At 72.5% G+C, this 55,988-nt stretch carries 53 protein-coding genes and 1 riboswitch (2 of these 54 only partly in view); of the genes, 35 read left to right on the top strand and 18 right to left on the bottom strand.

Going from position 1 to position 55,988, the window contains the following annotated elements; genetic code table 11:
- The 5 genes from ACFY15_RS12765 to ACFY15_RS12745 all read right to left on the bottom strand — a co-directional run.
- Window positions 1–1,043: the 5' portion of a sensor histidine kinase gene (locus ACFY15_RS12765; RefSeq protein WP_390685954.1), read on the bottom strand. Its footprint begins 133 nt before the window's first position; 1,043 of the gene's 1,176 nt are visible here — the first part of the coding sequence; it begins with the start codon at window positions 1,041–1,043; its stop codon lies beyond the left edge, outside the window.
- An 85-nt stretch (window positions 1,044–1,128) separates the two neighbouring features.
- The gene (locus ACFY15_RS12760) at window positions 1,129–1,863 is read right to left on the bottom strand and encodes a hypothetical protein (protein ID WP_390685645.1); all 735 of its coding nucleotides are present in this window, start codon (window positions 1,861–1,863) and stop codon (window positions 1,129–1,131) included.
- Complete coding sequence (locus tag ACFY15_RS12755) at window positions 1,860–3,746, bottom strand: phosphatidylglycerol lysyltransferase domain-containing protein (RefSeq protein ID WP_390825458.1); 1,887 nt, start codon at window positions 3,744–3,746, stop codon at window positions 1,860–1,862. Before ACFY15_RS12755 ends, ACFY15_RS12760 begins: the two co-directional genes overlap by 4 nt.
- 81 nt (window positions 3,747–3,827) lie before the next feature.
- A complete protein-coding gene (gene cobT / locus ACFY15_RS12750) occupies window positions 3,828–4,907 on the bottom strand; it encodes a nicotinate-nucleotide--dimethylbenzimidazole phosphoribosyltransferase (RefSeq protein ID WP_390825456.1) in 1,080 nt (359 codons plus the stop codon).
- Between the two features lie 54 nt (window positions 4,908–4,961).
- Window positions 4,962–6,176, bottom strand: a complete 1,215-nt coding sequence (locus ACFY15_RS12745; protein WP_390825455.1) for a bifunctional adenosylcobinamide kinase/adenosylcobinamide-phosphate guanylyltransferase — start codon at window positions 6,174–6,176, stop codon at window positions 4,962–4,964.
- Window positions 6,177–6,269: 93 nt separating this feature from the next.
- Between ACFY15_RS12745 and ACFY15_RS12740 the strand changes: the two genes are divergently transcribed.
- Window positions 6,270–6,479 carry a hypothetical protein gene (locus tag ACFY15_RS12740; protein WP_366452704.1) on the top strand — a complete coding sequence of 70 codons (210 nt, stop codon included), beginning with the start codon at window positions 6,270–6,272 and terminating at the stop codon, window positions 6,477–6,479.
- 45 nt (window positions 6,480–6,524) lie between these two features.
- On the opposite strand, the gene ACFY15_RS12735 is transcribed toward ACFY15_RS12740, so the two are convergent.
- Entirely contained in the window at window positions 6,525–7,283 is a 759-nt protein-coding gene (locus ACFY15_RS12735) for a class I SAM-dependent methyltransferase (RefSeq protein WP_390685649.1), read from the bottom strand.
- A 62-nt stretch (window positions 7,284–7,345) separates the two neighbouring features.
- On the bottom strand, window positions 7,346–7,945 hold the full coding sequence (locus ACFY15_RS12730) for a DUF3043 domain-containing protein (RefSeq protein ID WP_390685650.1): 600 nt from the start codon (window positions 7,943–7,945) through the stop codon (window positions 7,346–7,348).
- A 260-nt stretch (window positions 7,946–8,205) separates the two neighbouring features.
- Between ACFY15_RS12730 and ACFY15_RS12725 the strand changes: the two genes are divergently transcribed.
- Both ACFY15_RS12725 and ACFY15_RS12720 read left to right on the top strand, forming a co-directional pair.
- A complete protein-coding gene (locus tag ACFY15_RS12725; protein ID WP_366452702.1) occupies window positions 8,206–9,000 on the top strand; it encodes a PspA/IM30 family protein in 795 nt (264 codons plus the stop codon).
- 32 nt (window positions 9,001–9,032) lie between these two features.
- The gene (locus tag ACFY15_RS12720; protein ID WP_390685651.1) at window positions 9,033–9,311 is read left to right on the top strand and encodes a hypothetical protein; all 279 of its coding nucleotides are present in this window, start codon (window positions 9,033–9,035) and stop codon (window positions 9,309–9,311) included.
- Between the two features lie 68 nt (window positions 9,312–9,379).
- Here the strand turns inward: ACFY15_RS12720 and ACFY15_RS12715 are convergent, their stop codons facing one another.
- The gene (locus ACFY15_RS12715; RefSeq protein WP_390685652.1) at window positions 9,380–10,198 is read right to left on the bottom strand and encodes a hypothetical protein; all 819 of its coding nucleotides are present in this window, start codon (window positions 10,196–10,198) and stop codon (window positions 9,380–9,382) included.
- Window positions 10,199–10,268: 70 nt separating this feature from the next.
- Here ACFY15_RS12715 and ACFY15_RS12710 point away from each other — a divergent pair, with 70 nt between their 5' ends.
- The 3 genes from ACFY15_RS12710 to ACFY15_RS12700 all read left to right on the top strand — a co-directional run bounded on the left by ACFY15_RS12710 (window position 10,269) and on the right by ACFY15_RS12700 (window position 15,119).
- Window positions 10,269–11,090, top strand: a complete 822-nt coding sequence (locus tag ACFY15_RS12710) for an adenosylcobinamide-GDP ribazoletransferase (RefSeq protein ID WP_390685653.1) — start codon at window positions 10,269–10,271, stop codon at window positions 11,088–11,090.
- A gap of 32 nt (window positions 11,091–11,122) precedes the next feature.
- Window positions 11,123–11,845, top strand: a complete 723-nt coding sequence (locus ACFY15_RS12705) for a response regulator (protein WP_390685654.1) — start codon at window positions 11,123–11,125, stop codon at window positions 11,843–11,845.
- 157 nt (window positions 11,846–12,002) lie between these two features.
- The gene (locus tag ACFY15_RS12700; protein ID WP_390685655.1) at window positions 12,003–15,119 is read left to right on the top strand and encodes an efflux RND transporter permease subunit; all 3,117 of its coding nucleotides are present in this window, start codon (window positions 12,003–12,005) and stop codon (window positions 15,117–15,119) included.
- 61 nt (window positions 15,120–15,180) lie between these two features.
- Here ACFY15_RS12700 and nadA read toward each other — a convergent pair whose 3' ends face one another.
- Window positions 15,181–16,368 carry a quinolinate synthase NadA gene (nadA, locus tag ACFY15_RS12695; protein WP_390685656.1) on the bottom strand — a complete coding sequence of 396 codons (1,188 nt, stop codon included), beginning with the start codon at window positions 16,366–16,368 and terminating at the stop codon, window positions 15,181–15,183.
- Between the two features lie 335 nt (window positions 16,369–16,703).
- Between nadA and ACFY15_RS12690 the strand changes: the two genes are divergently transcribed.
- A complete protein-coding gene (locus ACFY15_RS12690; protein WP_030029080.1) occupies window positions 16,704–17,060 on the top strand; it encodes an iron-sulfur cluster assembly accessory protein in 357 nt (118 codons plus the stop codon).
- Window positions 17,061–17,178: 118 nt separating this feature from the next.
- Here ACFY15_RS12690 and ACFY15_RS12685 read toward each other — a convergent pair whose 3' ends face one another.
- Window positions 17,179–18,639, bottom strand: a complete 1,461-nt coding sequence (locus ACFY15_RS12685; protein ID WP_390685657.1) for a hypothetical protein — start codon at window positions 18,637–18,639, stop codon at window positions 17,179–17,181.
- Window positions 18,640–18,730: 91 nt separating this feature from the next.
- Window positions 18,731–18,946: a hypothetical protein gene (locus tag ACFY15_RS12680; RefSeq protein ID WP_390685658.1), complete on the bottom strand. Its 216-nt coding sequence runs from the start codon at window positions 18,944–18,946 to the stop codon at window positions 18,731–18,733.
- Between the two features lie 131 nt (window positions 18,947–19,077).
- Between ACFY15_RS12680 and ACFY15_RS12675 the strand changes: the two genes are divergently transcribed.
- A complete protein-coding gene (locus ACFY15_RS12675; RefSeq protein ID WP_390685659.1) occupies window positions 19,078–20,055 on the top strand; it encodes a carbohydrate kinase family protein in 978 nt (325 codons plus the stop codon).
- Window positions 20,056–20,122: 67 nt separating this feature from the next.
- Here ACFY15_RS12675 and ACFY15_RS12670 read toward each other — a convergent pair whose 3' ends face one another.
- Window positions 20,123–21,505: a cysteine desulfurase/sulfurtransferase TusA family protein gene (locus ACFY15_RS12670; protein WP_390685660.1), complete on the bottom strand. Its 1,383-nt coding sequence runs from the start codon at window positions 21,503–21,505 to the stop codon at window positions 20,123–20,125.
- 359 nt (window positions 21,506–21,864) lie between these two features.
- Between ACFY15_RS12670 and coxB the strand changes: the two genes are divergently transcribed.
- From coxB to ACFY15_RS12650, 4 genes are all read left to right on the top strand, one after another.
- Window positions 21,865–22,836 carry a cytochrome c oxidase subunit II gene (gene coxB, locus ACFY15_RS12665; RefSeq protein WP_390685661.1) on the top strand — a complete coding sequence of 324 codons (972 nt, stop codon included), beginning with the start codon at window positions 21,865–21,867 and terminating at the stop codon, window positions 22,834–22,836.
- On the top strand, window positions 22,833–24,560 hold the full coding sequence (gene ctaD / locus ACFY15_RS12660; RefSeq protein ID WP_366452690.1) for a cytochrome c oxidase subunit I: 1,728 nt from the start codon (window positions 22,833–22,835) through the stop codon (window positions 24,558–24,560). Before coxB ends, ctaD begins: the two co-directional genes overlap by 4 nt.
- Window positions 24,557–24,955, top strand: coding sequence for a cytochrome c oxidase subunit 4 (locus tag ACFY15_RS12655; protein ID WP_390685662.1), 399 nt, complete (start codon window positions 24,557–24,559; stop codon window positions 24,953–24,955). The genes ctaD and ACFY15_RS12655 overlap by 4 nt, the downstream gene beginning before the upstream one ends.
- Window positions 24,956–25,073: 118 nt before the next feature.
- Window positions 25,074–26,321, top strand: a complete 1,248-nt coding sequence (locus tag ACFY15_RS12650) for an Ig-like domain-containing protein (protein WP_390685663.1) — start codon at window positions 25,074–25,076, stop codon at window positions 26,319–26,321.
- Window positions 26,322–26,412: 91 nt separating this feature from the next.
- Here the strand turns inward: ACFY15_RS12650 and ACFY15_RS12645 are convergent, their stop codons facing one another.
- Complete coding sequence (locus ACFY15_RS12645) at window positions 26,413–26,814, bottom strand: hypothetical protein (RefSeq protein WP_390685664.1); 402 nt, start codon at window positions 26,812–26,814, stop codon at window positions 26,413–26,415.
- A gap of 200 nt (window positions 26,815–27,014) precedes the next feature.
- Between ACFY15_RS12645 and ACFY15_RS12640 the strand changes: the two genes are divergently transcribed.
- From ACFY15_RS12640 to ACFY15_RS12615, 6 genes are all read left to right on the top strand, one after another.
- Window positions 27,015–27,635: a heme-copper oxidase subunit III gene (locus ACFY15_RS12640; RefSeq protein ID WP_390685665.1), complete on the top strand. Its 621-nt coding sequence runs from the start codon at window positions 27,015–27,017 to the stop codon at window positions 27,633–27,635.
- 75 nt (window positions 27,636–27,710) lie between these two features.
- Window positions 27,711–28,520, top strand: a complete 810-nt coding sequence (locus ACFY15_RS12635; protein ID WP_390685666.1) for a c-type cytochrome — start codon at window positions 27,711–27,713, stop codon at window positions 28,518–28,520.
- Window positions 28,517–29,575: a Rieske 2Fe-2S domain-containing protein gene (locus tag ACFY15_RS12630; RefSeq protein WP_390685667.1), complete on the top strand. Its 1,059-nt coding sequence runs from the start codon at window positions 28,517–28,519 to the stop codon at window positions 29,573–29,575. The genes ACFY15_RS12635 and ACFY15_RS12630 overlap by 4 nt, the downstream gene beginning before the upstream one ends.
- On the top strand, window positions 29,572–31,197 hold the full coding sequence (locus ACFY15_RS12625) for a cytochrome bc complex cytochrome b subunit (protein WP_390685668.1): 1,626 nt from the start codon (window positions 29,572–29,574) through the stop codon (window positions 31,195–31,197). The genes ACFY15_RS12630 and ACFY15_RS12625 overlap by 4 nt, the downstream gene beginning before the upstream one ends.
- Window positions 31,198–31,366: 169 nt before the next feature.
- Window positions 31,367–32,431 (top strand): anthranilate phosphoribosyltransferase, encoded by a 1,065-nt coding sequence (trpD, locus tag ACFY15_RS12620; RefSeq protein WP_390685669.1) that lies wholly within the window; start codon window positions 31,367–31,369, stop codon window positions 32,429–32,431.
- 89 nt (window positions 32,432–32,520) lie between these two features.
- Window positions 32,521–32,637, top strand: a riboswitch (SAM riboswitch).
- A gap of 231 nt (window positions 32,638–32,868) precedes the next feature.
- Window positions 32,869–34,281 carry an aminotransferase class V-fold PLP-dependent enzyme gene (locus ACFY15_RS12615; RefSeq protein WP_390685670.1) on the top strand — a complete coding sequence of 471 codons (1,413 nt, stop codon included), beginning with the start codon at window positions 32,869–32,871 and terminating at the stop codon, window positions 34,279–34,281.
- Between the two features lie 44 nt (window positions 34,282–34,325).
- Here ACFY15_RS12615 and ACFY15_RS12610 read toward each other — a convergent pair whose 3' ends face one another.
- The gene (locus ACFY15_RS12610; protein WP_007263678.1) at window positions 34,326–34,607 is read right to left on the bottom strand and encodes an Lrp/AsnC family transcriptional regulator; all 282 of its coding nucleotides are present in this window, start codon (window positions 34,605–34,607) and stop codon (window positions 34,326–34,328) included.
- The gene (locus tag ACFY15_RS12605; RefSeq protein WP_390685671.1) at window positions 34,604–35,338 is read right to left on the bottom strand and encodes a rhomboid family intramembrane serine protease; all 735 of its coding nucleotides are present in this window, start codon (window positions 35,336–35,338) and stop codon (window positions 34,604–34,606) included. The genes ACFY15_RS12610 and ACFY15_RS12605 overlap by 4 nt, the downstream gene beginning before the upstream one ends.
- A gap of 113 nt (window positions 35,339–35,451) precedes the next feature.
- Between ACFY15_RS12605 and ACFY15_RS12600 the strand changes: the two genes are divergently transcribed.
- The 7 genes from ACFY15_RS12600 to ACFY15_RS12570 all read left to right on the top strand — a co-directional run bounded on the left by ACFY15_RS12600 (window position 35,452) and on the right by ACFY15_RS12570 (window position 43,902).
- Window positions 35,452–35,694 carry a hypothetical protein gene (locus tag ACFY15_RS12600; RefSeq protein WP_042813634.1) on the top strand — a complete coding sequence of 81 codons (243 nt, stop codon included), beginning with the start codon at window positions 35,452–35,454 and terminating at the stop codon, window positions 35,692–35,694.
- Between the two features lie 39 nt (window positions 35,695–35,733).
- A complete protein-coding gene (locus ACFY15_RS12595; RefSeq protein ID WP_390685955.1) occupies window positions 35,734–37,098 on the top strand; it encodes an NYN domain-containing protein in 1,365 nt (454 codons plus the stop codon).
- Window positions 37,099–37,384: 286 nt separating this feature from the next.
- Window positions 37,385–38,431 carry an NlpC/P60 family protein gene (locus tag ACFY15_RS12590; RefSeq protein ID WP_390685672.1) on the top strand — a complete coding sequence of 349 codons (1,047 nt, stop codon included), beginning with the start codon at window positions 37,385–37,387 and terminating at the stop codon, window positions 38,429–38,431.
- A gap of 246 nt (window positions 38,432–38,677) precedes the next feature.
- Window positions 38,678–39,736: an NlpC/P60 family protein gene (locus tag ACFY15_RS12585; RefSeq protein WP_390685673.1), complete on the top strand. Its 1,059-nt coding sequence runs from the start codon at window positions 38,678–38,680 to the stop codon at window positions 39,734–39,736.
- A gap of 25 nt (window positions 39,737–39,761) precedes the next feature.
- Window positions 39,762–40,892 carry a hypothetical protein gene (locus tag ACFY15_RS12580; RefSeq protein WP_390685674.1) on the top strand — a complete coding sequence of 377 codons (1,131 nt, stop codon included), beginning with the start codon at window positions 39,762–39,764 and terminating at the stop codon, window positions 40,890–40,892.
- 21 nt (window positions 40,893–40,913) lie between these two features.
- A complete protein-coding gene (locus tag ACFY15_RS12575; protein ID WP_390685675.1) occupies window positions 40,914–42,056 on the top strand; it encodes a glycosyltransferase family 4 protein in 1,143 nt (380 codons plus the stop codon).
- A gap of 229 nt (window positions 42,057–42,285) precedes the next feature.
- Window positions 42,286–43,902, top strand: coding sequence for a GMC oxidoreductase (locus ACFY15_RS12570; protein ID WP_390685676.1), 1,617 nt, complete (start codon window positions 42,286–42,288; stop codon window positions 43,900–43,902).
- Window positions 43,903–43,936: 34 nt separating this feature from the next.
- Here the strand turns inward: ACFY15_RS12570 and ACFY15_RS12565 are convergent, their stop codons facing one another.
- Complete coding sequence (locus tag ACFY15_RS12565; protein ID WP_390685677.1) at window positions 43,937–45,733, bottom strand: AMP-dependent synthetase/ligase; 1,797 nt, start codon at window positions 45,731–45,733, stop codon at window positions 43,937–43,939.
- Window positions 45,734–45,987: 254 nt separating this feature from the next.
- On the opposite strand from ACFY15_RS12565, the gene ACFY15_RS12560 reads away from it, so the two are divergent.
- The 6 genes from ACFY15_RS12560 to ACFY15_RS12535 all read left to right on the top strand — a co-directional run bounded on the left by ACFY15_RS12560 (window position 45,988) and on the right by ACFY15_RS12535 (window position 51,250).
- Window positions 45,988–46,770 carry a metallophosphoesterase gene (locus tag ACFY15_RS12560; RefSeq protein ID WP_390685678.1) on the top strand — a complete coding sequence of 261 codons (783 nt, stop codon included), beginning with the start codon at window positions 45,988–45,990 and terminating at the stop codon, window positions 46,768–46,770.
- Between the two features lie 142 nt (window positions 46,771–46,912).
- Entirely contained in the window at window positions 46,913–47,356 is a 444-nt protein-coding gene (locus tag ACFY15_RS12555; RefSeq protein ID WP_390685679.1) for an SRPBCC family protein, read from the top strand.
- A 323-nt stretch (window positions 47,357–47,679) separates the two neighbouring features.
- Complete coding sequence (locus ACFY15_RS12550) at window positions 47,680–48,843, top strand: ArsA family ATPase (RefSeq protein WP_390825454.1); 1,164 nt, start codon at window positions 47,680–47,682, stop codon at window positions 48,841–48,843.
- A gap of 68 nt (window positions 48,844–48,911) precedes the next feature.
- The gene (locus tag ACFY15_RS12545; protein WP_390685681.1) at window positions 48,912–49,376 is read left to right on the top strand and encodes a DUF5304 family protein; all 465 of its coding nucleotides are present in this window, start codon (window positions 48,912–48,914) and stop codon (window positions 49,374–49,376) included.
- Between the two features lie 62 nt (window positions 49,377–49,438).
- A complete protein-coding gene (locus tag ACFY15_RS12540; protein WP_390685682.1) occupies window positions 49,439–50,380 on the top strand; it encodes an ROK family glucokinase in 942 nt (313 codons plus the stop codon).
- 75 nt (window positions 50,381–50,455) lie between these two features.
- The gene (locus tag ACFY15_RS12535) at window positions 50,456–51,250 is read left to right on the top strand and encodes an endonuclease/exonuclease/phosphatase family protein (protein ID WP_390685683.1); all 795 of its coding nucleotides are present in this window, start codon (window positions 50,456–50,458) and stop codon (window positions 51,248–51,250) included.
- Between the two features lie 184 nt (window positions 51,251–51,434).
- On the opposite strand, the gene ACFY15_RS12530 is transcribed toward ACFY15_RS12535, so the two are convergent.
- A complete protein-coding gene (locus ACFY15_RS12530; RefSeq protein ID WP_390685684.1) occupies window positions 51,435–51,980 on the bottom strand; it encodes a hypothetical protein in 546 nt (181 codons plus the stop codon).
- A complete protein-coding gene (locus ACFY15_RS12525; protein WP_390685685.1) occupies window positions 51,973–52,752 on the bottom strand; it encodes an alpha/beta hydrolase in 780 nt (259 codons plus the stop codon). The genes ACFY15_RS12530 and ACFY15_RS12525 overlap by 8 nt, the downstream gene beginning before the upstream one ends.
- 207 nt (window positions 52,753–52,959) lie before the next feature.
- Here ACFY15_RS12525 and ACFY15_RS12520 point away from each other — a divergent pair, with 207 nt between their 5' ends.
- The 4 genes from ACFY15_RS12520 to ACFY15_RS12505 all read left to right on the top strand — a co-directional run.
- Entirely contained in the window at window positions 52,960–53,676 is a 717-nt protein-coding gene (locus ACFY15_RS12520; protein WP_042813697.1) for a 1-acyl-sn-glycerol-3-phosphate acyltransferase, read from the top strand.
- 45 nt (window positions 53,677–53,721) lie between these two features.
- Complete coding sequence (gene macS, locus ACFY15_RS12515; RefSeq protein ID WP_390685686.1) at window positions 53,722–54,936, top strand: MacS family sensor histidine kinase; 1,215 nt, start codon at window positions 53,722–53,724, stop codon at window positions 54,934–54,936.
- A 44-nt stretch (window positions 54,937–54,980) separates the two neighbouring features.
- Window positions 54,981–55,625 carry a response regulator gene (locus ACFY15_RS12510; RefSeq protein ID WP_390685956.1) on the top strand — a complete coding sequence of 215 codons (645 nt, stop codon included), beginning with the start codon at window positions 54,981–54,983 and terminating at the stop codon, window positions 55,623–55,625.
- Between the two features lie 156 nt (window positions 55,626–55,781).
- Window positions 55,782–55,988: the beginning of a 6-phosphofructokinase gene (locus ACFY15_RS12505; protein ID WP_390685957.1), read on the top strand. Its footprint extends 825 nt past the window's final position; 207 of the gene's 1,032 nt are visible here — the first part of the coding sequence; the start codon lies at window positions 55,782–55,784; its stop codon lies off the right edge, out of view.

The raw sequence follows: 55,988 nt of genomic DNA, 5'->3' as shown, positions 1-55,988 counted from the left end.
GGGGAGGAGTCCGCCGAGTCGCCGCCGTCGTCCAGGACGGTCACCTCCACCGAGGCGCCCACCCGGACCACGCTGACCTGGGCACGGGCCCCCGGGCCCGCGTGTTTGCGGACGTTGGTCAGCGCCTCCTGGACCACCCGGTACGCCGCCAGGTCCACGGCGGCGGGCAGCGGGTCCGTGCCCGTTCCCAGCTGGACGGTGGCCTCCACCGGCAGGCCGGCGTGCCGGAAGGTGTCCAGCAGTTCGTCCAGTACGGCCAGCCCCGGCGCCGGCTCCGTCGGTGCCTCCGGGTCACCGGACTGCCGTAGCAGGCCGACCGTGGCGCGCAGCTCGTTCAGCGCCGAGCGGCTGGCGTCCCGTACGTGGGCCAGGGCCTCCTTGGCCTGGTCGGGCCGCTTGTCCATGACGTGCGCGGCCACGCCGGCCTGCACGTTGACCAGGGCGATGTGGTGGGCCACCACGTCGTGCAGGTCCCGGGCGATGCGCAGCCGCTCCTCGGCGACCCGCCGCCGGGCCTCCTCCTCGCGGGTGCGTTCGGCGCGTTCGGCCCGTTCACGGATGGCGTCGACGAAGGCGCGGCGGCTGCGCACCGCGTCCCCGGCGGCCGCGGCCATCCCGGTCCAGGCGAAGATGCCGATGTTCTCCTGCGCGTACCAGGGCAGGGGCCCGGCCAGCATCGCCACCCCGGTCAGGCCCGCCATCGTCAGCAGGCCGGTGCGCCAGGTGGTGGGCCGGTCGGTGCGGGAGGCCACGGTGTACAGGGCGATCACGGCGCTCATCGCGACGGGTGCCCGCGGTTCGCCGGTGGCCAGTTCCACGAGGGTCAGGGCGCAGGTGACGGCGAGCACGCTGCGCGGGCGGCGGCGCCGGAAGACGAGGGCGGCCGCGCCGAGCACCATCAGCAGCAGGGAGACCGGTTCGGGGGCGCGGGTGCGGAAGGTGGGGCCGAGCGGGCCGTGCGGGTCGACGAAGGAGCCGAGGACCATGGCGACCAATGCCCCGAGCGCCAGCACGGCGTCGGTGGCGAGCGGGTGGGCCCGCATCCACTGCCGCCCGGTGGGGAAGGGTCCGGGTCCGAGGTCTGTGGTCACCCGGCTACGGTACGGGCTCGCGCGCCGCCGGCAGGGCTCAGGCCGGACCGGGGGTGCGGGAGGGGGGAGGGCCGGGCGGCGCGCGGTGGCCCAGCGGGGCGCGGGAGCGCGGCGGCCCCCACTTGGCGCGGGCCACGCACACGGCCATGACGGCGGCGATGGCCGCCAGGTGCTCCTTGCCGGCGAGGTTGTCCTTGACGAGGACCTCACCGATCATCACGAGGATCACGAGGGTGCCGGTGAAGTACGCGCGGTAGCGCCAGCAGACGTAGATGGCCAGGCCCACCACGGCGGCGGAGGGGCCGGTGTCGTTGACGACGCGGTCGGTGACCGGCAGGCCGAAGGGGTGGTGGGGGCCCAGCGAGAGCCCGATGCGGGCGTAGGTGGTGCCGGCGAGGGTGGCGACGTAGCCGATCAGCAGGGTGCGCCACCAGCCGATGCAGATCTCGGCGATCCCGAAGACCAGCAGGATCTGCGCGAGCGCCCCCCACACCGGCAGGTCCAGTGCGGGGACGAAGAGGGAGAGCGGCGTGCGCAGCAGCGCGAGCCACAGGGGGTCGACGGCCTTGACGGACCCGAGGTTCTGGACCGGCTGGAAGCCCCAGGGCGTGTTCTGCACGATCTGGAAGACCGAGGTGAGGCAGACCGCGCCGATGGTCATCGGGGCGGCCCGCCACTTGTCGTGGACGAGCGCGTCCCTGAGGGTCCGGAACAGGGGGCCCCACTCGCGGCGGGCGAACCGCCGCGGTGAGGCCGTCGTCCACGACGTCAACGAATCGTCTCCAGATGTCTGCGGTGCAGCCACTTCGGCAGGCCGGGCGCCTCCAGGAAGCCCTCGGCCCGGCCCGCCGCGATTCCGATGCGCAGCAGGTCGGAACTCTTCTCGAAGAGCATGAACCGCGGCTCCCAGATCGGGCGGTATTTGGCGTTGGCCCGGTAGAGGGACTCGATCTGCCACCAGCGGGAGAAGAAGCTCAGCAGCGAGCGCCACATGCGCAGCACCGGACCCGCGCCGAGCTTGGACCCCCGCTCGAAGACGGAGCGGAACATCGCGAAGTTCAGTGAGACCTGTGTGACGCCGATCTCCTTCGAGCGCTCCAGGAGTTCGATGACCATGAACTCCATCAGGCCGTTCTCGGAGTCCCGGTCACGGCGCATCAGGTCCAGGGACAGGCCCTTGGGTCCCCACGGCACGAAGGACAGCACGGCGCGCAGGTCGCCGTTCCCGTCGGTGCACTCCAGCATCACGCACTGGCCGTCGTCCGGGTCGCCGAGGCGGCCCAGGGCCATGGAGAAGCCGCGTTCGGTCGCGCCGTCGCGCCAGTCGTCGGCGCGCTGGAGCAGGACGGCCATCTCCTCGGCCGGGATGTCCGCGTGGCGGCGGATGCGGACGGTGTAGCCGGCCCGCTTGACGCGGTTGTAGGCCTGCCGGACGGTGCGCATGGCGCGGCCCTCCAGTGTGAACTCGTCGGTCTCGACGATGGCCTCGTCGCCCAGCTCCAGGGCGTCCAGTCCGTGCCGGGCGTAGATCTGTCCGGCCTCCTCGGAGGCGCCCATCACGGCCGGGACCCAGCCGTGCTCGCGGGCCTCGGCCAGCCAGGGCTCGATGGCGCCGGGCCAGGCCTCGGGGTCGCCGATGGGGTCGCCGGAGGCCAGCGAGACACCGCCGACGACGCGGTAGGTGACCGCGGCCTTGCCGGTGGGGGACCAGATGACGGACTTCTCGCGGCGCAGCGCGAAGTAGCCGAGCGAGTCGCGGTCGCCCTGCTTGGCGAGCAGGGCCCGCAGCCGCTCCTCGTCCTCGGGGGTGAGCGGGTCGACGGCGCGGCGCGAGCGGAAGGCGGCGAAGAGCACGGCGAGCAGCAGCAGCATCGACATGACGTTGATGAACACGTCCACCCAGGCGGGGGTGGTGATCGCGTTGTACGCCTTGTCGTCGGGCGCCAGGGTGATCAGCCGCATCACGCCGTACCGCCAGCGGGCCAGGAACGTGGCGTCGGCGCGGTCCGGGTCGGTGTTGGTGGCGCCGACGAGGAGGGCGGCGACCAGCGAGGTGAGGAGCAGGCCGACGGCGGCGACGGCGGTGGCCAGCCTGGGGTTGGAGCGGTCACCCTTGGCGTAGAACTCGTGGCGGCCCACCAGCAGGGCGCCGACGAAGGCCGCGGTCAGGACGAGGGAGACCCAGTTCTGCGCGTGGTCGCGGAACTCGGGGTAGCACAGGCTGAACTCGCCGCCGGCGCACGGGGCGAAGGCGGCGACCGCGAACGCCAGCAGCAGCATGCCGCTGACCACGAGGTTCAGGATCCAGGCGGCCCGCTTGCGCCGGCCCATGGTGACCGCGAGCAGCAGCGAGAACAGGCCGGAGGCGAAGCCGGCCGTCAGCAGGTACGGGGTGTAGAAGTCGGCGGTGTTGTGCCGGCGCAGGTCCTGCCCGAGCGAGAGCCACACCGCACTGAGGAAGTTGACGAAGGTGACGGCCCGGAGGTACCAGACCGCGAAGGCGGCGCTGCGCCGCGAGCGCGGGCTGCCCCTGCGGGTCTCCGGCTTCGCGGCTGCTTCCCCTCCCTGCTCCTTCTTGTTGTTGGAACCCTTGCCGGAAGCCTGATCGAGGCTGTTCCGGTCGGTTTCTACGCTGGACAAGCGGACCTCTCCCATGAAACGCGATGATATGGGCGTCACCGGTCCGCAGGCCGTACGAGCACTGCGGACTGGTCAGGCCCGTGGTGCCCGGTACTTTCAGTCCGTCTTCTGGTCCGTCGGCTTCTCCCCGGCTTCCTTCTCCGGGAGTTCCGCGGCGAGCGCGGCGGCGGCCTGGACCAGGGGGAGCGCCAGCAGGGCCCCGGTTCCCTCTCCCACTGTGACGCCGTGGTCGAGCACGGGGTTGAGTGCCATCCGGTCCAGCGCCTTCGCCTGGCCCGGCTCGCCGCTGCTCTGTCCCGCCAGCCACCAGTCCGGGGCACGGAAGGCGGCCCGCTGGGCCACCAGACCGCAGGCCGCGGAGACGACCCCGTCGAGGATGACCGGGGTGCGGCGCACCGCGCACTGGAGCAGGAAGCCGGTGACGGCGGCGACGTCAGCGCCGCCTACCGCCGCCAGCAGCGCCGTCTGGTCGCCGAGCACCGGGCGGGCGCGGCGCAGAGAGTCGCGGATGGCGGCGCACTTGCGCATCCAGGCCAGGTCGTCGATGGGCAGGCCGCCGCGGCCGGTGACCACGGAGGCGTCGGTGCCGCACAGGGCGGCGACCAGGGTGGCGGCGACGGTGGTGCCGCCCACGCTGAGGTCGCCGAGGACGACCAGGTCGGTCCCGGAGTCGGCTTCCTCGTCGGCGATGCGGATACCGAGCCTCAGTGCGGCCTCGGCCTCCTCGGTGGTGAGGGCGTCCTCGACGTCGATGCGTCCGCTGCCGCGCCGTACGCGGTGGCGGACGACGTCCTCGGGCAGCAGCCCGGGGTCGCAGTCGAGGCCGGCGTCGACGACGCGGATGCCCGCGCCGAAGCGCTCGGCCAGGATCGAGACCGGGCTGGTCCCGTCGAGCACCGCGCGCACCAGTTCGTGGGCGCTGCCCGCGGGCCGGGCGGACACGCCGCCGGCGGCGATGCCGTGGTCGGCGGCGAACAGGACGACCCGCGGCCGCTCGATCGGCCTGACCGGTACCCGGCCCTGTGCGGCGGCCAGCCATTCGGCGAGCTCGTCGAGCCGGCCCAGGGCGCCGGGCGGTACGGCCAGCCGCCCACGACGCTCCTCGGCGTCACGTCGGACGCCCCCGTCGGGGCGTTCGATCAGATCGGAGAAGTCGTCGAGATTCAGCGTGGTCATCTGCCAGAGATTACAGCCGTCCGGACCCTCCTCCGGGGGGCGGCTGCCGATCCGTCACGACGGCTGCTCCCTGAGTACGAGGGCCTGCCCCGCGACGACCAGCAGGACGTGTTCGCACTCGCCCGCCACGGCGTTGTTGAGGCGCCCCAGCTCGTCGCGGAACCGCCGCCCGGACGAGGTCGCCGGGACCACCCCGGAGCCCACCTCGTTGCTCACCAGCACCACGGTGCGGCGGGTCGCGCGGACCGCCGCGACCAGCTCCGCGGTCCGTTCGCGCAGCTGCTTCTGCCCGTCGGCGGCCCAGACGGCGTCGTCCCAGGCGCCGGCCCGGTCCATGGCGTCGGTGAGCCACAGGGCGAGGCAGTCGATCAGCAGGGGCGCCCCGGGGAGCTCCAGCAGCGGCACCAGGTCGCAGGTCTCGGCCGTCCGCCAGCCGGAGGGGCGGCGCTCGCGGTGGAGGCCGACGCGCTGGGCCCAGTCGGCGTCGCCGTCGCGGGTGCCGCCGGTGGCGACGTAGGTCACCTCGGGGAAGGCCTCCAGGCGGCGTTCCGCCTCGACGGACTTGCCGGAGCGGGCCCCGCCCAGCACCAGGGTGCGGCGGGGCACGTCCGGCACCGCGTGGTAGTCGCCGGCCGTCACCGTGGTGCCGTCCGGTACGGCGCGCGCCCCGGCGGCGGCGCAGCGGCGCTCCAGCTCCCGGCCGGGCGGGGTGTCGTGGTCGAGGTGGACGGCGATCACGTCGGTGGCGGGGCCGACGGCGCCGGTCGAGCGCAGCCGGGCCAGGGTCTCCGGCCGGCCGAGGACGTCGGCGAGGACCACGTCGTACGGGTGCCGCGCGGGGATTCCGCCGGTGCCGGCGGGGGCCCCGCCGGGCGGCAGGTACAGCAGCCGGGTGCCGTCGGGGCCGGTGACCTCGTACCCGGTGCCCGGTGCGTCCAGGGCCACGGCCCGCACCCGGTGTCCGCTGATCACCGCGAGCTCGCGCCCGTCCGGGACGCGTACGGCGCTGGGCAGCCCGGGCGGCAGCTCGACGGCCGGCCCGTCGTGCGGGTGGGTCAGCAGCACCTGCCGTACACCGGCCAGCGAGTGCCCGGCGCGGGCCCCGGCGAGCACCGCGCCGGGGGTGAGGTCGAGGAGCAGTGCGCCGTCGACGAGGACGGAGGTCGCGCCGCGCGACCGGGTGCCCACGGAGACGGCGCAGACGGAGCAGGGACAGCCGGGGCGGGGCAGTCCCCCGGGGGTGCCGGTGCCGAGGAGAGTGAGTTCCACACGGAGATCCTCTCGCTTCGACGGTACGGGTGCGCGCCCGGTTACGCTGCGGGCACACTCATGACGAGTGTCGGACGAGCAACGGAGGCGGACATGGCGTGGACGTGGCGGTTCGAGGCGGCCGACGGCAGCGAGACCAGCCCGGCGGTGGAACCGGAGGAGTTCACCACGCAGGGGGACGCGGAGTCCTGGATCGGCGAGGTCTGGAAGGAGCTCCTGGACGGCGGCGCGGAACGGGTGACCCTGTTCGAGGACGCGACCGAGATCTACCGGATGAGCCTCAGCGCGGCCGCGGAGGCCTGAGCGCACGCAACCCCCGGGGTCTGCCCCCGGGGGTCCGCGTTCCTCTCAGCCCCGCACCCCGCACAGGTGCAGCAGCGCCGCCACCGAGCGGTAGGGGTCGGTGCGCCCGGCGCGTTCCTCGGCGGCGAGGAGCCGCTCCAGCTCCTCCTCCGGCGGGAGCTCCGCCGCGGCCTCGGTGCCGTCGGTGAAGACCCGCACCCCGTACCAGGTGTGCAGCGGCGCGCCGATGCCCGACAGGGTGGCCGTCAGGTCGGCGAGCCGGTCGGCCCGCACCTCCAGGCCCAGCCGGTTCGTGTAGTCGACGGTGTCGAAGGCGTCCAGCGCCCCCGACCAGTCCCCGGCCATCCCCGGGCGCAGGGCGAGCGCGTCCCCGTTGCGCACGAGCAGGGACAGCAGTCCGCCCGGTGCGAGCATCCGGGCCAGCCCGGCGAGCATGGCGTCCGGCTCGGAGACGTACATCAGTACGCCGTGGCACAGCACGACGTCGAAGCTGCCCGGCCCGAAGTGCGCGCCCGTCTCCCGGCCGTCGCCCTCGATCAGCTCGACCCGGTCACGGATCCCCGCCGGCTCGGCGGCCAGCGCCGCGTGGGCGACCGCGAGCATGGCGGCGTCCTGTTCCAGCCCGGTGACCATGTGTCCGGCGCGGGCGAGGCGCAGTGCCTGGGTGCCCTGGCCCATGCCGACGTCGAGGACGCGCAGCCGCTGCCCCACCGGGAAGCGGTGCGTGATCTGCTCCTCGACCTGCCGGCCGACGAGCTCCTGGCGGACGGCGTTGCGCAGTCCGCCCAGTCCTTCGAGCCACAAGCGGGCTCCCCCTGCGAAACCCTCCCCCTTCGACGCCCCAGATGATCCGGGCGTCGCTCCGGTCAGGGCCGTTCCCCGCGCTTGACCTGCGGCTTGGGCAGACGCAGGCGGCGCATCTGGAGGGTGCGCATCAGGCCGTAGGCGATGGCGCCGCGGCGGGGCTCGTTCGCGAAGCGCTCGTTGAGCGCCTTGCGCAGCCGGAAGACCAGGCCGATGGAGTCGAGGATGATCAGGACGATCACGCCGAGCCACAGCAGCAGCGCGATGTTCTGGATCGACGGGACCCGGATCATGCTGAGGACCAGGATGATCACGGCCAGCGGCAGGAACAGCTCGGCGACCGAGAAGCGGGAGTCCACGAAGTCGCGCACGAACCGGCGGACGGGGCCCTTGTCCCGGGCGGGCAGGTAGCGCTCGTCGCCGTTGGCCAGCGCCTCGCGCTGCCGGGCCATGTCCTCCCGGCGGCGCTCGCGGGCCCGGCGGGCGTCCTCCTTGCGGTTGCCGGTCGAGGCCACGACGGCCTTGCGCTGCGACTGGGCCACAGCGCGCTTCGGCGTCGGGCGGCCCTTGGGGGCCTGCGGGTCACGGGGCTGCGAGAGGTCGGCGCTCACCTTTTCGGTGGCGGCGGCCTTCTCTTCCTTGGAGGAGCGGCTACCAAACACAGACACAACCCTACGTGGTCGACGGCGGGCGGCCCACCTCGGCGGGGAACGATCCGGCAACGGCGGGCGTCTTCCCGGTACGAGGCTCCCGAGTCCTCGGGGATCACCTACTCCTTGCGCCGGATACGGCGCCGGGGTACTCGTCCTGGAGGAGGAGCGCATCCGTACTCGAACAGTGCGGTAATGGAAGCAGGGCCCGTACTGTGGGTCCTGTCGGTGACCTGGAGCACAGTCCGTCTAGAAGGGGGCGCGCGAAGCCCATGAGCGGTGTCATGAAGCGTATGGGGATGATCTTCCGCGCGAAGGCGAACAAGGCCCTTGACCGGGCCGAGGACCCGCGCGAGACCCTCGACTACTCGTACCAGAAGCAGCTGGAGCTGCTGCAGAAGGTGCGCCGCGGCGTCGCCGACGTGGCGACCTCCCGCAAGCGCCTGGAGTTGCAGCTCAACCAGCTCCAGACCCAGTCCGCGAAGCTGGAGGACCAGGGCCGCAAGGCCCTCGCCCTGGGCCGCGAGGACCTGGCCCGCGAGGCCCTGTCCCGCCGGTCCTCGCTCCAGCAGCAGGTCAGCGACCTGGAGGTGCAGCACCAGACCCTCCAGGGCGAGGAGGAGAAGCTGACGCTGGCCGCCCAGCGCCTCCAGGCCAAGGTGGACGCCTTCCGCACCAAGAAGGAGACCATCAAGGCCACCTACACGGCGGCCCAGGCCCAGACCCGGATCGCGGAGTCCTTCTCCGGCATCTCCGAGGAGATGAGCGACGTCGGCCTGGCCATCCAGCGGGCCGAGGACAAGACCGCCCAGCTCCAGGCCCGTGCCGGCGCGATCGACGAGCTGCTGGCCTCCGGCGCCCTGGACGACCAGAGCGGCCTCGGCTCCAAGGACGACATCCAGGCCGAGCTCGACCGCCTCTCCGGCGGGACGGACGTCGAGCTGGAGCTCCAGCGGATGAAGGCGGAGCTGGCCGGCGGCCCGTCCGCGCAGCAGCAGGCCATCGAAGGCGGCGCCCCGGGCACCGCCCAGCCGCAGCAGACCCAGCACCGGTTCGACAAGCAGTAGGACTTCGCCCACCAGGAGGACAGGGGCCCGTCATGATTGTCCGCATCATGGGGGAGGGCCAGGTGAAGGTGGCCGACAGCCACGTCGCCGGGCTCGACAGGCTGGACGACGAACTCCTCGCGGAGATGGAGTCCGGCGACGAGGCGGGCTTCCGGCGCACGCTGGTCGCCCTGCTCGACGAGGTGCGGCGCCTGGGCACCCCGCTGCCCGACGACGCGCTGGAACCCTCCGAGCTGATCCTGCCGGCCCCGGACGCGACGCTCGCGGAGGTCCGGGAGATGCTCGGCGACGACGGCCTGATCCCGGGCTGAGCGAGCCCGTGCACCGGACACCGGCACCGCGGGGGCCCGCCCCCGCCGCCGGGGGTGGGCCCTTCGCGTCATCCGCAGCCGTGCCCCGGCCCGCCGCCGCTCTTCCCTCCGCCGCTCTTCCCGCGGCCGCGGGGGCGGTCCCGCTCCCGGTCCGGATCGGACAGCCCGCTGATGAAGTTCTCGAACCGGCGGCGCGGCCGGGCCCAGCGCCGGTCGTGGTGGAAGGCCCGCAGCCCCGCCTTGGCGCGGGCGCGCGGCCGGTTCGCGTAGAACCGCTTCGCGTACGGCGACCCCGGCCGCGCCAGCCGGACCGCGCCGATCAGGGCGACGAAGGGGATGACCGTCCCGAAGACCGCCGTACGGGGTTTGCCCTTCCACAGGGCGATCAGCGCCAGGAAGAAGTTGGTGGCGGTGTTCATGACGACGATCCCGCGGCTGTGCCGCTCCTCGGGGGACAGCTCGTTGACCCCGAACGGCAGGAAGCCCCCCAGGACGAGCGCGACCACCGCGGCCGTCAGCACGACGACCTCCACGCTCTTGCGGCCCTGCTCGCTCCAGTAGACGTCGTCGAGGTGGAGGATCAGCGCGAACTCGTCCAGCACCAGCCCCGCGCCCAGCCCGAAGACGACGGCCGACAGGCCCGCGCCGAAACTGTGCCCGCCGCTGCCCACCGCCCCGAACCCGCCGATGATCACCAGGACCACGCCGGGGACCACGTGGTGGACGTGCAGACCGCCCGGGGTGATGTTCTTGAAGGGTCCGCGGCCGGCCCGGATCAGCCGGGTGATCACCCGTGTCACCAGGAACGACAGCACGAACGACAACAGCGCGAGCAGCAGCGGGAGCTTGCCCGGCTCGACGATGCTGCGCTCCCACCAGTGACCCACGACACCCGCTCCCGATTTGACACGTAATGAGCAATTTACCGCTCACCGCAAGCGGGTAGCGTTCGCGCCGATGACAGATTCGACCGATGATCGACCGCCGCTCCCGCCCCCGGAGCGCGCCCCGCTGGCCGACGGAATCCGCTTCGCCTTCGGCACGCTGACCGTCCTGCCCGCGCGCATCACCCGCTGGGACCGGCCCGCCGCCCGCACCGGCATGGCCTGCGCCCCGCTCGCCGGCCTCGCCGTCGGCCTGCTCGCCACCGTACCCGGCATGCTCCTGCTCCTCCTCGGCGGCGGGCCCCTGCTCGCCGCGGCCGTCACCGTCGCCGTCCCGGCGGCCCTGACCCGCGGCCTCCACCTGGACGGTCTGGCCGACACCGCCGACGGGCTCGGCAGCGCCAAGCCCGCCGAGGACGCCCTGCGGATCATGAAGCAGTCCGACATCGGCCCCTTCGGCGTCATCTCCCTGCTGTTCGTCCTCCTGATCCAGGTCGCCGCCCTCTCCGACGCGTACGCCGACGGCTGGGGACGCGGCGCCCTCGCCGCCGTGACCGCCGCCGTCACCGCCCGGCTCGCCATGACCCTGGCCTCCCGCCAGGGCGTCCCCGCCGCCCGCCCCGAGGGGCTCGGCGCCGCGGTCGCCGGCGTGGTCCCGCACCGTGCGGCCACCCAGGTGGCCGGCCTGGTCCTGGCGGCCGCCGCCCTGGCCGCCCTCCCGGCGGGGCCGGCCGCCGCCGCCCGGCACGCGGCGGCCGTCCTCGCCGGGCTGCTCGCCGCCGAACTCCTGCTGCGCCGCTGCGTGCACCGCTTCGACGGGGTCACCGGGGACGTCTTCGGCGCCGTCTGCGAGGTGGCGGCCACGGCCGTCCTCGTCGTCCTCGCCCTCGGCTGATCCCGCGCCCCCCGCCCGCGTACCCTCGGGGCGTGGACGAGAACCGGGCTCAGGAGCGGGGCGGGGCCGCCCCCATCAAGGTGCTGCTCGCCGACGACCAGGCGCTGCTGCGCAGTGCGTTCAAGGTGCTGGTCGACTCCGAGCCCGACATGCGGGTCGTCGGGGAGGCCTCCGACGGGGCCCAGGCCTACGCCCTCGCCCGCGAGGCGCGCGCGGACGTCGTGCTCATGGACATCCGCATGCCCGGCACCGACGGCCTCGCCGCCACCCGCATGATCAGCGAGGACCCCGAGCTCTCCGGGGTCCGGGTCGTCATGCTGACCACCTTCGAGGTCGACGAGTACGTCGTCCAGGCCCTGCGCGCCGGGGCCTCCGGCTTCCTCGGCAAGGGCGCCGAACCCGACGAGCTCCTCAACGCCATCCGCGTCGCGGCGGCCGGCGAGGCGCTGCTCTCCCCGGCCGCCACCAAGGGACTGATCGCCAGCTTCCTCGCCCAGGGCGGCCGCGCCGACGCACCGGCCGCCGGCTCGGCCCACGCCGAACGGCTCGCCGCGCTGACCGGACGCGAGCGCGAGGTCCTCGTCCTGGTGGCCGCGGGCCTCTCCAACGACGGCATCGCCGCCCGCCTGGAGGTCAGCCCGCTGACCGTGAAGACCCACGTCAACCGGGCCATGGCCAAGCTCGGCGCCCGGGACCGGGCCCAACTGGTGGTCGTCGCCTACGAATCGGGCCTGGTCCGCCCGCGCACCGACTGACCCCCGGCGCGGGACGGGGGCCGCGCAGTAGGGCGGAGTACTGCGGGCGCGGTATGCGGCGCATAAGGACGGGACCTGGGGGCGACGCCAGGGCTTCCCGGCGTGGGGGACGCTGGAGGACCCTTCGCGTTCGTCACTGCAGAGAGATCCCACGCCCATGTCCTGGCTGTCCCGTTTCAGCCTGGCCCAGAGAGCCCTGATCGGCCTCGTGTCGATCGTCGCGCTGCTCTTCGGAGCCATGGCCATCCCGCAGCTCAAGCAGCAGCTGCTGCCGTCCATCGAACTGCCGATGGTCTCCGTGCTCGCGCCGTACCAGGGCGCCTCGCCCGACGTGGTCGAGAAGCAGGTCATCGAGCCGATCGAGAACACCCTCAAGGGCGTCGACGGCATCACCGGCATCACCTCCACCGCCAGCGAGGGCAACGCCCTCATCCGCGCCACCTTCGACTACGGCGACAGCGGCACCAAGCAGCTCGTCGCCGACGTCCAGCAGGCCGTCAACCGGGCCCGCGTCCGGCTGCCCGCCGAGGTGGACCCGCAGGTGGTGGCCGGCTCCACCGACGACATCCCGGCCGTCGTCCTCGCCGTCACCTCCGACAAGGACCAGCAGGCCCTCGCCGACCAGCTGGACCGCTCCGTCGTCCCCGTCCTGGAGGACCTCGACGGCGTGGGCCGGGTCAGCGTGGAGGGCGTCCGCGACCTCCAGGTCACCGTCACCCCCGACAACGCGAAGCTCGCCGCCGCCGGCCTCGACGGCGCCGCCCTCGCCGAGGGCCTCAAGGCGGGCGGCGCGGCCGTCCCCGCCGGCTCCTTCGACGAGCAGGGCAAGAGCCGCACCGTCCGCGTCGGCTCCGGCTACACCTCCCTCGCCCAGCTGGAGGACCTCCGGCTGACCGCGGGCCCCGGCAAGCAGGCCGTCCGCCTCGGCGACGTGGCCACCGTCAAGCAGGAGCCGGCCAGGGCCGACTCCATCACCCGCACCGACGGCAAGCCCAGCCTCGCCGTGGTCCTCACGATGGACAAGGACGGCAGCGCCGTCGCCATCTCCGACGCCGTCAAGGACAAGCTCCCCGGGCTGCGCTCCCAGCTCGGCTCCGGCGCCGCGCTGACCGTCGTCAGCGACCAGGGCCCGGCCGTGGCCCGCTCCATCTCCGGCCTCACCACCGAGGGCCTGCTCGGTCTGGTCTTCGCGGTGATCGTGATCCTGGTCTTCCTGGCCTCGATCCGCTCGACGCTGGTCACCGCGGTGTCCATCCCGCTGTCCGTGGTCCTCGCCCTGATCGTGCTGTGGACCCGCGACCTGTCGCTCAACATGCTGACGCTGGGCGCGCTCACCATCGCCATCGGCCGCGTCGTCGACGACTCGATCGTGGTCCTGGAGAACATCAAGCGCCACCTCGGCTACGGCGAGGAGCGCGAGGCCGCGATCACCGCCGCCGTCAAGGAGGTGGCCGGCGCGGTCACCTCGTCCACGCTCACCACCGTCGCCGTCTTCCTGCCGATCGGCCTCGTCGGCGGCATGGTCGGCGAGCTCTTCGGCTCCTTCTCGCTCACCGTCACCGCCGCCCTGCTGGCCTCGCTGCTGGTCTCCCTGACGGTGGTCCCGGTCCTGTCGTACTGGTTCCTGCGCGCCCCCAAGGGGACGTCCGAGGACCCCGGGAAGGCCCGCCGCGAGGCCGAGGAGAAGGAGGCGAGGAGCCGCCTCCAGCGCCTGTACGTCCGGGTCCTGGGCTTCGCCACCCGGCGCCGCCTGACCAGCATCGCGATCGCCGTCGTCGTCCTGGTCGCCACCTTCGGGATGACCCCGCTGCTGAAGACCAACTTCTTCGACCAGGGCGAGCAGGACGTCCTGACGGTCAAGCAGGAGCTGCCCGCCGGCACCTCGCTGGCCGCCTCCGACGAGGCGAGCCGCAAGGTGGAGCAGGCCCTGGCCTCCGTCGAGGGCGTCAAGGACTACCAGGTCACCGTCGGCTCCTCCGGCTTCCTCGCGGCCTTCGGCGGTGGGACCGGTTCCAACCAGGCCTCCTACCAGGTCACCCTGGACGACGCCGGCCACTCCGAGGCCGTCAAGCAGCGCATCCAGGACGCCCTCGGCAAGCTCCAGGGCATCGGCGACACCTCCCTCTCGGCGGGCGGCGGCTTCGGCGGCCAGAACCTGAGCGTGGTCGTCAAGGCCGGCGACGGCGCCGTCCTCGCCAAGGCCGCCGAGCAGGTCCGCGCCGAGGTCGCCACGCTCAAGGACGTCACCGACGTCCAGAGCGACCTCGCCCAGTCCGTTCCCCGGATCTCGGTCACCGCCACGCCGAAGACCGCCGAGGCGGGCCTGAACCAGGCCGCGCTGGGCGCGCTCGTCGCCCAGGCCGTCCGAGGCAACCCCGTGGGCAAGGCCGTCCTGGACAACACCGAGCGGGACGTCGTCATCCGCTCCGCCCACCCGGCCACCACCCTCGCCGAGCTCCAGGCCCTGCCCGTCGGCCCCGCGAAGCTGGGCGACATCGCCGAGGTCAAGGAGGTCCCCGGCCCGGTCGCGATGACCCGGATCGACGGCGCCCGCGCCGCCACCATCACCGCCAAGCCGGTCGGCGACAACACCGGCGCGGTCAGCGCCGAGCTCCAGACCAGGCTCAAGGCCCTGGACCTGCCCGCCGGGGCCACGGCCTCCGTCGGCGGCGTCTCCCAGGACCAGGACGACGCCTTCGGCTCGCTGGGCCTGGCCATGCTCGCGGCCGTCGCGATCGTCTTCATGCTGCTCGTCGCGACGTTCCGCTCGCTGGTCCAGCCGCTGATCCTGCTGGTCTCGATCCCCTTCGCGGCCACCGGTGCGCTGGGCCTGCTCATCGCCACCGGCACGCCGATGGGGGTTCCGGCGATGATCGGCATGCTGATGCTCATCGGCATCGTGGTCACCAACGCCATCGTCCTGATCGACCTCGTCAACCAGTACCGGGCCCAGGGCCTCGGCGTGGTCGAGGCGGTCGTCGAGGGCGGCCGCCGCCGGCTGCGTCCGATCCTGATGACGGCCCTGGCGACGATCTTCGCGCTGCTCCCGATGGCGCTGGGCGTCACGGGCGAGGGCGGGTTCATCTCGCAGCCGCTCGCGGTGGTCGTGATCGGCGGCCTGATCAGCTCGACCCTGTTGACGCTGCTGCTGGTGCCGACCCTCTACACGGCGATCGAGCTGCGCAAGGAGCGCCGCCGTGCGCGCCGCGCCGCCGGGCGCGGGGCGGAGCCGGCCGTGGTTGCGTCCCCGGAGGAGGACCGGGTGGCGGTCTGATCCCGTGAACGCCGAAGGGGCGCCCCCGGCCGGGGGCGCCCCTTCGGCGTGTCCGTGCCGCCTACGGGAGGGCGAGCATGCGCTCCAGCGCGAGCTTGGCGAAGCTCTCGGTCTCCTGGTCGACCTGGATCCGGTTGACGAGGTTGCCCTCGGCCAGGGACTCCAGGGTCCACACCAGGTGGGGGAGGTCGATGCGGTTCATCGTCGAGCAGAAGCAGACCGTCTTGTCGAGGAAGACGACTTCCTTGTCCTCGGCGGCGAAACGGTTCGCCAGCCGCTTCACGAGGTTCAGCTCGGTGCCGATGGCCCACTTGGAGCCGGCCGGGGCCGCCTCCAGCGTCTTGATGATGTACTCCGTCGAGCCGACGTAGTCGGCGGCCGCGACGACCTCGTGCTTGCACTCGGGGTGCACCAGCACGTTGACGCCCGGGATCCGCTCGCGCACGTCCCTGACCGAGTCCAGGCTGAACCGGCCGTGGACCGAGCAGTGGCCGCGCCACAGGATCATCTTCGCGCCGCGCAGCTCCTCGGCGGTGAGCCCGCCGTTGGGCTTGTGCGGGTTGTAGAGCACGCAGTCGTCCAGGGACATGCCCATGTCGCGGACGGCGGTGTTGCGGCCCAGGTGCTGGTCGGGGAGGAAGAGCACCTTCTCGCCCTGCTCGAAGGCCCACTCCAGGGCCTTCTTCGCGTTGGACGAAGTACAGATCGTGCCGCCGTGCTTGCCGGTGAAGGCCTTGATGTCGGCGGAGGAGTTCATGTACGAGACGGGCACGGTGCTGCCGGCGATCCCGGCCTCGGTGAGCACGTCCCAGCACTCGGCGACCTGCTCGGCGGTGGCCATGTCGGCCATCGAGCAGCCGGCCGCGAGGTCGGGCAGGACGACCTTCTGGGCGTCGGAGGTCAGGATGTCCGCGGACTCGGCCATGAAGTGGACGCCGCAGAAGACGATGTACTCGGCCTCCGGCTTGGCCGCCGCGTCGCGGGCCAGCTTGAAGGAGTCGCCGGTGACGTCGGCGAACTCGATGACCTCGTCACGCTGGTAGTGGTGCCCGAGGATGAAGACCTTGTCCCCGAGCTTCTCCTTGGCCGCGCGGGCACGGGCCACCAGGTCCGGGTCCGAGGGCGAGGGCAGGTCGCCGGGGCACTCCACGCCGCGCTCGCTCTTGGGGTCGGACTCGCGGCCGAGCAGCAGCAGGGCGAGGGGCGTCGGCTGGACGTCCAAGGGCTGGGCGGTGGTCACGACACGCACCCTTTCTGTTCTGCGACTAGGTGCCTTCCGAAGAGGGCTTCCGAAGGCGTCACTTCGACTTCTCGTCTATATGACGCTATCTATCATAACCGCTTCACGTCACTTTGACGATGGCGATAATGTCGATGTGACGCATTCGCCCGCTCCGGAGCGGCGCGCTCCAGCAGCCCTCCGCAAGGGGTCCACCGCTCCCCACGGGTGTGCGAGCATGAATAACTGAAACAAGGCGCCGGACCCGGAATGAAACCGCGGTCCCGCTGGTTGCCACCGACGGCAAGAGTCCGACGTTTCCCCAGCCACCGGCGGGGAGCCGCCCACTTCGGGAGTGAATGCAGATGTCCGTACAGGACGACAAGACCACTGTGAGCGACGGCATCCTCCTGTCCGACGCCGCCGCCGAGAAGGTCCGCACCCTGCTCGAGCAGGAAGGCCGCGATGACCTGGCGCTGCGCGTCGCCGTCCAGCCCGGCGGCTGCTCCGGCCTGCGCTACCAGCTCTTCTTCGACGAGCGCTCCCTCGACGGCGACGTCGTCAAGGACTTCGACGGCGTCAAGGTCGTCACCGACCGCATGAGCGCCCCCTACCTGGGCGGCGCCTCCATCGACTTCGTCGACACCATCGAGAAGCAGGGCTTCACGATCGACAACCCGAACGCCACCGGCTCCTGCGCCTGCGGCGACTCCTTCAGCTGAGCCCGGCTGAACGCGCACGACGAGGGCCCGGGCGCCGGTCGAATCCGACCGGCGCCCGGGCCCTCGCCCGTGTGTCCTGCGTCTCCCGCCCGGCTCCCGGCCGGGCTCCCGCCGGAGCCTACTGGCGGGGGAGGGGCTTGCCCGTCGTCGCGTCGACCACCTTGCGGTCGCCCAGCGGCTGCTGGAGCGGCGCCGTGACGGACATCTCCTTCGCGATCATGATGCAGGCCTGGCCGGGCTTGTTCGGGGTGTCCGTGATCTTCACCAGCACCGCGCCGGCCTCCTCCCGAGCCTCCAGCGCGTAGGTGCTGCACACCCCGCCCCAGAAGTTCACGGTCAGCGTCCGGTCGGCCTGCGCGTACGAGAACCCGGGTACGGTCCGGCCCTGCGGGGGCACGGGGGCCGTCGTGGCGCCCTCGTCCCTGGCCGCGGACTGGACCACCGTGCGGCCCGGCTTCCCCTCCGTACCCGCCACCTCGAACAGCCAGGCCGGCACGAGACCCCGCCCGCCTTCGACCGTCCCCGCGACCAGCCCCAGCACGGCCCCCTTCACGCTCTCCGTCCGCGGCGGCTTGACCGGGCGCGGCTCCGGGTTGCACGGCAGGGTGTCCGTGGCCCCCGTCGCGGTGTCCGGGGTCAGCGGCACCGAGGTCGCGCAGCCGCTCGGGCCCGGGCCGCTGCCGCCGCCCCGGCCCGCCGCGTTGAGGCGGTCCAGTGCCTCCGCGGCCCCGATCACCGGCTGATCGCCCGCGCGGACCGGGGCCTTCAGCTCGCCGCTGCCCGCCACCACCTGGCCGTCCGCCCCGACGGTGATCCGGCTGGACCAGCCCTGCGTGGGCAGGCCGCCCACCACCGGGTCGGCCACCACCACCCGCACCGAGCCCGTCGCCAGGCGGGCGTCCACCTTCGCGTCCCCCTGCCCGGCGCTCGCGAGCACCGGGGCCGCGGCGGCCTTCGCGGCCTCCTCGGAGACCGGCTTCCCGGTGCCGGAGCCCTGCGGCGCGGCAGGCTTCGCCACGCCCGAGCCCTCCTGGGGGAGCGTGGCCGGCCCGCAGGTGTCCTTGCCGCGCACGCAGTCGTCACCCGTGCCACCCGCCTGGAAGCGGGAGAAGCTCCAGGTGCCGGGGGCCTTGCGGGTGACGGTCAGCCGGGGCCCCGAGCCGTCGGCGGACTCGCCGGCCAGCCACTGCTCGCCGCTGAGCCGGGGCGCGCCGGAGATCCCGAGGGCCTGCGCGAGCCGGGCCACCTCCTCCGAGCCGACCTCGCCCGAGGCGGTGAAGGAGGGCGCGGAGGCCGGGGCCTGGGGGAGCGGGCCGTCCGCCCGGTAGGTCACCCCGCCGCCGTTCGGATCCGGCTCGCCGGGGGCGATGCCGGGCCCGGGGGGCGTCGGGGAGGTGCGCGGGGCGACGGCCGCCGTCTCACCCGTACGGCCGCCGCCGCCCGAGGCGTCGCCGTACGCCGTCGACGCCCAGTAGGCCGTACCGCCGCCGGCCAGCAGGACGGCGGCCGCGACGGAGCCGATGGCCCAGGCCGGCCGCCGTCGTGTGGCGCGTGATGTGTCGGGTTCTTCGCTGGTCACCGCTTGCTCCTTCGCGTGTCCCGCCGTATGTGATGCGGGTGTGACGCGCGGACCGCGCAACCGGTTCCCCCGTCCTGCGGGTTCCCTTCCCCTACTCCCCGTACTCCGCCGTGGCGGCGATCAGCCGGGCCGAGGCCGGCGGGACACTGACCCCGTGGATCTGGGAGGGAGCCACCCGCGCGGGCCGGGGCTCGGGCGGAACCGCCCAGTGCGGGGCCATCCGGGCGCAGTCACCCAGCATCCGCGCGAAGCCGGGGCGTCCCCCGGCGGTGTACTCGGGACAACCGAAACCATCGGTAGAGGTCATGGAGGCACGGTAGGCACGCCGCATCGGGCGAAGGAAGTCCTACTACGGGGTAGTTTCAGCCGTTCGGCCAAGCGCCGGGGACCGGGTAGCTTTGAATGTCACCCGCCGTCATCCGCAGGAGCATCCACGCCGTGCGCATCGCAGTCACCGGCTCCATCGCCACCGACCACCTCATGACCTTCCCGGGCCGCTTCGCCGACCAGTTCGTCGCCGACCAGCTCCACACGGTCTCCCTCTCCTTCCTCGTCGACAACCTCGACGTGCGGCGGGGCGGCGTCGGCCCGAACATCTGCTTCGGCATGGGTCAGCTCGGCACCCGCCCGATCCTCGTCGGCGCGGCCGGCTCGGACTTCGACGAGTACCGCGCCTGGCTGGACCGGCACGGGGTGGACACGGCCTCCGTGCGGATCTCCGAGGTGCTGCACACCGCCCGCTTCGTCTGCACCACCGACGCCGACCACAACCAGATCGGCTCCTTCTACACCGGTGCGATGAGCGAGGCCCGCCAGATCGAGCTGAAGGCCGTCGCAGACCGGGTGGGCGGCCTGGACCTGGTCCTCATCGGCGCCGACGACCCCGAGGCGATGCTCCGCCACACCGAGGAGTGCCGTACGCGCGCGATCCCCTTCGCCGCGGACTTCTCGCAGCAGATCGCCCGGATGGACGGCGAGAACATCCGCACCCTGATGGACGGCGCGACGTACCTCTTCTCGAACGAGTACGAGAAGGGCCTCATCGAGACGAAGTCCGGCTGGACGGACGAGGAGATCCTCGCCAAGGTCGGCACCCGGGTCACCACCCTGGGCGCGCGGGGCGTGCGGATCGAGCGGGCCGGCGAGGAGCCGATCCTGGTCGGCTGCCCCGAGGAGACGGCGAAGGTCGACCCCACCGGTGTCGGCGACGCGTTCCGGGCCGGGTTCCTGACGGGTCTCGGCTGGGGCGTCGGCCTGGAGCGGGCCGCGCAGCTGGGCTGCATGCTGGCCACCCTCGTGATCGAGACCCTGGGCACCCAGGAGTACACGCTGGCCCGCGCCCACTTCATGGAGCGCTTCACCAAGGCGTACGGCGAGACGGCCGCCGCCGAGGTCCGCGCCCACCTGGAGGCGTAACCGCGTACGGGCGCCGCGCGCCCGTCGCACCACGAGGCCGGCGGGGCCGCGCACAGCCCCGCCGGCGTCACGCCGACCGGCGGACCCGGTAGGCCGCGGCGGCGCCGTGCGGGGTCTCGCCCAGGTAGGCGTGGCCCCGCATCGCGCACCACGCGGGGATGTCCAGCCGGGCCACCTCGTCGTCCGACAGGACCGTCACCGTCCCGCCGACCGGCACCGTGCCGATCGCCCGGGCCAGCTCGATCACCGGCTGTGGACAGCGCAGCCCCAGGGCGTCGACCTCCACCGACTCCGCCACCGGGGCGGCGGACGGGGCCGGCTCCGCCACGCCCAGCTTCTCCCGCACCCCCGCCACCGCCCGGGGGAGCACCTCCAGGAAGCCGTTCACCTCCTCCGCCGTCGTGCCACGCGGCAGAGACACCCGTACGTTCCCCTCCGACAGCACCCCCATCGCCCGCAGCACGTGACTGGGGGTCAGCGTGGAGCTGGTGCAGGAGGAGCCGGAGGAGACCGACCAGCCCGCGCGGTCGAGCTCGTGCAGCAGGGTCTCGCCGTCGACGTACAGGCAGGAGAACGTGACCAGGTGCGGCAGGCGCCGGTCCGCGTGGCCGACCACCTCCACGTCCGGCACCAGCCGGGCCACCCGCCGCCGGATCCGGTCCACCAGCACCCGCAGCCGCGCCGCCTCCGCGTCCGCCTCGGCCCGTACGGCCCGCAGGGAGGCCGCCGCCGCCACGACGGCCGGAAGGTTCGTGAAGCCGGGGGAGCGGCCCGACTCCCTTTCGTCCGCCGGGCCTTGGGGGGCGAAGCGGACCCCCTTGCGGACGGCCAGCAGGCCGACCCCGGGCGGGCCGCCCCACTTGTGGGCGCTGGCGGCCAGCACCGACCAGGCGCCCTCCACCGGCCCCCAGCCCAGCGACTGCGCCGCGTCGACCAGCAGCGGCACCCCCGCCGCCGCGCAGACCTCCGCCACCTCGGCCACCGGCTGGACCGTGCCCACCTCGTGGTTGGCCGACTGGAGGCAGGCCAGAGCGGTGGTGGAGGTCAGGCCGGACGCGTACCCGGCCGGGGCCACCGCGCCGAGCCGGTCCACCGGAACCTCGGTCACCGTCCCCCCGGCCGCCGCGTGCGCCTCGGCGGCATGCAGCACGGAGCTGTGCTCGACGGCCGACACGACCAGATGGCCGCCCACCCGCCGGCGCCCCGCCAGCGCCCCCGCGACGCCCGCGTGAACCGCGTGCGTCCCCGAAGGAGTGAACACGAGCTCGTCGGCGCGACAACCCACCGCCTCGGCCGCGGCCTCTCGCGCGGCGTCCAGCAGCAGTCGGGCCCGCCGCCCCTCCCGGTAGAGGCGGGCCGGATCCGCCCAGCCCTCGTCCAGTGCGGCCTGCAGCGCCTGCCGGGCCACGGGGTGCAGCGGGGCGGCGGACGCGGTGTCGAAGTACGGCATCCGGCCACCGTAAGGCAGGGGCCGAGGGGGCCGGGCCGTGGCGGGGGCGGACGGCGGGCCGGGCGGCCGGCCCGGAGCCGGGACGTGTGCAACGCGGCAGGTCGCGCCGGGTTCAGGGGGCGTCAGATGCCGTGCGGAGCCCGCCGTTCAGGGCCGAACGGCCTGTCCCCCGTACGGCGGATCCATCCCTTCGGGGGCAGTAGCGGCGCGTTGGGCACCCTCCCCGCGCGGCCTCAAATAGCGTCCAGTAGGGTTTGGTCCGCATAAACATCCAAACCCCTGCCTGCGTCAGGGCCGGCGACCGACCCGAACACGGCCGCGGCCGGCCGCGCGGGCCGAGACTCTCGGGAAGGCGCTACGTGAGTCCCTACGGCTCCGACCGCTCGCCGCGGCGCCCGATGCGGCGGAAGCTGCTGCAGGCGCTGACTGCGGGCGTGGTCCTGGCGACCGCCACTGGTTGCTCGTACAACTGGCAAGACTTCCCCCGCCTCGGAATGCCCTATCCGGTCACGGAGGAGGCGCCTCGCATCCTGTCCCTGTGGCAGGGGTCGTGGGCAGCCGCTCTGGTCACGGGCATCCTGGTGTGGGGCCTGATCCTGTGGAGCATCATCTTCCACCGGCGCAGCCGGACGAAGATCGAGGTCCCCGCGCAGACCCGGTACAACATGCCCATCGAGGCCCTGTACACCGTGGTCCCGCTCATCATCGTCTCGGTGCTGTTCTACTTCACCGCACGTGATGAGTCGAAGCTGCTCACCCTCTCCAAGCCGGCGCACACGATCAACGTGATCGGCTTCCAGTGGAGCTGGGGCTTCAACTACGTCGAGAACGTCGACGGCGACGCCGCGACCCCGAAGGCGGGTGTGGTTCCGAAGGAGCTCGCCTCCCTCCCGGACCGCTTCACCAAGGACTTCCCCGCGGGCGCCGAGGGCGTCTACGAGAAGGGCGTCCCCGGCGACCGGAACGCGGACACGAACAACCCGGGGCCGACCCTCTACCTGCCCAAGGGCGAGAAGGTCCGCTTCATCCTGTCGTCGAACGACGTCATCCACTCCTTCTGGGTGGTGCCCTTCCTGTTCAAGCAGGACGTCATCCCCGGTCACACCAATGTCTTCGAGGTCACCCCGAACCAGGAAGGCACCTTCATGGGCAAGTGTGCCGAGCTCTGCGGTGTCGACCACTCCCGCATGCTGTTCAACGTGAAGGTCGTCTCCCCGGCGGAGTACAAGGCGCACCTGAAGCAGCTCGCGGAGAAGGGGCAGACCGGCTTCCTGCCGGCCGGCATCAAGCAGACTGACCCCGCCCGGAATGCGGAAGTGAACAAACTGTGAGCATCCTCAACGAATCCCAGGGTGCCGCCGCCGACTCGTATGAAAACGAGCTGCCGGTACGGCGCAAGCAGCCGGGCAACGTGGTCGTGAAGTGGCTCACCACCACCGACCACAAGACCATCGGCACGATGTACCTGGTCACGTCGTTCGTGTTCTTCCTGATCGGCGGCATCCTGGCGCTCTTCATGCGCGCCGAGCTGGCCCGGCCGGGTACGCAGATCATGTCGAACGAGCAGTTCAACCAGGCGTTCACCATGCATGGCACGATCATGCTGCTGATGTTCGCGACCCCGCTGTTCGCCGGTTTCGCCAACTGGATCATGCCGCTGCAGATCGGCGCGCCCGACGTGGCGTTCCCGCGGCTGAACATGTTCGCGTACTGGCTGTACCTCTTCGGCTCGACCATCGCGGTCGCCGGCTTCGTCACCCCCTCCGGTGCGGCCGACTTCGGCTGGTTCGCCTACTCCCCGCTGTCCGACGCCGTCCGCTCCCCGGGCATCGGCGCCGACATGTGGATCATGGGTCTGGCCTTCTCCGGCTTCGGTACGATCCTCGGCTCGGTCAACTTCATCACCACGATCATCTGCATGCGGGCCCCGGGCATGACGATGTTCCGCATGCCGATCTTCACCTGGAACGTGCTGCTGACCGGTGTCCTGGTCCTGCTCGCCTTCCCGGTCCTGGCCGCCGCGCTCTTCGCGCTGGAGGCCGACCGCAAGTTCGGTGCACACGTCTTCGACGCGTCCAACGGCGGCGCCTTGCTGTGGCAACACCTCTTCTGGTTCTTCGGGCACCCAGAGGTGTACATCATCGCGCTACCGTTCTTCGGCATCGTCTCCGAGATCATCCCGGTCTTCTCCCGCAAGCCGATGTTCGGCTACATCGGTCTGATCGCCGCGACGATCGCGATCGCCGGCCTCTCGGTGACCGTGTGGGCGCACCACATGTACGTCACCGGCGGTGTGCTGCTGCCGTTCTTCTCCTTCATGACCTTCCTGATCGCGGTCCCGACCGGTGTGAAGTTCTTCAACTGGATCGGCACCATGTGGAAGGGCTCGCTGTCCTTCGAGACCCCGATGCTCTGGACGATCGGCTTCCTGGTCACCTTCACCTTCGGTGGTCTGACCGGCGTCATCCTGGCCTCGCCCCCGATGGACTTCCACGTCTCCGACTCGTACTTCGTCGTCGCGCACTTCCACTACGTCGTCTTCGGCACCGTGGTGTTCGCGATGTTCGCCGGCTTCCACTTCTGGTGGCCGAAGTTCACGGGCAAGATGCTGGACGAGCGTCTGGGCAAGATCACCTTCTGGACGCTGTTCATCGGCTTCCACGGCACCTTCCTGGTGCAGCACTGGCTGGGCGCCGAGGGCATGCCGCGCCGCTACGCGGACTACCTCGCCGCCGACGGCTTCACCACGCTGAACACGATCTCGACGATCAGCTCGTTCGTCCTCGGCCTCTCCTTCCTGCCGTTCATGTACAACGTCTGGAAGACCGCCAAGTACGGCAAGAAGATCGAGGTCGACGACCCGTGGGGCTACGGCCGTTCGCTCGAGTGGGCGACCTCCTGCCCGCCGCCGCGCCACAACTTCCTCACCCTGCCGCGCATCCGCAGTGAATCGCCGGCGTTCGACCTGCACCACCCGGAGATCGCGGCCCTCGACCACCTCGAGGACCACGCCCCGGCGAAGGCCGTCACCGGTGGCAAGGAGGCCGGCAAGTGAAGATCCAGGGCAAGCTGTTCCTCTGGCTCTCCGTCTTCATCCTGATCATGACCGTCGTCTACGGCGTCTGGTCGAAGGAGCCGGTCGGAACCACCGCTCTCGCGCTGGCCTTCGGCCTGAGCGCCATGATCGGCTACTACCTGGCCTTCACGGCCCGGCGCGTGGACGAGATGGCCCAGGACAACCTGGAGGCCGACGTCGCCGACGAGGCGGGCGAGCTGGGGTTCTTCTCCCCGCACAGCTGGCAGCCGCTCTCGCTGGGCATCGGTGGCGCGCTCGCGTTCATGGGTGTCATCTTCGGCTGGTGGCTCATGTACTTCTCGGCCCCGATCATCCTGATCGGCCTGTGGGGCTGGGTGTACGAGTACTACCGCGGTGAGAACCAGAACCAGTAGGCGGTAGCGGTACCGAGCAGGACCTGAGGGGCCCGGACACCTTTTCGGAGGAGTCCGGGCCCCTCGTTTGCAGTCACCCCGCGCGACGTAATAGTCATATGTTCATAGCGTTGAGCGCATGAACCACTCACCGCGTCTTCGGACCGCACTCAGCTGCTCCCTGCTGGTCGCGTCCCTCGGTGCCGGCGCCACCGCATGCGGGGGGTCCGCAGACAACCCGCTGTCAGCCCGCCCGTACGACGCGGGCCGGCAGGTCGCCTTCAACCAGCCGCCCAGCGGCCGCGCCGGCGACCCGGACAAACCCCTCGAGGTCACCGTCAAGGGCACGGAGTCCCGCATCACCGACGTGACCGCCGTGGACACCCACGGGCGCCGCCTGGCGGGCGAGCTCTCCGCCAAGGGGGACCGCTGGCACAGCACCTCCCCCCTGGCCGCCGGCGTCCGCTACACCGTCGCGGTGAGCACGGAGGACCAGCACGGCGCTCCAGGGCTGCGCACGCTGACCTTCGACACCACCCCGGCCAAGAAGGTCCTCAAGGTCGAATTCGGCCCGGACGAGGGCAAATACGGGGTCGGACAGCCCATCACGGCCGAACTCAGCGAACCGGTCAAGGACAAGGCCGCCCGCGCCCTCGTCGAACGGGGCCTGGTCATCGACACCCCGGAACCCGTCGAGGGCGCCTGGCACTGGGTGGACGACAAGAACCTGCACTACCGCCCGAAGGACTACTGGCCCGCGCACTCCTGGGTCTCCGTACGGAGCAACCTGGAGGGCGTCAAGATCGAGGACGACCTCCACGGATCCGCCTCCAAGCCCCTCAAGCTGGAGATCGGCGACCGGGTGGAGGTCACCACCGACGCCGCCGCGCACACCCTCACGTTCGAGCGCAACGGAGAAGTGATCAACACCATTCCGGTGACCACCGGGAAGCCGGGCTTCTCCACCCGCAACGGGGTCAAGGTGGTGCTGGGCAAGCAGTACTTCGTCCAGATGCGCGGGGACACCGTCGGCATCGGCGGCAGCGAGTACTACAACCTGCCCGTCTACTACGCCACCCGCGTCACCTGGAGCGGCGAGTACGTCCACGCCGCGCCCTGGTCGGTCGGCTCCCAGGGCTACGAGAACGTCAGCCACGGCTGCACCGGCATGAGCACGGGCAACGCCGCCTGGTTCTACGAGAACATCACCGAGGGCGACATCGTCCGGGTGATCAACAGCATCGGCGACGACATGGAGCCCTTCGGCAACGGCTACGGCGACTGGAACCTGGACTGGAAGGAGTGGCGCGAGGGCAGCTACCTCCTCAAGGGCACCCAGGAGGGCCGCAGCCCCGTGGACCAGGCCCGCCTGCGTCCCGCCGTCTGAGCGGACGCCCCCACGGAGCCCGCGAGGGCCCGCGGACGGCCACGGGGCCGTCCGCGGGCCCTCGTCGTGCCCTCCGGGCCCCGCGGGCCCCTCAGGCGTCCAGGGAGAGCCGGGAGCGCAGCAGCCCCGCCAGGGCCTCGGGGAACTCCACCGGGTCCACCGGGAGGGTGACAGCCGCGTCGGCCCGGCTCCAGGTCGCCAGCCAGGCGTCCTGGGGGCGCCCCATCAGGAGCAGCACCGGGGGGCACCGGAAGATCTCGTCCTTGATCTGCCGGCACACGCCCATGCCCCCGGCCGGCACCGCCTCGCCGTCCAGGACACAGGCGTCGATGCCTCCGGCGTCCAGTTCCTTGAGGACGGCTGGAAGCGTGGCACATTCCAGGAACTCGACCGGCGGCAGGTCGGCGGCCGGCCTGCGCCCGGCCGCCAGCCGCACCTGCTCCCGGGTGCCCGCGTCGTCGCTGTACACCAGAACCCGCGCAGTCGCCCGCATTTCGTTCCTCCACGTGTCCGTGAATCACGCTGATGATGCGCGGGATGCTACTCCGTCCGACCCCGTGTCAACATCGGTTCCGCCGGGCGGTCGGGAGCGGTCGTGCGGGGGTGATCTGATGGGCCGTTCGGGCCTTGCACACCCCCCTGACACTCCGAACGGCACCCCCCGGGGTGAGGGCGGGATAAGCGACCGACATAATGTCGGTCGTGGCGACAGCAACGACAGTAGATACCGGGCACGCGCACCCGACGGTCAACCGGCCGAACCTCGTCAGCGTCGGAACCATCATCTGGTTGAGTTCCGAGCTGATGTTCTTCGCGGCCCTCTTCGCGATGTACTTCACCCTGCGATCCGTGATGGGCGCCGAGTACTGGGCAGAACAGGCCGAGGCCTTGAATCTGCCCTTCTCGGCGACGAACACCACGATCCTGGTGCTCTCCTCGCTCACCTGCCAGCTCGGCGTGTTCGCCGCCGAGCGCGGTGACGTGAAGAAGCTCCGGACGTGGTTCATCATCACGTTCGTCATGGGTGCGATCTTCATTGGCGGCCAGGTGTTCGAGTACACCGAGCTGGTCAAGCACGAAGGCCTGAGCCTCTCGTCCAACCCGTACGGCACGGTGTTCTACCTGACCACCGGCTTCCACGGTCTGCACGTGACGGGCGGACTCATCGCCTTCCTGCTGGTCCTCGGCCGGACGTACGCGGCCAAGAGGTTCACCCACGAACAGGCCACGTCGGCCATCGTCGTGTCCTACTACTGGCACTTCGTCGATGTCGTCTGGATCGGCCTCTTCGCCACGATCTACCTGATCAAGTAGCGAAACGTCGCCGGGTCCGGCCCGGCACACCGTCCAGAAACACCGACGCAGAAGATCCTGACACCGGGGTAATCCGTGAAAAAGCTCTCCGCACGACGACGCCATCCGCTGGCGGCGGTCGTCGTTCTACTCTTCGCGCTGGCGGTCACGGGGGGGCTGTACGCCGCCTTCGCGCCCGCTGGCAAGGCGCAGGCCGATGAAACCGCCCAGTCCCTCGCCATCGAGGAGGGCAAGAAGCTCTACGCCGTGGGATGCGCAAGCTGCCACGGAACCGGCGGTCAGGGTTCCTCTGACGGCCCCAGCCTGGTCGGCGTCGGCTCCGCGGCCGTCGACTTCCAGGTGAGCACGGGCCGCATGCCCGCCCAGCAGCCCGGCGCCCAGGTGCCGAAGAAGCGGAACATCTACACCCAGGCCCAGATCGACCAGCTGGCGGCGTACGTAGCCTCCCTCGGCGCCGGCCCCATCACGCCGGCCGAGAAGCAGTACGACCCGGCCGGTGCCGACGTCGCGGCCGGCGGCGAGCTGTTCCGCAACAACTGCGCGCAGTGCCACAACTTCACCGGTGAGGGCGGCGCGCTGACGAACGGCAAGTACGCCCCGAACCTCGAGGGCGTGGAGCCGAAGCACATCTACGAGGCCATGCTCACCGGCCCGCAGAACATGCCCTCCTTCCCCGACAGCACGATGCCGGAGAAGCAGAAGAAGGACATCATCGCGTACCTCCAGAACGTGAACGGCGAGAAGTCGGTCAGCCCTGGCGGCCTGAAGCTCGGCGGCCTCGGCCCCGTCTCCGAGGGTCTGTTCGGCTGGATCTTCGGTCTGGGTGCGCTGATCGCTGTCGCCGTCTGGGTCGCGGCCCACACCGCTAAGGCCAAGAAGTCATGAGTAGCCAAGACATTCCCGAAGAAAAGCACCTGCCCACCGAGCAGGGCGACGCGCACCACGGTGCCGTAGCGGTCGCGGACGACCCGTTCGCCGACCCCGGCCTCCCGGTCCACAAGCCCCGCATCCAGGACATCGACGAGCGGGCCGCCAGGCGGTCCGAGCGCACGGTCGCGATGCTGTTCACGCTGTCGATGCTGGCCACCATCGGCTTCATCGCCTCGTACGTGTCCATCCCGGTCGACAAGATCGTCTACATCTTCCCCGTCGGGAAGGTGAGCGGGCTGAACTTCGCGCTGGGCCTGACCCTGGGCACGGCCCTGTTCTGCATCGGCGCGGGCGCGGTCCACTGGGCCCGCACCCTGATGTCCGACGTCGAGGTCGCCGACGACCGCCACGAGATCGCGGCGTCGGCCGAGGTCAAGGCGAAGGTCATGCAGGACTTCGCCGACGGTGCGAACGAGTCCGGCATCGCCCGCCGTCCGCTGATCCGCAACACCATGCTCGGCGCGCTGGCCCTGGTGCCGCTCTCCGGCGTGATGCTGCTGCGCGACCTGGGCCCGCTGCCCGAGAAGAAGCTGCGCAAGACCGTCTGGGCCAAGGGCAAGCTGATCATCAACCAGAACACCATGGAGCCGCTGCGCCCCGAGGACGTCCTGGTCGGCTCCCTCACCTTCGCCATGCCCGAGGGCCTGGAGGAGGAGCAGCACGACTTCCAGGTCCAGATCGCCAAGGCCGCCCTGATGCTCGTCCGGATCAAGCCGGAGGACATCAAGGACAAGCAGGAGCTGGAGTGGTCCCACGAGGGCATCGTGGCCTACTCGAAGATCTGCACCCACGTCGGCTGCCCGATCAGCCTGTACGAGCAGCAGACGCACCACGTGCTCTGCCCGTGCCACCAGTCCACCTTCGACCTCTCCGACGGCGCCCGTGTCATCTTCGGTCCGGCCGGTCACGCGCTTCCGCAGCTGCGGATCGGCGTGAATGACGAAGGCTTCCTCGAAGCGCTCGGCGACTTCGAAGAGCCCGTCGGTCCTGCATTCTGGGAGCGCGGATGAGCACTGCCACCACCACCGAGCGCAAAGCGCCGGCCGGCGAGCGCGTAGCCGACTGGGCGGACGGCCGCCTGGGCATCTACAGCCTCGCCAAGGCGAACATGCGCAAGATCTTCCCGGACCACTGGTCCTTCATGCTGGGCGAGATCTGCCTCTACAGCTTCATCATCATCATCCTCACGGGTGTGTACCTGACGCTGTTCTTCCACCCGAGCATGAACGAGGTCGTGTACCACGGCTCGTACGTGCCGATGCAGGGCGTCCAGATGTCCGAGGCCTTCGCCTCGACGCTGGACATCAGCTTCGACGTCCGCGGCGGTCTGCTCATCCGGCAGATCCACCACTGGTCGGCGCTGATCTTCGTCGCCGGCATGGTCGTGCACATGATGCGCGTCTTCTTCACCGGCGCGTTCCGCAAGCCGCGCGAGATCAACTGGATCTTCGGCTTCCTGCTGCTGGTCCTCGGCATGTTCACCGGCTTCACCGGTTACTCCCTGCCGGACGACCTGCTCTCGGGCACCGGTGTCCGCTTCATGGAGGGCGCGATCCTGTCCGTGCCGATCGTCGGCACGTACCTGTCGTTCTTCCTCTTCGGCGGCGAGTTCCCCGGCGGCGACTTCGTCGCGCGGTTCTACTCGATCCACATCCTGCTGCTGCCCGGCATCATGATGGGCCTGCTGGTCGCCCACCTGATCCTGGTCTTCTACCACAAGCACACCCAGTTCGCGGGTCCCGGCAAGACGAACAACAACGTCGTCGGCATGCCGCTGCTGCCGGTCTACATGGCCAAGGCCGGAGGCTTCTTCTTCCTGGTCTTCGGTGTCATCGCGGCCATCGCGGCCCTCGCCTCGATCAACCCGATCTGGGCGCTCGGCCCGTACCGCCCGGACCACGTGTCCACCGGTGCGCAGCCCGACTGGTACATGGGTATGCCGGAAGGCCTGATCCGTGCCATGCCCGGCTGGGAGATCAACCTGTGGGGCCACACGCTCGTCCTGGGCGTGTTCATCCCGCTGCTGCTCTTCCCGCTGGTCCTCGGCGCGATCGCCGTCTGGCCGTTCATCGAGTCCTGGGTCACCGGCGACAAGCGCGAGCACCACATCCTGGACCGCCCGCGCAACGTCCCGACCCGTACGGCCTTCGGTGTCGCCTGGATCGCGGAGTACATCGTGCTCCTCATCGGCGGCGGCAACGACATGTTCGCCCAGTACTTCCACCTGTCGATCAACTCGATCACCTGGTTCGTCCGGATCGGCTTCTTCGTCGTCCCGGTCCTGGCCTTCATCGCCACCAAGCGGATCTGCCTCGGCCTCCAGCGCCGGGACCACGACAAGGTGCTGCACGGTCGCGAGACCGGCATCATCAAGCGCCTGCCGCACGGTGAGTTCATCGAGGTCCACGAGCCGCTCTCGCAGGGCAAGCTGCACACGCTCACCTCGCACGAGCAGTACAAGCCGATCGAGCTCGGCCCGACGGTCGACGAGAACGGTGTCGAGCGCAAGGTGACGCGCGCCGAGAAGCTGCGTGCGAAGCTCAGCAAGGGCCTCTACGCGGAGGGCAACCAGATCTCGAAGCCCACCGTCGAGGAGTACAAGGAGATCCAGTCCGGCCACGGCCACCACTGATCTCCGGCAAGACCGCTTGAGGGACCGGCCCCCGGGCCGATCCTGGTGTCGCCACGGCAGGAGCCCCCGTCCAGTGTCTGGACGGGGGCTCTTTGCCGTCTCCGGGGCTGGATAGGCTGGGAACCTTCCCATTCGACGTGCGATCACCGACGAGCAGCAGGAGCTGACCATGAACGTTGCGACCCCGGCAGGCGGCGACAGCGTGGCGGCCCGCAGCTGGCCGGGCATCCTGGAGACGCTGCTCTGCGGCCGCGACCTCGCCACCGACGACACCGCCTGGGCGATGGAGCGGATCATGCGCGGCGAGGCCACCGACGCGCAGATCGCGGGCTTCGCGGTGGCCCTGCGGGCCAAGGGCGAGACCGTGCAGGAGTACACGGGGCTGGTCCGCACGATGTACGCCCACGCCAACCTGATCGAGGTGCCCGGACGGACCGTCGACATCGTCGGCACCGGCGGCGACGGCGCCAAGACCGTCAACATCTCGACCATGTCCGCCATCGTGGCGGCCGGCGCGGGCGCGAAGGTCGTCAAGCACGGCAACCGGGCCGCTTCCTCCGCCAGTGGCTCCTCCGACGTCCTGGAGAAGCTCGGCGTCAACCTGCGCCTGACCCCGGAGCGGGTGGCACAGGTCGCCGAGGAGGCCGGCATCACCTTCTGCTCCGCGGTGGTCTTCCACCCCGCCCTGCGGTATGCGGCCTCGGCACGACGGGACCTCGGGGTGCGCACGGCGTTCAACGGCCTCGGCCCGCTCACCAACCCCGCCCGGGTCACGGCGCAGGCCGTGGGCGTCGCCGACCCCCGGCTGGCCCCGATCATGGCGGGTGTGCTCGCCGAGCGGAACACCTCGGCCCTCGTCTTCCGCGGCGACGACGGCCTGGACGAGCTGACCACCACCGGGACCTCCCGGGTGTGGTGGGTCCGCGAGGGCCGGATCACCGAGCACTCCTTCGACCCGCGCGACGTGGGCATCGCGACCATCGACATCTCGGCCCTGCGCGGCGGCGACCCGTCGTACAACGCCGACGTGGCCCGCCGCCTGCTGGCGGGGGAGACCGGCCCGGTGCGCGACGCCGTCCTGCTGAACTCGGCGTCCGCCCTGGTGGCCGTGGACCCGGGGACGGGCTCGCTGGAGGAGCAGCTGTCGGCGGGCATCGCCCGTGCGGCCGAATCCATCGACTCGGGCGCCGCCCGGGCCGCCCTGGAGCGGTGGGTGGCGGCCAGCAACGCCTGACCCGGCCCGGTGCCTGCGGCCACGACCCCGGTCCACATCGTGGACCGGGGTCCTGTGTCCGGGGGACCCTGTGGCAGGATGCTGCCCAAGGTCACGAGTGACAGCGTCAAGGCCCCGGCTCGCTGTCCGGCAACCCTCCTTCCGTGGCGGGGTGCCCCGGGTGATGACCAGGTCGTAGGCAGCGAGGTCTACGGCAAGCGCGGATCCCTCGACACCAGGGGTCCTGGTCTCTCGAGGAGCGTTTTCCGTGAGCAAGCGAATGCGATAGGGCGACTCCGCCCCTTCTTCATCCCTCGGACCAGGGTCCCTTCCGCGTACCCCCGACCGGTTCGAGGTCCTTCCCGTACCCCCTACGGCCGCTGCCGCCACCGCGCGCCGCCGTACCCGCGTACGGGCACACCGAAGCCATTCAGCCCTGCCTGCCGGGAGATACCGCCATGTCCGCGTACCCGAACACCGCCACCGCCCCCGCTCCCGCCGCCGAGAGCCCTGCCCGTGCCGAGCCGCTGCCCGTGCTCGGCCGGGACGTCACCGTCCCGCTCGTCACCGGCGGCGAGGTCACCTACGCGGCCCTGGACTACGCGGCCAGCGCCCCCGCGCTCCAGCGGGTCTGGGACGACGTCGCCGCGTACGCCCCCTACTACGGCAGCGTCCACCGCGGCGCGGGCTACCTCTCGCAGCTCTCCACCGATCTCTTCGAGCAGAGCCGGGCCACCGTCGCCGCGTTCCTCGACTGCCGCCCCGCCGACCAGGTGGTCTTCACCCGGTCCACCACCGACTCCCTGAACCTGCTGGCCGCCGCGCTCCCCGCCGACTGTCAGGTCTTCGTCTTCGAGACCGAGCACCACGCCTCGCTGCTTCCCTGGCGCGACGCGCAGGTCACCTGCCTCGACGCCCCGCGCACCCCCGGCGAGGCCGTCGCCGCCCTGGAGCGGGCGCTCGCCGACCGCGAGCCCTACGGCCCGGCGCTGGTCTGCGTGACCGGGGCGTCCAACGTCACCGGCGAGCTGTGGCCGGTCCGGGAGCTCGCCGCCGCCGCCCACGCCCACGGCGCGCGGATCGTGCTGGACGCCGCCCAGCTGGCGCCCCACCACCCCGTCTCGGTGCGGGAGCTGGACGTGGACTGGGTCGCCTTCTCCGGGCACAAGCTGTACGCGCCCTTCGGCGCGGGCGTGCTCGCCGGCCGCGCGGACTGGCTGCGGGAGGCCGAGCCGTACCTGGCCGGGGGCGGCGCCTCGCGTACGGTGGCCCGCCGCGAGGACGGCGGCGTCGACGTCGAGTGGCACACCACCGCCGCCCGGCACGAGGCCGGATCCCCGAACGTGATCGGCGTCTACTCCATCGCCTCCGCCTGCCGCGCGCTGGAGGAGGCCGGCTTCGAGGACCTCGTCGCCCGCGAGCGGCACCTCGTCGCGAAGGTCCGCGAGGGGCTGGCCGAGGTCCCGGCGGTGCGGGTGCTGTCCCTGTTCGGGGACGACGCCCCGCGCGTCGGCGTCATCTCGTTCGTGGTCGACGGCTGGAACAGCTCGCACTTCGCGGCGGCGCTGTCCGCGGAGTACGGGATCGGGGTCCGGGACGGGCTGTTCTGCGCCCACCCGCTGGTGCGGACGCTGCTGGGCGGCGAGCCGCAGGAGCCGGGCGAGTGCGGGGCGCCGGGGGAGCGGAGCGAGGTGGGGGTCCCCGCGGCCGGAGGCCGGGGGAGGTCGCTGAACGCGATCCGGGTCAGCTTCGGGGCGGGCACCCCGGACGAGCACGTGGAGCGGTTCGTCCGCGCGGTGAAGGAGCTCGTCGCGGACGGCGCGAAGTGGCGGTACCGCACCGCGGACGGCCGCTGCGTCCCGGCGGTGTAGCGGGGCGCCGGCCGCCGGCGGGGCTGACACCAGCCCCGCCGGTGCTACGCGTCCAGGCCGATGGCGAAGGCGGCTTCCAGGTCGTGCTGGGAGTAGGTGCGGAACGCGACGTGGGTGTCGGTGGCCTCGACGCCGGGGATCTTGGAGATCCGGCCGGGGATGATGTCCGCCAGGTTCTCGTGGCGGGCCACGCGGACCAGCGCGATCAGGTCGTACGTACCGGTGACGGAGTAGACCTCGCTGACGCTGTCCAGCTGGGCGATGGACTCGGCGATCTCGGGGATCCGGTCCACGCTGGTCTTGATGAGCACGATCGCGGTGATCACGGTTGGCTGTCTCCCTCGCCGGCAGTCACTGGTCGCCTCACTCTAGTCGTACGGCGATATCGCGCCCACGCGTAGCAGAACCCCACGGAGAAGCCCACCACGTGGGCGAGGTAGGCCACCCCCGGCCCGCTCCCCGCCCGGTGCGCGGCCAGCCACTGGAGTCCGAACCAGAACATCAGCACGATCCACGCCGGGAACCGCAGCGGCAGGAACAGCAGGAACGGGAACAGGCTCGTCACCCGGGCCCGCGGGAACAGGCACAGGAACGCGCCGAGCGCCGCCGAGATCGCACCGGACGCCCCGACCAGGGTCTGGTCCGAGGAGGCGTTGGCCGCCGCGTAGGCCGCCAGGGCCACGTAGCCGGTGCAGAGGTAGAAGACGAGGAACGCCGGCCGGCCCATCCGCTCCTCCGTCATGGCGCCGAAGACGTAGAGGAAGAGCATGTTCCCGAGCAGGTGCAGCCAGCTGCCGTGGACGAAGAGCGCCGTCAGCGGGGTCAGCAGCGGGCGCACCGCCCCCGAGAAGAGTTCGTCCGGGACCACGCCCCAGTGCCGGAAGTAGGCCGTCCCCGTCGCTATCAGCCGGTCACCGGTCCCGAAGGACGGGTTCAGGCCCGAGGCCGGGCTCGTCAGGAACGCCGCGCAGCAGCCGGCGATCAGCGCGTACGTGACCACGGGGCCCCGGGCGGCCTCGCGCACGGCCCGCCACTTTACGATCATGGGAAAGAGCATGACGCAGGTGGACCCCCCTGAGGGTGGTGCCAGGCCGTAGGGTTACGTGCTGCGGTCCTCCGGCCGCCGCGGAAGGCTTTAATTGAACGAGCTACGAAGGAGAGAGCGGCCTGATGACGACGGTTCCCCTGCCGACCGACACCACCCGATGGCGCTGCACCCTGTGCGGCAACCTCACGCGGTTCGATGTCACCCGATCGTCGAAGGTCGTGGAGTACGTCCACCTCGACCTCGCCGGGGAGCCCAAGGTCGAGGAGCGCGAGGTGGTCAGTGAGACCATCGAGTCGGTCCGCTGCCGCTGGTGCAACGCGGTGGACCAGATCGAGCTCGTCGACAGGCCGGGCACCGACTCCTGACGGAGCCGGGCCCGCAGGAGATCACGGTAGGGGTGACGGATTGTGGAGCCAGCAAGCGGCGCCGGGCCGGCCGACGCGGCCCGCGACGCCGCGGAGGTCCTCGACCGCCCACTGCCGGAAGGCGTGCGGCGCCGGGTCGTCTCGCTCGTCTCGGACGCCTTCGGCGGCCTGACGGTCGCCGACCTCCCGGCGCAGCTGCGCCAGTACGCCCGGTTCACCCCGACCCGGCGCGCCAAGTTCGCGGGCAACGCGATGGCCGCCGCCGTGGAGAGCGACGGGGCCTTCCGCAGCCGGGTCGCGGAGAAGGTGCGCGAGGCGCAGCCGGAAATGGCCGGGGCGCTGGAGTCCGGTGCCCCGCCGGCCGCCGCGGACCCGCTGGACGTGGCGGCCGCCGCGTACGTGCTGCGGCCGGCCGGCTGGGTCAAGCTGGTGGCCGCCGCGGGCGAGGAGGCGCAGCGCGCCGACGCCGAGCGGGCCGATGACGAGAACCGGCGCGAGCTGGAGCGGCTGCGCGAGGAGCTGGCCCAGCTGCGCGAGGCCCAGCGCAGCGGCGGCGAGCAGGTGCGGGCCGAGCTGGAAGCCGCCCGCAAGGAAGCGGAATCGCTTCAGCGCAAGCTGCGCAGCGCCCTGAGCGACGTCAAGCGGGGCGAGGCGGCCCTGCGCAAGCTCGGCGGCGAGATCGACGGGATCCGCGGTGAGGCGGCCGCTCAGGTGGCCGCGGCCGAGAGCGAGTCCCGGCGGCTGAAGTCCCGCCTGGCGGAGACGGAGTCGGCGCTGGAGACCGCGCGCCGGGCCACCCGTGAGGGGCGCAGCGTCGAGGACATGCGGCTGAGGCTGCTGCTGGACACCGTGCTGGACGCGGCGGCGGGGCTGCGCCGCGAGCTGGCGCTGCCGCCGGTCTCGACGCGGCCCGCGGACACCGTGGACGCCGTCGAGCCGGGCCGGATGACCCCGAAGGACATCGCGGCACGGGCCCTGTCGGAGACCGATCCGGCGCTGCTGGACCAGCTGTTGGCGCTGCCGCAGGCGCATCTGGTGGTCGACGGGTACAACGTGACGAAGACCGGCTACCCGACGATGCCGCTGGAGAAGCAGCGGCTGCGGCTGCTGGGCGGGCTGTCGATGCTGGCCGCGCAGACCGGCGCCGAGATGACGTGCGTCTTCGACGGCGCGGAGCTGGCGGCGCCGGTGCTGCTCGCACCGCCGCGCGGGGTGCGGGTGCTGTTCTCCAAGGCCGGGGTGACGGCGGACGAGCTGATCCGCCAGCTGGTGCGGGCCGAGCCGCCCGGCCGTCCGGTGGTGGTGGTCTCCACCGACCGCGAGGTGGCCGACGGGGTGGCGAAGGCGGGGGCCCGGCCAGTGGCGTCGGCGCTGCTGCTCAAGCGGCTCGCGAGGGTTTCGTAACGCTGTGCGGACCTTGCGGCTGATGTAACGACTGTGCGGGATGCCCGAATTGACGGTGCGTGGAGGAGACGTACCGTCAAGGGGGTGGCACGCAGCGTGGGCGCCGGGTAAAGAAGCCGGAAGGGCAGCGGATTTTTACGTTCCGGGATTTGAACTGATCACGGACGGGTCACTAGGGTCTGCTCAAACCTTCGTTCGGCAGGACACCCATTCGGGGTGTCGGCGGAGGGGCGCTGCCGAGTGTGCGACCGTCTTCGGCGGCTCCAGGAAGAAGGAGCTCGCGTCCGTGGCGTCCCACCGTCGACCCAAGCCGCCGACCCGCACCCGCGTCAGCGTCCTCACCGCCCTCGCCACCGCGGCCGTCGCCCTCTCCGCCCAGTCGGCCTCCGCCGCCCCGGACAAGCCGAACAAGGACGAGGTCAAGACCAAGGTCGACGCCCTCTACGAGGAGGCCGAGCAGGCCACCGAGAAGTTCAACGGCGCCAAGGACCGCCAGGACAAGCTGGAGAAGGAGATCGGCTACCTCCAGGACCAGGTGGCCCGCGGCCAGGCCGACCTCAACGACCTGCGCAACACGCTCGGTTCGATGGCCACCGCCCAGTACCGCGGCGGCGGCATCGACCCCTCCGTCGCACTGCTGCTCTCCGGAGACCCGCAGAACTACCTCGACAACTCCGCCACGCTCCAGCAGTTGAGCGGCCGGCAGGTCGAGGCGATCGGCAGGATCCAGGCCAAGCAGCGGGAACTGGCGCAGCAGCGCGCGGACGCCACCGGCAAGCTCGCCGACCTGGACGCCGTCCGCAAGGAACTGGCCGAGAAGAAGGCCACCGCCCAGAGCAAGCTCGCCGACGCCCAGGCCCTCCTCAACTCGCTGACCGCCGAGGAGCGCGGCGAGCTCAAGAGCGACGCGGCCAAGGACGGCGCGGCCTCCGCGAAGGCCGCCGGCGGTGGCACGGGCGCCAAGCCCGGCGCGGCGAAGGGCTCGGGTCGCGCCGGAGCCGCCCTCGCCGCCGCCCTCACCCAGGAGGGCGACGCCTACCACATGGGCGACACCGGCCCCAACTCCTGGGACTGCTCGGGCCTGACCCAGTGGGCCTACGCCCAGGCAGGCGTCAGCATCAGCCGCACCACCTACACCCAGGTCAACGACGGCACCCGCATCGGCCGCAGCGAGCTCCAGCCCGGCGACCTGGTCTTCTTCTACAGCGACCTGCACCACGTCGGCCTCTACGCCGGCAACGGCCAGGTCTTCCACGCCTCCAACCCGACCGGCGGCGTGCGCTACGAGGCCATGAGCAACATGCCCTTCCAGTTCGGCGTCCGCGTCGGCTGACCTTCCCCGCCCCCGCCCCCCCGGGCACCCGCCGCACACCGCCCATCCGGGCGAATTGCGCGGACCCGTCCTGACCCCGCGCCCCGCCCATGACCTGCGTCAGAGGCGGGGCGCCGGCGTACGGGCCCGCCGGCGGCCGTTGGCCACCTCGTGACCGCGCGGCTACTGTCTGCCAGCGCGGAACCCGGCACACGGCCGTCCACGGGGGCGGACCCGGACCCGCGCAGCGCAAGGGAGCGGTGCCACGTGGCGTCCCATCGCCGGCCCGGCAGCGGCGGCCCCGACCGGAACGCCAGGGCCGCCGTCCTCGCCGCGGCAGCCGCCGCCACCGCGGCCGTGGCCCTGAGCGGCGCGCCCGCCGGCGCCGCCCCGGCCCTCCCCAACGATCCGCCCGCGAGCTCCCGCGCCCAGGTCGACCGGCTCTTCGAGGAGGCCGAGCAGGCCACCGAGAAGTTCAACCGGGCGGGCGAGAAGGCCGACGCCCTGCGCGCCGAGATCGCCCGCGCCCAGGACGCCGTCGCCCGCGCCCAGGACCGGGTCAACACCATGCGCGGGGTCCTCGGCACCTTCGCCGGGGCCCAGTACCGCTCCGGCGGCCTCGACCCCACCGTCGAGCTGATGCTCTCCGACGACCCCGGCGCCTACCTGGACAAGGCCGCCGTCCTCGACCGGCTGAGCGGCCGCCAGGCCAGGCAGCTCGACGAACTGCGCGAGGAGCAGCGCCGGATCGGCCGGCAGCGCCAGGACGCCTCCCGCAAGCTCGCCGCACTGGAGACCCTGCGCACCGAGGCGGCCGCCCAGAAGCGCGCCGTCACGGCCAAGCTCGCCGCCGCCCGCAGGCTGCTCGACGAGATGCCCTCCGAGGAGCGCGCCGACTTCGAGCGGGCCTCCCGCTCCGACGGCCGCGCCGACGCCCTGCCGGACCTGCCCGGCGTGCCCGCGGGCGGCGGCCGCGCCTCCGGCCGGGCCATGGCCGCCGTGATGGCCGCCCGCGCCGCGGTGGGCAAGCCGTACGTGTGGGGCGCCACCGGCCCCTCCGGCTTCGACTGCTCCGGGCTGATGGTCTGGTCGTACCGGCAGGCGGGGGTCTCCTTGCCGCGCACCTCGCAGGCGCAGCGCCACGCCGGCCGGCAGGTGCCGCTCTCGCAGGCCCAGCCCGGCGACCTCGTGACGTACCGCTCGGACGCCAGCCACGTCGGCATGTACGTCGGCAACGGCCAGGTGATCCACGCCCCCCACCCCGGCGCCCGGGTCCGCTACGACCCCGTCGGGATGATGCCGGTGTCCTCCGTCACCCGGCCCTGACCCCCGCCCTGCGTACGATCGGCGGATGGATCCCCTCCGCCGCGCCCTCCTGCGCCTCCTCGTGCCGGCCCTGTGCCTGCTCGCGGCGGCGGCCGGATGCGCGGCGCCGCCCCCGCCCGTCGACGGGCAGGTGCGCCGGGCCGTGGCCGACTGGGCGGCGGCTCCGCCCGCGCGGCTCGCCGGGATCCCGCTGGAGGGCTGGGCCTACGAGGTCACCTCGGTCCGGCAGGACGGCGCACGCGCCTTCGCACGCGCCGATCTGCGCTACCGCCTCGCCGGCTACGACACCGCCCCCGCCGGGTCGGCCCGCGAGCTGGAACTGGCCCGGGACCCCGGCGGCGGCGGCGGCCCGGCCTGGCGGGTCACCGCCGACCGGCCCGCCCCCGGGGCCCCGCCGCAGCTGTGGGACCAGGGGGAGGTGGCCGTCGTACGGGGCGCGCACTCCCTCGTGCTCGGCGTCGGCCAGAGCCCGCAGGCCCTCTCCGGCCTCGCCGCCGAGGCCGACCGGGCGGTCCCGGCCGTGAGCGCCGCCTGGCCGCGGCCGTGGGCGGGACGGGTGGTGGTCCTGGTCCCCGGCACGCTGGACGCCATGGCGGCGCTGCTGGGGCGGCCGGCCGACACCTACCGGGGCATGGGGGCCGTCACCACCGGCGCCACCGGCGGCGGCCCCGCCCCCGCGGACCGGGTGGTGGTCAACCCGGAGGGGTACGCGCAGCTGTCGCAGGCCGGCCGGCGGGTCGTCCTCACCCACGAGACCACCCACGTCGCGACCCGCACCGCCACCACCGCCCGGACCCCGCAGTGGCTGTCCGAGGGCTTCGCGGACTGGGCCGCGTACCGGCAGGGCCCCCTCGGCCCGGCGCAGGCGGCCCCCACCCTGGCGCGGGCCGTCCGCCTCGGCGACCTCCCGGCCGCCCTCCCGGCCGACGGGGCCTTCGCCTTCGGCGGCGACCAGGAGGCGATGGCCCGGGCCTACGAGGGCGCCTGGCTCGCCTGCCGGCTCGTCGCCGACCGCTGGGGGGACGCCGCCCTGGTCCGGCTCTACGAAGGCGCCGGCCGCGCACCGCTGCCGACCGCCCTCGGCCAGACCCTCGGCACGGACCGGGACGCCCTGACGAAGGCCTGGCAGGAAGCGCTGCGGACGGAGCTCGGGTAGTCGTCCGGTACGTTGGCGGGGATGCACAAGACGCTGATCGTGACCAACGACTTCCCGCCGCGCCCGGGCGGCATCCAGGCCTTCCTGCACAACATGGCGCTGCGGCTGGACCCCGAGCGGGTCGTCGTCTACGCCTCCACCTGGAAGCACGGCGCGGAGGGCCGCGAGGCCACCGCCGCCTTCGACGCCGAGCAGCCCTTCACCGTGGTGCGCGACCGCACCACGATGCTGCTCCCGACGCCCCGCGTGACCCGGCGGGCGGTGTCCCTGCTGCGCGAACACGGCTGCGAGTCCGTGTGGTTCGGGGCCGCCGCCCCCCTGGGCCTGATGGGTCCGGCGCTGCGCCGGGCCGGCGCCCGGCGGCTGGTCGCCACCACCCACGGGCACGAGGCGGGCTGGGCCCAGCTGCCGGCCGCGCGGCAGCTGCTGCGGCGGATCGGCGAGGGCACGGACACCCTCACCTACCTGGGCGAGTACACGCGCTCGCGGATCGCCTCGGCGGTGACGGACCGGGCTGCGGCGCGCATGGTCCAACTCCCGCCGGGGGTGGACGAGAAGACATTCCACCCCGATTCGGGCGGCGCCGAGGTCCGGGCCCGGCTGGGGCTCAGCGACCGCCCGGTGGTCGTCTGCGTGTCGCGGCTGGTGCCGCGCAAGGGGCAGGACACGCTCATCGAGGCGATGTCGCGGATCCTGGCGCAGGTGCCGGACGCTGTGCTGCTGATCGTGGGCGGCGGCCCGTACGAGGCGGACCTGCGGGCGCTGGCCGCCGCGAAGGGGGTCGCCGGCTCGGTGGTCTTCACGGGCGCCGTCCCCTGGTCCGAGCTGCCGGCCCACTACGGGGCGGGGGACGTCTTCGCGATGCCCTGCCGGACCCGGCGGGGCGGACTGGACGTCGAGGGCCTCGGCATCGTCTACCTGGAGGCGTCGGCGACGGGCCTGCCGGTGGTCGCGGGGGACTCGGGCGGGGCGCCGGACGCGGTGCTGTCCGGCGAGACCGGCTGGGTGGTCCGGGGCGGCGACCCCGAGGAGGCGGCGGACCGCATCGTCCCGCTCCTCCGGGACCCGGAGCTGCGGGCCCGCATGGGAGCGGCCGGCCGCGCCTGGGTCGAGGAGAAGTGGCGCTGGGACCTCCTGGCGGACCGGCTGCGGGACCTGCTGTAGCCGGGCCGGGGGCGCGGGTGGCGCCCCCGGGGGCTTACGCCCCCAGACCCCAGGCATCGATCGCCGACGGGGCTGTGAACGCCGCCGCCGGCGATCGATGCGGGAACGGGCGAAGGGCGGGGCGGGGAGACCACCCCTCCCCCCAGCGGAGCGACACGGCTGACTGTCACTCAGATACATGGCACCCCGCCTTATGGCCGCTTTAGCGGAATCCGCCCATCATGCGCCCATGACACCGAACCTGACACGCCGTCAACTCGGCCTCCACGCCCTCCGCACCGCCGCCGCCCTCGGCCTCACCCGTATCGGCCTCACCACCGCCACCGCCGCCGAGGCCCCGCCCGCCGCTCGCTACGCGCCGGCCATCGTCGTCGGCTCCGGCTACGGATCCGCCGTCGCGGCGCTCAGGCTCGGGCAGGCCGGCGTCCGCACCGTCGTCCTCGAAATGGGGCGGCTGTGGGACACCCCCGGGCCCGACGGGAAGGTCTTCCCGTCCACCAGCGCCCCCGACCAGCGGTCCATGTGGTACCGCACCCGCACCGAGGCCCCCCTCGCCACCTTCCTCTGGCTCGACGTCGTCAACCGCGACATCAGCCCCTACCCCGGCGTCCTCGACCGCGTGAACTACGGCGACATGTCCGTCTACGTCGGCCGCGGCGTCGGCGGCGGATCCCTCGTCAACGGCGGCATGGCGCCCACGCCCCGCCGCTCCTACTTCTCCGAGGTACTGCCCCAGGTCGACGCCGAGGAGATGTACGGCACCTACTACCCGCGCGCCCGCGCCATGCTCGGCGTCAACACCATCGACCCCGACTGGTTCGAGTCCACCGAGTGGTACCGGTTCGCCCGGATCTCCCGCAAGCACGCCCAGAACACCGGCCTCAGGACCACCTTCGTGCCCAACGTCTACGACTTCGGGTACATGCAGCGCGAGGCCGCCGGCACGGCCACGAAGTCCGCCCTCGCCGGCGAGGTCATCTACGGCAACAACCACGGCAAGAAGAGCGTCGACAAGACCTACCTCGCGGCCGCCCTCGGCACCGGCAACGTCACCATCGAGACCATGCAGCGCGTGGTCGCCGTACGCCAGGACCCGGCCGGCGGATACGTCCTCACCGTGCGGACCAGCGACGTCACCGGCAAGGTCACCCAGGTCCGCGAACTCGGCTGCGACCGGCTCTTCCTCGGCGCCGGCAGCCTCGGCACCACCGAGATCCTGCTGCGCGCCCGCGAGACCGGCGCCCTGCCCGCGCTCAACGAGCGGGTCGGACAGAACTGGGGCACCAACGGCAACATCATGACCGCCCGCGCCAACCACCTCTGGGACACGGTCGGCGCCAACCAGGCCACCATGCCCGCCCTGGGCATCGACGACTGGGACAACGCGGCCAACCCGGTCTTCGCGGAGATCGCCCCGCTCCCCATGGGCATCGAGCACTGGATCTCGATGTACCTGGCCATCACGAAGAACCCGGAGCGCGGCCACTTCACCTACGACGCCGCCACCGACTCCGCGCGGCTCCAGTGGACGCGGGGCCAGAACGCCCCGTCGGTCGCGGCGGCCAAGAACCTCTTCGACCGCATCAACCTCAGGAACTTCACCATGTACCGCTACGACCTGTTCGGGGAGAACAAGGCCTTCGCCGACACCTTCACCTACCACCCGCTGGGCGGCTGTGTCCTCGGCGAGGCCACGGACGCCTACGGGCGGGTCAAGGGGTACCGGGGGCTCTACGTCCTCGACGGGTCGCTCGTCCCCGGCTCGCTCGGCGTGAACCCCTTCGTGACGATCACGGCCCTCGCCGAGCGGAACATGGAGCGGATCCTGGCCGAGGACCCGCGCTAGGACGGGTACCGGGCCCGGGGCGGCTCAGGGCGGCTCAGGAGCGGTACAGGGCCTCGATCTCGTCCGCGAAGTCCTTCGCCACCACATTGCGCTTGAGCTTCAGCGACGGCGTGATGTGGCCGGACTCCTCCGTGAACTGGGAGGGCAGGATGCGGAACTTCCGCACCGACTCCGCCTTGGAGACCGCCGCGTTGCCGTCGTCCACCGCCTTCTGGACGGCGGCCATCAGGTCCGCGTCCTCGCGCAGGTCCGCCGCCGTCGACCCGGCCGGCTTGCCGTTCTCCGCGGCCCACCGGCCGAGGAACTCCTCGTCGATGGTGATCAGCGCCGCCACGAACGGCTTGCCGTCGCCGACCACCATGCACTCGGCGACCAGCGCGTGGGCCCGGATCCGGTCCTCGATCACGGCGGGGGCGACGTTCTTGCCGCCCGCCGTGACGATGAGCTCCTTCTTGCGGCCGGTGATCCGCAGGTAGCCGTCCTCGTCGAGGGTGCCCACGTCACCGGTGTGGAACCAGCCGTCGGACATCGCCTCGGCGGTGGCCGCCTCGTTCTTCCAGTACTCCTTGAAGACGTGCTCGCCGTGCACCAGCACCTCGCCGTCGTCGGCGATGCGCAGCACCGAGCCCGGCAGCGGCTGGCCGACCGTGCCGATCTTCTGCTTGTCCCAGGGGAGGAAGGCCGTGGCCGCGCAGGTCTCCGTCAGGCCGTAGCCCTCCAGGACCGTGAAGCCGATGCCGCGGAAGAAGTGGCCGAGCCGCTCGCCCAGCGGGGCGCCGCCGGAGATCGCGTACTCGCCGCGCCCGCCGAGGACGGCGTGCAGCTTGCTGTAGACCAGCTTGGAGAAGATCTTGTGCTTCAGCTTCAGGCCGAAGGACGGGCCCGAGGGCAGGTCCAGCGCCCGGCTGTACGCGATCGCCGTCTCGGCGGCGGCGTCGAAGATCCGGCCCTTGCCGTCGGCCTGGGCCTTGGCGCGCGCCGAGTTGTAGACCTTCTCGAAGACGCGCGGCACGCCGAGGATCAGCGTCGGGCGGAAGGACTGGAGCTCGTCGGTGAGGTTCTTGATGTCCGGCACGCAGCCCAGCCGGATCGGCGCCAGCACCGCCGCGACCTCCACCAGGCGGCCGAAGACGTGCGCGGCCGGGAGGAACAGCAGCACCGAGCACTCGCCGGTGCGGAAGAGCGGCTTCAGGCGCTCCACGACGTTGCCGCACTCGGCGAAGAAGTTGCGGTGGGTCAGCACGCAGCCCTTGGGGCGGCCGGTGGTGCCCGAGGTGTAGACGATGGTGGCCGGGTCGTCGGCGTTCGCGAGCGAGCTGCGCGCGTCCACGTCCGCGTCCGGGACCCCGGCGCCGGCGGCCTTCAGCGCGCCGAAGGCGTCCTGCTCGATCTCCCAGACCTCGCGCAGCTCCGGCAGCCGGTCGCGCAGGGCGGCCACGCTCGCGCTGTGGCCCGGGCTCTCCACGAGGGCGGCGACGGCGCCGGAATCACTGAGGATCCACTGGATCTGCTCCGGGGAGCTGGTCTCGTAGACCGGCACGGTGACCGCACCCGCGCTCCAGATCGCGAAGTCGAACAGGACCCACTCGTAGCGGGTGCGGGAGATCAGCGCGACCCGGTCGCCGGGCTGGATGCCCGCCGCGATCAGGCCCTTGGCGGCGGCGCGCACCTCGGCGAGGAACTCCGTCGCCGTGACGTCCTGCCACCGGCCGCCGACCTTGCGGCTCATGACGGCGGTGTCTGGGTGCTGGGCGGCGTTGCGGCGGATGAGATCCGTCAGGTTCCCGTCCGAAGGGACCTCGTACAGGGCCGGAAGGCTGAACTCGCGCAAGACTGCTGCTCCTCTGGGCGCCATCGCCACCGTGTGGACCGACCGGACGTTACCCACCGGTAGTGGGTTCCCGATAGAGGGAACCGGCCAGATGTTCCGTGCGTCACATTCTGGACTTCGCCGTGCATCGCAAACGCCGCCACAGCTCTGCCGACAGTAGTCGACCGCCTCCAGGACTCGGAAGTAACCGCAGGTCCGGCCGCTTGCGAGCCCCCCTCTACCCCGCCCGGCGCGGGCACCCCTAGGGTGGCGGCATGGGTGCCAGCAAGAGGCGTACACGGGTCCACGTCGTCAGCGACGTCCACGGCAACACCGACGCGCTCGCCAGGGCCGGCGACGGCGCGGACGCCCTCGTCTGCCTGGGTGACCTGGTTCTCTTCCTCGACTACGCCGACCACTCGCGCGGCATCTTCCCCGACCTCTTCGGCGTCGAGAACGCCCACCGGATCGTCGAAATGCGCACGGCCCGCCGCTTCGCCGAAGCGCGCGAATTCGGCCGCCGGCTCTGGGACGGGCTGGACCGGGAACGCGTGATCGAGGAAGCCGTGCGCCGCCAGTACGCGCAGATGTTCGCCGCCTTCCCCAGCCCGACGTACGCCACCTACGGCAACGTCGACATCCCCGGCCTGTGGCAGGAGTACGCCGGACCCGGCACCACCGTCCTCGACGGCCAGCGCGTGGAGATCGGCGGCCGCGTCTTCGGCTTCGTCGGCGGCGGACTGCCCTCGCCGATGCGCACCCCCTACGAGGTGGACGAGGACGAGTACGCGGCGAAGGTGGAGGCCCTCGGCGAGGTCGACGTGCTGTGCTCCCACATCCCGCCGGAGGTCCCCGAGCTCTGCTACGACACGGTCGCCCGCCGCTTCGAACGCGGCAGCACCGCCCTGCTGGCCGCGATCCGCCGCACCCGGCCGCGGTACGCCCTCTTCGGACACGTGCACCAGCCGCTGGCACGGCGGATGCGGATCGGGGCCACGGAGTGCGTGAACGTGGGCCACTTCGCGGCGACGGGCCGCCCGTGGGCCCTGGAGTGGTGACCGTGCGCCCGTCGGCCAGGGTGCCGCAGTGGCGGGGCATGCGCGCGCGGTAGCCTTCGTGCGGCGGCCGGAGGCCCCCGCACCCTTGCCGAACACTCTCCCCCAGCCACCGCTGGGCGGTACCCCCGGAGGAGCGACCGCGATGGCGGAACACACCAGCTCGAGCATCACGATCGAGGCCGCGCCGGCCGAGGTCATGGCCGTCATCGCCGACTTCGCCCGCTACCCCGAGTGGACCGGCGAGGTGAAGGAGGCCGAGGTGCTCTCCACCGACGCCGAGGGCCGCGCCGAGAAGGTGCGGCTGCTGCTGGACGCCGGCGCGATCAAGGACGACCACACCCTGTCCTACAGCTGGAAGGGCGAGGACGAGGTCAGCTGGACCCTCCACAAGTCCCAGATGCTGCGCCAGCTGGACGGCTCCTACCGGCTCGCCCCGCTGGACGGCGGCCGGCGCACGGAGGTCACCTACCAGCTGACGGTCGACGTCAAGATCCCCATGCTCGGCATGATCAAGCGCAAGGCGGAGAAGGTCATCATCGACCGCGCCCTGGCCGGCCTGAAGAAGCGCGTCGAATCCGGCGCCTGACCTGCTTCGCGCCCCGGACCCCGTTCCGGGTGCCGCGCGCCCGCCGCGCCCGGACACCGCGCGGGCCGGATGTCGCGCAGCGGCATTCCAGCCCCGCCGGGGCCGAACCAGCCCCGGCGGCGTGTGAGGCGCGGGCGCGGAGCGCGCGCCGTGTCCGCAGCCGCACCGGCGACTGAGGTGGGAACGGCGGAAGGGCGGGTGGGCGAGTCCGGCCCCGCGCAGCGGCACGGCGCCCGCCGGCCCGGCCGGGACCGGCCCGCGCGGCGGGGCCGCACGCCCCCCGGTCCGGACCCGCCGCCGGGCGGCGTAGCGTGCACGAGAGGATGATCTACGACCCGGAGCACCGCATGCCGTACACCCTCCTCGTCACCGGCCCCGGCGGCGCCGGCCGGACCGCCGTCGCCGCCGCCACCGCGCTCGCCGCGGCCCGCGCCGGGCAGCGCGTGCTCCTGCTGTGCGGCGAGGACCCCTGGGACGGGGCCCCGGCTCCCGACCGGCTCCGCCTCGCCCGCATCGACTCCGGCCAGGAGTTCCGCACCGAGCTCGCCGCCCTCCAGGAGCGTGGTGCCACCCTCCTCGGGATGCTCGGGGGCAGCCCCCTCGGTGCCGACGAACTCACCGAACTCCCCGGCGCCGAGCAGTTCGCCCTGCTCCGCGGCCTGCGCCGGGCCGCCGCCGCGCCAGGCACCGACCTCGTCGTCGTCGACATGCCCCCGCTGCACCAGGCCCTCACCACCCTCGCCCTCCCCGCCCAGCTGCGCCGCTACCTGGCCCGGCTGCTGCCCGCGGAGCGCCAGGCGGCCCGCGCCCTGCGCCCCGTACTGGCCCAGCTCGCCGGGGTCCCCATGCCCGCCCAGTGGCTCTACGAGACCGCCGCCCGCTGGGACGAGGAGCTCGCCGCCGTCCAGGCCGTCGTCGAGGCCCCCACCACCGGGGTCCGCCTGGTCGCCGAACCCGGACCGGCCGCCGACGCCGCCCTGCGCACCGGCCTGCTCGGCCTCGCCCTGTACGAGCTGCCCGTCCGCGACCTGGTGGCCAACCGGCTCGTCCCGGCGGACTCCGCCGACCCGTGGGTGGCCGGGCTGGCCGCCCAGCAGGGGCGGTGCCTGGAGGAGTGGCGCCGGGACCTGCCGGTCGTCCCCCTGAGGCACCTCGGCCGGGAGCCCCGGGACCCCGGGGAGCTCGCCGCCGCCCACGGCATCGCCCCGGCCCCCGCCCCCGCGGCCCGCCCCCGCTGGGCCGTCGAGAACCGGCTCGCCGAGGACGGGGTACTCGTCTGGTCGGTCCCGCTGCCCCGCGCCCGCAAGGACGAGCTCGACCTGATCCGGCGCGGCGACGAACTGCTCCTCGCGGTCGGCCCCCACCGCAGGACCGTTTCCCTCCCCTCGGCCCTGCGCCGCTGCACCGTCTCCGGCGCCGCCCTCGTCGACGGCGTGCTCCGCATCCGCTTCACCCCCGACCCGCAGCTGTGGCCACGGGCGCGCTGACCTGCGTACCCTCCGTTCGGGTACCGTCGGAAGTAGTCCCTACCGCAGCCGCCGCAGGAGAGTCCGCCATGAGCGAGGCCACCGACCGCCCCACCGACGACGACGCCTGGGCGAAGGCCTGCGCCGAGGACCTCGCCGCCGAACGGGAGCGCCGCCGGGCGGAGCGCGAGCAGGCCGGGGGAGCGGGCGCCGCCACCGGCACCGCCGCCGAGGAGCTGTTCAAGCTCTTCGGTGCCGTCGCCGACAAGGTGTCCACCCTCAACAACCCGGAGCTCGCCGCAGCCGCCCAGGGCGCCGTACGCCAGTTCGTCAGCCAGGCCAGGACCGCCGCCAAGCCCGTGATCGAGCGCAATCCGGAGGTCTTCGGCCACCTCGCGGCGGCCGGATCGGAGTTGCTCGCCGCCTACCGCTCGGCCGTCGAGGGCCACGAGCGCCGCTGGACCCGGGACGAGCCCCCCGCCCCCCGCAATCACCCCGACGGCGACGACGGGGGACCCGACGAGGGCCCGGCGCAGCGGATCGATCTCGACTGATCCTCCGCCCGCCTCGGGTACGGTTGGCCGTGGCGGGGCTTGACCGGAAAACCGAGGGACTAATGGGACTCACCATCGGCGTCGACATCGGCGGCACGAAGATCGCGGCCGGCGTGGTCGACGAAGAGGGCACCATCCTTGAGACGTACAAGGTGCCCACCCCGCCGACCGCGGACGGCGTGACGGAGGCGATCTGCGCCGCCGTGTCCGCGGTCAGCAGCAACCACACCATCGACGCCGTCGGCATCGGCGCCGCCGGATACGTGGACGACAAGCGCGCGACGGTGCTCTTCGCGCCGAACATCAACTGGCGGCACGAGCCGCTCAAGGACAAGGTCGAGCAGCGCATCGGCCTGCCCGTCGTCGTCGAGAACGACGCGAACTGCGCGGCCTGGGGCGAGTACCGCTTCGGCGCCGGCCAGGGCCACGAGGACGTCATCTGCATCACGCTCGGCACCGGCCTGGGCGGCGGCATCATCATCGGCAACAAGCTGCGCCGCGGGCGCTTCGGCGTCGCCGCCGAGTTCGGCCACATCCGGGTCGTCCCCGACGGCCTGCTGTGCGGCTGCGGCAGCCAGGGCTGCTGGGAGCAGTACGCCTCCGGCCGCGCGCTCGTCCGCTACGCGAAGCAGCGCGCCAACGCCACCCCCGAGAACGCGTCGGTCCTGCTCGGACTCGGCGACGGCACCCCCGAGGGCATCGAGGGCAAGCACATCAGCGAGGCCGCCCGGGCCGGCGACCCGGTGGCCGTCGACTCCTTCCGCGAACTGGCCCGCTGGGCCGGCGCGGGCCTGGCCGACCTCGCCTCCCTCTTCGACCCGTCGGCGTTCATCGTCGGCGGCGGCGTCTCCGACGAGGGCGACCTCGTCCTCGACCCGATCCGCAAGTCCTTCAAGCGCTGGCTGATCGGCGGCGCCTGGCGTCCGCACGCCCAGGTGCTGGCCGCGCAGCTCGGCGGCAAGGCCGGCCTGGTCGGCGCGGCCGACCTGGCCCGCCAGGGCTGAGACGCACTCGGGAAGGTCTGGAGCCGCCCGCCGCGCCCCCTGTGGGAGCGGCGGGCGGCTGCGTATCTTGCGGGCATGGTGCCTGACACGCTGCCCCTGCCACAGCCGCTGCCCGACGCCGGCGCGGTGCCCGGCGCACTGCCCGGATCCGTGACGGAGCCGGACGGTTCCGCGGTGATCCGCGTCCTCGGTTACAACGTCCGGTCGCTGCGCGACGACGAGGAGGCCCTGGCCCGGGTGATCCGGGCCTGTGCCCCGGACCTGGTCTTCGTCCAGGAGGCCCCCAGGTTCTTCCGCTGGCGCAAGCACGCGGCACGGCTGGCCGCGAAGACCGACCTGGTGGTCCTGGGCGGCGGAGCGACCGCGGCCGGCCCGCTGCTGCTGTGCTCGCTACGGGCCTTCGTGGAGCGGACCGAGGACGTCCTGCTCCCCCTCACCCCCGGCCTCCACCGGCGCGGCTTCGCGACGGCGGTGGTCCGCTTCGGCGCGGCACGGGTGGGGGTCGTCAGCGCTCACCTGTCGCTGGACGCGACGGAGCGCGCCGCCCAGGCCGACCTCCTCCTCGAACGGGTCCAGGCCCTGGGCACCCCGCACGCGATCGCCGCCGCCGACGTCAACGAGACTCCGGGCGGCCCCGCCTTCGGCCGCCTGTCGGACACCCTCCAGGACTGCTGGACGGCCGCCCCCTGGGGCGGCGGGAACACCTTCCCCTCCGCCGCGCCCTCCCGCCGCATCGACGCGGTGTTCGCCTCCCGCAGCGTGGAGGTCCTCGCCTGCGGAGTCCCGACGGGCCTCCCGCCCGCCGACCTCCGCGCGGCGACGGACCACCTCCCGGTCCTGGCGGCCCTGCGGCTGGGGGCGGGGGCGTAGCCGCCGCCGGCGCGAGTCCCGCGGCCGCCGCCTCGCGGGCGGGAGCCCGCCCGACCCCTCGAGGCACCCCGAGCCGCCGACCCCGCCCGCCCTGGGAGGCGGGTGGGCGGTGCCGGCCCGCCCCGGCGCCTCGCGGGGGAGAGGGCGGGCCCGAGGCGTGAGGGTCGTCGCCGCCGGCCCCGGGTTACACCACCGCGCCCCGTCCCGGGTCGTCGTCATCGTCGTCCGTGTCGCCCGACATGCGGGCCACCAGGGTGGCGAAGCCGCCCAGGAAGCCGCCGATGCCCAGGGTGGTCAGCCACCACGTCATGTCCCACTGGAGCAGCACCGCCAGCAGGAGCAGGACCGGGCCGCCGACCACGGCCAGCCAGGCGAACTTCGCCGTGGTGTCCGCCGGCGGGAGCTCCGGCGGTTCCGGGGGGACGAAGTGGCCCTCGTCGGAGGCGTCCCCCGCCGTGTCCTCGTCCTTCGGTTCGGCCGGCGTGTGGTCGCGCGGGCCGAGGCCGATGCCCGGGGCGAAGACCACCGAGCTGCCCAGTGCCGTCGGGGCGGCGGCCGGCGGTTCCGGCTGGACGTCCTCCTCCGGCAGCATCAGGTTCTCGATCGGCCGGAACGGGCGCGCCCCCGGCGGGTCCGGCGGCTCCTGCCCGTACCCGGCGACGATCGCGGCCCAGGCCGCCTCCTCGTCCAGCGGGGGCACACCCCCGGCGGACTCCTCGTGCTCAGCCACCGCTGGCCGCCCCCTCCCTGCCGACGCTCTCCGCGAGCCGCCCGACGAACGCATAGCTGTCCGCGAAGATCCGCTCCGCGTCATGGTCCAACGTCGCCACGTGGTAACTCTGTTCCAGCAGGGTCTCGGTGACGTCCGTCGACGACACCCGTGCCAGGATCCGCTCCGAGTCCACCGGCGGGACCACGTGGTCCTGGGGGCTGTGGAGCAGCAGAACCGGCTGCGTGACCTGCGGCAGCTCGGTGTCCACCAGCCGGAAGAACTTCCGCAGCGAGTGCGCGGCCTTCGTCGGGACCCGGTCGTAGCCGACCTCCGCCGTGCCCGGCTTCGCGATGTCGCTGGAGATCCCCGGCGTGGAGCGGATGAAGTGCTTGGCCACGGGGAGGGCGACGGCCAGCGGGTCGTGCACCTTGTTGGCCGGGTTGACGAGCACGATGCCGCTGATCGCGTCCCCGTGCTTGGCGGCCAGCCGCAGGGTCAGCGCGCCGCCCATCGACAGCCCGAACACGAACACCTGAGCGCACTGCTCCAGCAGCTCCCGCAGCGCCCGGTCCACCTCGGCGTACCAGTCCTGCCAGCCGGTGAGCTGCATGTCCTGCCAGCGGGTGCCGTGCCCCGGCAGCAGCGGAAGCGAGACCGTCAGCCCGCGTTCGGCCAGGTATTGGGCCCAGGGGCGCAGCGACTGCGGGGAACCGGTGAAGCCGTGGCAGAGGAGCACGCCCACCTCCCCGCCCTCGTGGCGGAACGGCTCTGCTCCAGGGAGGACGGGCACCACAGTCTCCTTGTTGGTGAGGACTTCGACTCGACGATGACCATGACGCGTGCGGGGTACGGGTACGTACGGGTGCGTCGCGCTGTGTGACTTCACGGTACGCGACCGGGATGACACCGACCAGGGTCGTCGGGCGCTCTCCCCGGAGCCAGGAGATAAGGTCTGTTCGACAGACACAGGAAGGCTTTCGAGTTGATCTACGGCGCAATGAAGTTCTCCATCGGCGGGTCCCTGAAGCTCGCCTTCAGGCCGTGGGTGGAGGGCCTCGAGAACATTCCCGCGGAGGGGCCGGCGATCCTCGCGAGCAACCACCTGTCCTTCTCCGACTCCTTCTTCCTGCCGGCCGTGCTGGACCGGAAGGTGACCTTCATCGCGAAGGCGGAGTACTTCACCTCCCCCGGGGTCAAGGGCAAGCTGACCGCGGCCTTCTTCAAGGGCGTCGGCCAGCTCCCCGTGGACCGCTCCGGTGCGCGCGGTGCCGGTGAGGCCGCCATCAAGAGCGGCATCGAGGTCATCGAGCGCGGGGAGCTGTTCGGTATCTACCCCGAGGGGACCCGTTCACCCGACGGCCGCCTCTACCGGGGCAAGCCCGGCGGTCTGGCCCGGGTGGCGCTGGCCACCGGCGCGCCCGTGATCCCGGTGGCGATGATCGACACCGAGAAGATCCAGCCGCCCGGCAAGGTGGTCCCGAAGCTGATGCGCCCGGGCATCCGGATCGGCAAGCCGCTGGACTTCAGCCGCTACCAGGGCATGGACGGGGACCGCTTCATCCTCCGCTCGGTGACCGACGAGGTCATGTACGAGATCATGAAGCTCTCCGGCCAGGAGTACGTCGACATCTACGCGACGGCCGCCAAGCGGCAGATCGCGGACGCGGAGAAGGCCGCCAAGGACGCGGCCAAGGGCGACAAGGGCGCGGAGTAGTCCCCGCGGGCGGCCGGTGCCGTCCGCGCGGCGGGGGTGGGGGAGATGGCGACGAAGCGCGAGCGCGTCGTGCGCATGTCGGTGGAGCAGCCGCTGTGGCGGGCCCTGACCGCGTACCGGCTGCTCACCATGGTCTACGCGGTCCTGCTGTTCGCCTCCGCCTACAAGGTCTTCGTCCGCCCCGGCGTCGCAACCGGCTACCTCGCCGTGCTCGTCGTCTGGACGCTGGCCACCCACCGCCGGGTGGGCAGTGCGGCGCGCTGCACCCGGGGCTTCCTCGCGGCCGACCTCACCGTCGCGCTCGCCGGCATAGCCCTCACCCCGCTCGCCGACACCCACGCCCGCATCCAGGCGGGCGGCCCCACCCTCCCCAGCATCTGGACGGCGGGCTCGGTGCTCGCCTTCGCCCTCAAGGGCGGCTGGCGCTGGGCCGGGATCGCCTCGACCTTCGTGGCCGTCGCCAACATCGCCATCCACGGCGGCGACCCCACCCGGGACACCCTGCACAACGTGCTGCTGGTCTGGGTCGCCTCCATCGCCCTCGGCTACGTCGTCGAGGTCGCCCGGGCCAGCGAGGCGACGCTCGCCCGCGCCCTGGAGATCGAGGCCGCGACCCGCGAGCGCGAGCGCCTGGCCCGGGACATCCACGACGGGGTCCTCCAGGTCCTCGCCATGGTCCAGCGGCGCGGCACCGAGCTGGGCGGGGAGGCCGCCGAGCTGGGACGGATGGCCGGGGAGCAGGAGGTGGCGCTGCGCACGCTGGTCTCCAGCGGGCTGGTCCGCCCCTCCCGGGTCTCGCGCGACGAGTCGCTCGGCGCGCGGGTGGACGCGTACGAGGTGGAGGAGCCGGGCGCCGACGAGGGCGAGCTGGACCTGCGCTCCCTGCTGGCCCCGCACGCCGGTTCCCGGGTGAGCTTCGCCGAGCCGGGCACTCCGGTACCGCTGCCCGCGCCCGCCGCGCGGGAGCTGGCCGCGGCCGTCGGCGCCGCCCTCGACAACGTGCGCAAGCACGCGGGGGAGGGGGCCAGCGCCTGGATCCTGGTCGAGGACTGGGGCGACGAGGTGATCGTGACGGTACGGGACGACGGCCCGGGCATCCCGGCCGGCCGCCTCGACCAGGCGGAGGGCGAGGGGCGGATGGGCGTTGCCCTGTCCATCCGGGGCCGGCTGCGCGACCTCGGCGGCAGCGCCGAGCTGGTGTCCGTCCCCGGACAGGGCACCGAAGTGGAACTGAAAGTACCGAGGGGGAGGACCCAGTGAACGACAGCGTCAGCGGCGGCGGCGAGCTCCACGACATCAAGGTGATGGTCGTCGACGACCATCCGATGTGGCGGGACGCGGTGGCCCGCGACCTGGCCGCCGCGGGGTTCGACGTCGTCGCCACGGCCGGGGACGGGGCGGAGGCGGTGCGCCGGGCCCGCGCCGTGGCCCCGCGGGTGCTGGTCCTCGACCTCAACCTGCCGGGGATGCCCGGGGTGCAGGTGTGCAAGGAGCTGGTCGGCGCCGATCCCGCGCTGCGCGTGCTGGTGCTGTCGGCGAGCGGGGAGCACGCGGACGTGCTGGAGGCGGTGAAGTCCGGGGCGACCGGCTACCTGATGAAGTCCGCCGGGGCCCAGGAGCTGATCGACGCGGTCCGCCGCACCGCGGCCGGCGACCCGGTGTTCACCCCGGGTCTGGCCGGGCTGGTCCTCGGCGAGTACCGGCGGCTGGCCGCCGACCCGGTGCCGGCCACGGCCGACGAGCCGAAGGCCCCGCAGCTGACCGACCGGGAGACCGAGGTGCTGCGGCTGGTGGCCAAGGGGCTGTCGTACAAGCAGATCGCGGAGCGGCTGGTCATCTCCCACCGCACGGTGCAGAACCACGTGCAGAACACCCTGGGCAAGCTCCAGCTGCACAACCGGGTGGAGCTCGTCCGGTATGCGATCGAGCGCGGGCTCGACGACGCGTAAGGGGGACACACAAGGCCGCATCGGTCGTACTTACTTCCCCTTACGAGTGAACACGCGTACGCAACGCCTCGTAATTCCACCGGAATTGCCCTTTCCGGACCCGTCGGTGTGACCTGTGTCACCACTAGCGTGGCCGTCATGGCGAAGGGAGATTCCATGAAGGTCGGAGTGCTCACGGGCGGCGGCGACTGCCCCGGGCTCAACGCGGTGATCAGGGGCGTCGTCCGCAAGGGCGTCCAGGAGTACGGATACGGGTTCGTCGGGTTCAAGGACGGCTGGCGGGGGCCCGTCGAGGGGGACACCGTCCCGCTCGACATCCCCGCCGTCCGCGGGATCCTGCCCCGCGGCGGCACCATCCTCGGC

Origin of the sequence: Streptomyces sp. NPDC001373, assembly GCF_042895815.1 — a bacterium.
GTDB lineage: Bacteria > Actinomycetota > Actinomycetes > Streptomycetales > Streptomycetaceae > Streptomyces.
Note: the sequence above shows the minus strand (reverse complement) of the source record. Positions and strands in the feature narration are given on the sequence as shown.

What these genes read in the sequence shown, in the direction of transcription:
- ACFY15_RS12755 (WP_390825458.1), bottom strand. Translation starts at nt 3,746, where the DNA reads ATGGGAGAGGTCCGCTTGTCCAGCGTAGAAACCGACCGGAACAGCCTC.
- cobT (WP_390825456.1), bottom strand. Translation starts at nt 4,907, where the DNA reads ATGACCACGCTGAATCTCGACGACTTCTCCGATCTGATCGAACGCCCC.
- ACFY15_RS12740 (WP_366452704.1), top strand. Translation starts at nt 6,270, where the DNA reads ATGGCGTGGACGTGGCGGTTCGAGGCGGCCGACGGCAGCGAGACCAGC.
- ACFY15_RS12725 (WP_366452702.1), top strand. Translation starts at nt 8,206, where the DNA reads ATGAGCGGTGTCATGAAGCGTATGGGGATGATCTTCCGCGCGAAGGCG.
- ACFY15_RS12720 (WP_390685651.1), top strand. Translation starts at nt 9,033, where the DNA reads ATGATTGTCCGCATCATGGGGGAGGGCCAGGTGAAGGTGGCCGACAGC.
- ACFY15_RS12710 (WP_390685653.1), top strand. Translation starts at nt 10,269, where the DNA reads ATGACAGATTCGACCGATGATCGACCGCCGCTCCCGCCCCCGGAGCGC.
- ACFY15_RS12700 (WP_390685655.1), top strand. Translation starts at nt 12,003, where the DNA reads ATGTCCTGGCTGTCCCGTTTCAGCCTGGCCCAGAGAGCCCTGATCGGC.
- ACFY15_RS12690 (WP_030029080.1), top strand. Translation starts at nt 16,704, where the DNA reads ATGTCCGTACAGGACGACAAGACCACTGTGAGCGACGGCATCCTCCTG.
- ACFY15_RS12680 (WP_390685658.1), bottom strand. Translation starts at nt 18,946, where the DNA reads ATGACCTCTACCGATGGTTTCGGTTGTCCCGAGTACACCGCCGGGGGA.
- ACFY15_RS12670 (WP_390685660.1), bottom strand. Translation starts at nt 21,505, where the DNA reads ATGCCGTACTTCGACACCGCGTCCGCCGCCCCGCTGCACCCCGTGGCC.
- ACFY15_RS12650 (WP_390685663.1), top strand. Translation starts at nt 25,074, where the DNA reads ATGAACCACTCACCGCGTCTTCGGACCGCACTCAGCTGCTCCCTGCTG.
- ACFY15_RS12645 (WP_390685664.1), bottom strand. Translation starts at nt 26,814, where the DNA reads ATGCGGGCGACTGCGCGGGTTCTGGTGTACAGCGACGACGCGGGCACC.
- ACFY15_RS12640 (WP_390685665.1), top strand. Translation starts at nt 27,015, where the DNA reads ATGTCGGTCGTGGCGACAGCAACGACAGTAGATACCGGGCACGCGCAC.
- ACFY15_RS12630 (WP_390685667.1), top strand. Translation starts at nt 28,517, where the DNA reads ATGAGTAGCCAAGACATTCCCGAAGAAAAGCACCTGCCCACCGAGCAG.
- ACFY15_RS12625 (WP_390685668.1), top strand. Translation starts at nt 29,572, where the DNA reads ATGAGCACTGCCACCACCACCGAGCGCAAAGCGCCGGCCGGCGAGCGC.
- trpD (WP_390685669.1), top strand. Translation starts at nt 31,367, where the DNA reads ATGAACGTTGCGACCCCGGCAGGCGGCGACAGCGTGGCGGCCCGCAGC.
- ACFY15_RS12615 (WP_390685670.1), top strand. Translation starts at nt 32,869, where the DNA reads ATGTCCGCGTACCCGAACACCGCCACCGCCCCCGCTCCCGCCGCCGAG.
- ACFY15_RS12605 (WP_390685671.1), bottom strand. Translation starts at nt 35,338, where the DNA reads ATGCTCTTTCCCATGATCGTAAAGTGGCGGGCCGTGCGCGAGGCCGCC.
- ACFY15_RS12600 (WP_042813634.1), top strand. Translation starts at nt 35,452, where the DNA reads ATGACGACGGTTCCCCTGCCGACCGACACCACCCGATGGCGCTGCACC.
- ACFY15_RS12580 (WP_390685674.1), top strand. Translation starts at nt 39,762, where the DNA reads ATGGATCCCCTCCGCCGCGCCCTCCTGCGCCTCCTCGTGCCGGCCCTG.
- ACFY15_RS12575 (WP_390685675.1), top strand. Translation starts at nt 40,914, where the DNA reads ATGCACAAGACGCTGATCGTGACCAACGACTTCCCGCCGCGCCCGGGC.
- ACFY15_RS12570 (WP_390685676.1), top strand. Translation starts at nt 42,286, where the DNA reads ATGACACCGAACCTGACACGCCGTCAACTCGGCCTCCACGCCCTCCGC.
- ACFY15_RS12560 (WP_390685678.1), top strand. Translation starts at nt 45,988, where the DNA reads ATGGGTGCCAGCAAGAGGCGTACACGGGTCCACGTCGTCAGCGACGTC.
- ACFY15_RS12555 (WP_390685679.1), top strand. Translation starts at nt 46,913, where the DNA reads ATGGCGGAACACACCAGCTCGAGCATCACGATCGAGGCCGCGCCGGCC.
- ACFY15_RS12550 (WP_390825454.1), top strand. Translation starts at nt 47,680, where the DNA reads ATGATCTACGACCCGGAGCACCGCATGCCGTACACCCTCCTCGTCACC.
- ACFY15_RS12545 (WP_390685681.1), top strand. Translation starts at nt 48,912, where the DNA reads ATGAGCGAGGCCACCGACCGCCCCACCGACGACGACGCCTGGGCGAAG.
- ACFY15_RS12540 (WP_390685682.1), top strand. Translation starts at nt 49,439, where the DNA reads ATGGGACTCACCATCGGCGTCGACATCGGCGGCACGAAGATCGCGGCC.
- ACFY15_RS12535 (WP_390685683.1), top strand. Translation starts at nt 50,456, where the DNA reads ATGGTGCCTGACACGCTGCCCCTGCCACAGCCGCTGCCCGACGCCGGC.
- ACFY15_RS12520 (WP_042813697.1), top strand. Translation starts at nt 52,960, where the DNA reads ATGAAGTTCTCCATCGGCGGGTCCCTGAAGCTCGCCTTCAGGCCGTGG.
- macS (WP_390685686.1), top strand. Translation starts at nt 53,722, where the DNA reads ATGGCGACGAAGCGCGAGCGCGTCGTGCGCATGTCGGTGGAGCAGCCG.
- ACFY15_RS12510 (WP_390685956.1), top strand. Translation starts at nt 54,981, where the DNA reads ATGGTCGTCGACGACCATCCGATGTGGCGGGACGCGGTGGCCCGCGAC.